At 45.9% G+C, this 57,671-nt stretch carries 44 protein-coding genes and 1 pseudogene; 32 read left to right on the top strand and 13 right to left on the bottom strand.

Annotation, left to right across the window (positions count from 1 at the left end):
- The first annotated feature begins 77 nt into the window (after window positions 1-77).
- Both RCO25_RS27365 and RCO25_RS27360 read left to right on the top strand, forming a co-directional pair.
- Entirely contained in the window at window positions 78-1,073 is a 996-nt protein-coding gene (locus RCO25_RS27365) for a sensor histidine kinase (RefSeq protein WP_308999249.1), read from the top strand.
- A gap of 73 nt (window positions 1,074-1,146) precedes the next feature.
- Complete coding sequence (locus RCO25_RS27360) at window positions 1,147-1,797, top strand: response regulator (protein WP_483874726.1); 651 nt, start codon at window positions 1,147-1,149, stop codon at window positions 1,795-1,797.
- A gap of 8 nt (window positions 1,798-1,805) precedes the next feature.
- Here RCO25_RS27360 and mobB read toward each other — a convergent pair whose 3' ends face one another.
- Window positions 1,806-2,306: a molybdopterin-guanine dinucleotide biosynthesis protein B gene (gene mobB, locus RCO25_RS27355; RefSeq protein WP_308999247.1), complete on the bottom strand. Its 501-nt coding sequence runs from the start codon at window positions 2,304-2,306 to the stop codon at window positions 1,806-1,808.
- A gap of 123 nt (window positions 2,307-2,429) precedes the next feature.
- Here mobB and RCO25_RS27350 point away from each other — a divergent pair, with 123 nt between their 5' ends.
- The gene (locus RCO25_RS27350; protein WP_308999246.1) at window positions 2,430-3,821 is read left to right on the top strand and encodes a molybdopterin molybdotransferase MoeA; all 1,392 of its coding nucleotides are present in this window, start codon (window positions 2,430-2,432) and stop codon (window positions 3,819-3,821) included.
- Window positions 3,822-4,027: 206 nt separating this feature from the next.
- Here the strand turns inward: RCO25_RS27350 and RCO25_RS27345 are convergent, their stop codons facing one another.
- Window positions 4,028-4,720: a hypothetical protein gene (locus RCO25_RS27345; RefSeq protein ID WP_308999245.1), complete on the bottom strand. Its 693-nt coding sequence runs from the start codon at window positions 4,718-4,720 to the stop codon at window positions 4,028-4,030.
- Window positions 4,721-4,861: 141 nt separating this feature from the next.
- Complete coding sequence (locus tag RCO25_RS27340; RefSeq protein WP_308999244.1) at window positions 4,862-5,230, bottom strand: hypothetical protein; 369 nt, start codon at window positions 5,228-5,230, stop codon at window positions 4,862-4,864.
- A 103-nt stretch (window positions 5,231-5,333) separates the two neighbouring features.
- On the opposite strand from RCO25_RS27340, the gene RCO25_RS27335 reads away from it, so the two are divergent.
- The 10 genes from RCO25_RS27335 to RCO25_RS27290 all read left to right on the top strand — a co-directional run bounded on the left by RCO25_RS27335 (window position 5,334) and on the right by RCO25_RS27290 (window position 16,211).
- Window positions 5,334-6,167 (top strand): YwmB family TATA-box binding protein, encoded by an 834-nt coding sequence (locus RCO25_RS27335; protein WP_308999243.1) that lies wholly within the window; start codon window positions 5,334-5,336, stop codon window positions 6,165-6,167.
- A gap of 139 nt (window positions 6,168-6,306) precedes the next feature.
- Entirely contained in the window at window positions 6,307-7,863 is a 1,557-nt protein-coding gene (gene zwf / locus RCO25_RS27330) for a glucose-6-phosphate dehydrogenase (RefSeq protein ID WP_308999242.1), read from the top strand.
- Between the two features lie 38 nt (window positions 7,864-7,901).
- Entirely contained in the window at window positions 7,902-9,488 is a 1,587-nt protein-coding gene (locus RCO25_RS27325; protein ID WP_308999241.1) for a peptide chain release factor 3, read from the top strand.
- A gap of 165 nt (window positions 9,489-9,653) precedes the next feature.
- Window positions 9,654-10,721: an undecaprenyldiphospho-muramoylpentapeptide beta-N-acetylglucosaminyltransferase gene (locus tag RCO25_RS27320; RefSeq protein ID WP_308999240.1), complete on the top strand. Its 1,068-nt coding sequence runs from the start codon at window positions 9,654-9,656 to the stop codon at window positions 10,719-10,721.
- A gap of 200 nt (window positions 10,722-10,921) precedes the next feature.
- Window positions 10,922-11,950, top strand: coding sequence for a LacI family DNA-binding transcriptional regulator (locus tag RCO25_RS27315; RefSeq protein ID WP_308999239.1), 1,029 nt, complete (start codon window positions 10,922-10,924; stop codon window positions 11,948-11,950).
- A gap of 110 nt (window positions 11,951-12,060) precedes the next feature.
- The gene (locus RCO25_RS27310; protein ID WP_308999238.1) at window positions 12,061-13,224 is read left to right on the top strand and encodes a Gfo/Idh/MocA family protein; all 1,164 of its coding nucleotides are present in this window, start codon (window positions 12,061-12,063) and stop codon (window positions 13,222-13,224) included.
- 46 nt (window positions 13,225-13,270) lie between these two features.
- Window positions 13,271-13,993 carry a ThuA domain-containing protein gene (locus tag RCO25_RS27305; RefSeq protein WP_308999237.1) on the top strand — a complete coding sequence of 241 codons (723 nt, stop codon included), beginning with the start codon at window positions 13,271-13,273 and terminating at the stop codon, window positions 13,991-13,993.
- Window positions 13,994-14,039: 46 nt separating this feature from the next.
- A complete protein-coding gene (locus RCO25_RS27300; protein WP_308999236.1) occupies window positions 14,040-15,140 on the top strand; it encodes a Gfo/Idh/MocA family protein in 1,101 nt (366 codons plus the stop codon).
- A 284-nt stretch (window positions 15,141-15,424) separates the two neighbouring features.
- The gene (locus RCO25_RS27295) at window positions 15,425-15,874 is read left to right on the top strand and encodes a GNAT family N-acetyltransferase (RefSeq protein ID WP_308999235.1); all 450 of its coding nucleotides are present in this window, start codon (window positions 15,425-15,427) and stop codon (window positions 15,872-15,874) included.
- Between the two features lie 136 nt (window positions 15,875-16,010).
- A complete protein-coding gene (locus RCO25_RS27290; protein WP_308999234.1) occupies window positions 16,011-16,211 on the top strand; it encodes a hypothetical protein in 201 nt (66 codons plus the stop codon).
- 168 nt (window positions 16,212-16,379) lie between these two features.
- Here RCO25_RS27290 and RCO25_RS27285 read toward each other — a convergent pair whose 3' ends face one another.
- The 7 genes from RCO25_RS27285 to RCO25_RS27255 all read right to left on the bottom strand — a co-directional run bounded on the left by RCO25_RS27285 (window position 16,380) and on the right by RCO25_RS27255 (window position 23,919).
- Window positions 16,380-16,580 (bottom strand): hypothetical protein, encoded by a 201-nt coding sequence (locus tag RCO25_RS27285; protein ID WP_308999233.1) that lies wholly within the window; start codon window positions 16,578-16,580, stop codon window positions 16,380-16,382.
- A 93-nt stretch (window positions 16,581-16,673) separates the two neighbouring features.
- A complete protein-coding gene (locus tag RCO25_RS27280; RefSeq protein ID WP_308999232.1) occupies window positions 16,674-17,141 on the bottom strand; it encodes a hypothetical protein in 468 nt (155 codons plus the stop codon).
- Window positions 17,107-19,254, bottom strand: coding sequence for a site-specific integrase (locus RCO25_RS27275; protein WP_308999231.1), 2,148 nt, complete (start codon window positions 19,252-19,254; stop codon window positions 17,107-17,109). The genes RCO25_RS27280 and RCO25_RS27275 overlap by 35 nt, the downstream gene beginning before the upstream one ends.
- Window positions 19,251-20,612: a tyrosine-type recombinase/integrase gene (locus RCO25_RS27270; RefSeq protein WP_308999230.1), complete on the bottom strand. Its 1,362-nt coding sequence runs from the start codon at window positions 20,610-20,612 to the stop codon at window positions 19,251-19,253. Before RCO25_RS27270 ends, RCO25_RS27275 begins: the two co-directional genes overlap by 4 nt.
- A 342-nt stretch (window positions 20,613-20,954) precedes the next feature.
- Entirely contained in the window at window positions 20,955-21,824 is an 870-nt protein-coding gene (locus tag RCO25_RS27265; RefSeq protein ID WP_308999229.1) for a glycine betaine ABC transporter substrate-binding protein, read from the bottom strand.
- 63 nt (window positions 21,825-21,887) lie between these two features.
- A complete protein-coding gene (locus RCO25_RS27260; protein ID WP_308999228.1) occupies window positions 21,888-22,724 on the bottom strand; it encodes an ABC transporter permease in 837 nt (278 codons plus the stop codon).
- Complete coding sequence (locus RCO25_RS27255; RefSeq protein ID WP_308999227.1) at window positions 22,711-23,919, bottom strand: quaternary amine ABC transporter ATP-binding protein; 1,209 nt, start codon at window positions 23,917-23,919, stop codon at window positions 22,711-22,713. Before RCO25_RS27255 ends, RCO25_RS27260 begins: the two co-directional genes overlap by 14 nt.
- A 241-nt stretch (window positions 23,920-24,160) precedes the next feature.
- Here RCO25_RS27255 and RCO25_RS27250 point away from each other — a divergent pair, with 241 nt between their 5' ends.
- Together RCO25_RS27250 and RCO25_RS27245 are read left to right on the top strand one after the other, a co-directional pair.
- Window positions 24,161-24,718 carry a GbsR/MarR family transcriptional regulator gene (locus tag RCO25_RS27250; protein ID WP_308999226.1) on the top strand — a complete coding sequence of 186 codons (558 nt, stop codon included), beginning with the start codon at window positions 24,161-24,163 and terminating at the stop codon, window positions 24,716-24,718.
- Window positions 24,719-24,956: 238 nt separating this feature from the next.
- Window positions 24,957-26,162, top strand: coding sequence for an alpha-D-ribose 1-methylphosphonate 5-triphosphate diphosphatase (locus tag RCO25_RS27245; protein ID WP_308999225.1), 1,206 nt, complete (start codon window positions 24,957-24,959; stop codon window positions 26,160-26,162).
- On the opposite strand, the gene sspI is transcribed toward RCO25_RS27245, so the two are convergent.
- Entirely contained in the window at window positions 26,156-26,389 is a 234-nt protein-coding gene (gene sspI, locus RCO25_RS27240; RefSeq protein WP_308999224.1) for a small acid-soluble spore protein SspI, read from the bottom strand. The genes RCO25_RS27245 and sspI overlap by 7 nt on opposite strands.
- A 135-nt stretch (window positions 26,390-26,524) precedes the next feature.
- On the opposite strand from sspI, the gene RCO25_RS27235 reads away from it, so the two are divergent.
- From RCO25_RS27235 to RCO25_RS27170, 14 genes are all read left to right on the top strand, one after another.
- Window positions 26,525-27,190: a potassium channel family protein gene (locus tag RCO25_RS27235; RefSeq protein WP_308999223.1), complete on the top strand. Its 666-nt coding sequence runs from the start codon at window positions 26,525-26,527 to the stop codon at window positions 27,188-27,190.
- Between the two features lie 8 nt (window positions 27,191-27,198).
- The gene (locus RCO25_RS27230) at window positions 27,199-28,026 is read left to right on the top strand and encodes a TrmH family RNA methyltransferase (protein ID WP_308999222.1); all 828 of its coding nucleotides are present in this window, start codon (window positions 27,199-27,201) and stop codon (window positions 28,024-28,026) included.
- Window positions 28,027-28,671: 645 nt separating this feature from the next.
- A complete protein-coding gene (locus RCO25_RS27225) occupies window positions 28,672-29,652 on the top strand; it encodes an ABC transporter permease (protein ID WP_374992177.1) in 981 nt (326 codons plus the stop codon).
- Entirely contained in the window at window positions 29,653-30,555 is a 903-nt protein-coding gene (locus RCO25_RS27220) for a carbohydrate ABC transporter permease (RefSeq protein WP_308999220.1), read from the top strand.
- Window positions 30,556-30,610: 55 nt separating this feature from the next.
- The gene (locus RCO25_RS27215) at window positions 30,611-32,161 is read left to right on the top strand and encodes an extracellular solute-binding protein (RefSeq protein ID WP_308999219.1); all 1,551 of its coding nucleotides are present in this window, start codon (window positions 30,611-30,613) and stop codon (window positions 32,159-32,161) included.
- 82 nt (window positions 32,162-32,243) lie between these two features.
- Window positions 32,244-34,046, top strand: coding sequence for a sensor histidine kinase (locus tag RCO25_RS27210; RefSeq protein WP_308999218.1), 1,803 nt, complete (start codon window positions 32,244-32,246; stop codon window positions 34,044-34,046).
- A 3-nt stretch (window positions 34,047-34,049) separates the two neighbouring features.
- Window positions 34,050-34,853, top strand: coding sequence for a response regulator transcription factor (locus tag RCO25_RS27205; protein ID WP_308999217.1), 804 nt, complete (start codon window positions 34,050-34,052; stop codon window positions 34,851-34,853).
- A gap of 52 nt (window positions 34,854-34,905) precedes the next feature.
- On the top strand, window positions 34,906-37,275 hold the full coding sequence (locus RCO25_RS27200; protein WP_308999216.1) for an alpha-L-arabinofuranosidase C-terminal domain-containing protein: 2,370 nt from the start codon (window positions 34,906-34,908) through the stop codon (window positions 37,273-37,275).
- 334 nt (window positions 37,276-37,609) lie between these two features.
- Window positions 37,610-39,907 (top strand): AraC family transcriptional regulator, encoded by a 2,298-nt coding sequence (locus RCO25_RS27195; protein ID WP_308999215.1) that lies wholly within the window; start codon window positions 37,610-37,612, stop codon window positions 39,905-39,907.
- Window positions 39,908-40,074: 167 nt separating this feature from the next.
- Complete coding sequence (locus RCO25_RS27190; protein WP_308999214.1) at window positions 40,075-41,046, top strand: ABC transporter permease; 972 nt, start codon at window positions 40,075-40,077, stop codon at window positions 41,044-41,046.
- A 13-nt stretch (window positions 41,047-41,059) separates the two neighbouring features.
- Window positions 41,060-41,959 (top strand): carbohydrate ABC transporter permease, encoded by a 900-nt coding sequence (locus RCO25_RS27185; protein WP_308999213.1) that lies wholly within the window; start codon window positions 41,060-41,062, stop codon window positions 41,957-41,959.
- Between the two features lie 59 nt (window positions 41,960-42,018).
- Window positions 42,019-43,674 (top strand): type 2 periplasmic-binding domain-containing protein, encoded by a 1,656-nt coding sequence (locus tag RCO25_RS27180; protein ID WP_308999212.1) that lies wholly within the window; start codon window positions 42,019-42,021, stop codon window positions 43,672-43,674.
- Window positions 43,675-43,746: 72 nt separating this feature from the next.
- A complete protein-coding gene (locus RCO25_RS27175; RefSeq protein ID WP_308999211.1) occupies window positions 43,747-44,778 on the top strand; it encodes a glycoside hydrolase family 88/105 protein in 1,032 nt (343 codons plus the stop codon).
- A gap of 172 nt (window positions 44,779-44,950) precedes the next feature.
- On the top strand, window positions 44,951-51,193 hold the full coding sequence (locus tag RCO25_RS27170) for a rhamnogalacturonan lyase family protein (protein ID WP_308999210.1): 6,243 nt from the start codon (window positions 44,951-44,953) through the stop codon (window positions 51,191-51,193).
- A 155-nt stretch (window positions 51,194-51,348) separates the two neighbouring features.
- On the opposite strand, the pseudogene RCO25_RS27165 reads toward RCO25_RS27170, so the two are convergent.
- Window positions 51,349-51,510: pseudogene (locus RCO25_RS27165) on the bottom strand (rhamnogalacturonan lyase B N-terminal domain-containing protein); the annotation flags it as partial.
- A 142-nt stretch (window positions 51,511-51,652) separates the two neighbouring features.
- Here RCO25_RS27165 and RCO25_RS34940 point away from each other — a divergent pair.
- Both RCO25_RS34940 and RCO25_RS27160 read left to right on the top strand, forming a co-directional pair.
- Window positions 51,653-51,895, top strand: a complete 243-nt coding sequence (locus RCO25_RS34940) for an alpha-L-rhamnosidase C-terminal domain-containing protein (RefSeq protein ID WP_374992176.1) — start codon at window positions 51,653-51,655, stop codon at window positions 51,893-51,895.
- Between the two features lie 364 nt (window positions 51,896-52,259).
- The gene (locus RCO25_RS27160) at window positions 52,260-54,233 is read left to right on the top strand and encodes an alpha-L-rhamnosidase-related protein (RefSeq protein ID WP_308999209.1); all 1,974 of its coding nucleotides are present in this window, start codon (window positions 52,260-52,262) and stop codon (window positions 54,231-54,233) included.
- 261 nt (window positions 54,234-54,494) lie between these two features.
- Here RCO25_RS27160 and RCO25_RS27155 read toward each other — a convergent pair whose 3' ends face one another.
- Window positions 54,495-55,349: an AraC family transcriptional regulator gene (locus RCO25_RS27155; RefSeq protein WP_308999208.1), complete on the bottom strand. Its 855-nt coding sequence runs from the start codon at window positions 55,347-55,349 to the stop codon at window positions 54,495-54,497.
- Window positions 55,350-55,472: 123 nt separating this feature from the next.
- On the opposite strand from RCO25_RS27155, the gene RCO25_RS27150 reads away from it, so the two are divergent.
- Complete coding sequence (locus RCO25_RS27150) at window positions 55,473-57,410, top strand: glycoside hydrolase family 127 protein (protein WP_308999207.1); 1,938 nt, start codon at window positions 55,473-55,475, stop codon at window positions 57,408-57,410.
- Window positions 57,411-57,671 lie beyond the last annotated feature (261 nt).

Here is a 57,671-nt window from a genome sequence, read left to right as displayed (position 1 = left end):
TTATTTTCGCTCTGCGAAGTTTGAGTACATAAGAATACAATAAAGGTTAAAATAGTACAGAGAAGGAAGTGAGCCGTATGGAGCAAGGCAATAAAAGGGACCAGCCGAATCATGCGGCCCGCAGAAAAAATGCAACGGAAACGGTTCTGTGGCTGCTGATTATTATCAGCTTGGTGGTAATCGTACTGCAGGGGATCGGTTACGTTGAAATGTTCACGCTTCAGGGGAAATGGGCGGTCATCGGTTTGACTATTGTCGGGGCGGGACTTGCAGCGGCTGCTTTAAACGGCTATTTGCAAAACTCTAGACTGAAGGAATCGCTGAAGCGGCTGACCGAGCAGCAAGTGAAGCGTCGATTTAGTGTCACGCTCAGCAACGGCGAGAAGACAGACAACGAAATTTCGGAGCAAGAGCAGGTCGATCCCAATTGGACGGAGAAAGTTAAATTTACGGCTGTGATCGAGGAGCGTCAGCGGCTCGCACGCGAGCTTCATGATGCGGTTAGCCAGCAGTTATTTGCCATTTCCATGACGGCGACTGCTGTCAGCCGCACGATTGACCGGGACTGGGAGCGGGCGAAGCGTCAGGTACAGCTTATTGAAGAAATGGCTGCCGTTGCGCAATCAGAGATGCGCGCGCTGCTGCTTCATCTTCGGCCTGTCCACTTGGACGGAAAAAATCTGGGACAGGCGCTTACCGTGCTGGTGGATGAGCTGAAGCAAAAAGTACCAATGACGATAACGCTCGAGGTAGACGATACGATCATTCTCTTACCAAATGCAGAGGATCATCTGTTCCGCATCGCTCAGGAGGCTTTGTCTAATACGCTCAGGCATTCCAAAGCGGACAGTATGACTATCAAGCTTATCCGTTCTGGCAATCAAGTGCATATGAGCCTGCAGGACAGCGGCGTGGGTTTTGATCTAGAGGCGAAGAAGCAAACCTCCTACGGACTGCTCACGATGGAAGAGCGGGTTCTTGAGCTCGGAGGCTCATTGAAAATGCTATCGAAGCCCGGCGAGGGGACGGTCATTCAAATTTGGATTCCTGCTGACGGGCAGAGAGAGCTGTAGGAATAAGGGTAACGGATACCAGAGCTTAATTTTTTAATAAGAGGCGGTGTGAGGTGTGGAGGCAATGGAGCAATTGAGTCAACCAATAAAGGTTCTGCTCGTCGATGATCACGAAATGGTGCGGATCGGACTTGCGGCGGTGCTGGACACAGAGGACGGCATCGAGGTTGTGGGTGAAGCTAGCAACGGGATGGATGGCATTCGATTAGCACAGGCGTACAGACCTGATGTTGTTCTAATGGATTTGGTGATGGACGGCATGGATGGCGTGGAGACCACAGCAAAGCTGCTTGAGCTTTACCCAGATTGCAAAGTCATCGTATTAACGAGTTACTTGGATGACAGCAAGCTGTATCCCGTCATAGAAGCAGGAGCGTTCAGCTATTTACTGAAAACATCGCGGGCGACGGAAATTGCGGATGCGATACGTGCCGCAGCGCGCGGTCAGTCCGTGTTGGAATCCCAAGTGGCCGCGAAGATGATGAACCGCTTCCGGCAGCCGAAGCAGCTGAAGCAAGCTCCGCTGCATGATGAACTGACGGACCGCGAAATGGATGTACTGAAGCGGGTAGCACAGGGAAGATCGAACCAGGAAATCGCCGACGAGCTGTTCATCGGCGTGAAAACCGTCAAATTCCATATTACGAATATTTTTAATAAACTCGATGTGGATGACCGTACGCAGGCAGCTATTTATGCACTTAAACAAGGAATTGCAGACTAATAAAAGCCTTAAGTAGCGAGCGATAACGATTGCGCCTTTTGGAAAAGCTGATCGATTTGATTGACATCAATTGCGGTTAGAGCTATGCCGGCTGACGATGTAAGCATGGCCTCGGGCCAGACGGCGGCCGCAAGCGGGTTTTGCAGCGTTTGCAGCAGCTCCAAATCCTGCGCTGACCGAACCATAATGATTTTGGGATAGGCGGCTTCTTTGAAGCCTTCGATAAGGATAACATCCACTTCGGACATTTGAGCAATCAACTGATCCAGCGGAACGTTATAGCGCATCATAACCGCAGTGCGTTCGGAGGAAGTGATAGCCGTTATATCTGCCCCGGCCTCTTGATGCTTCCAAGTATCGGTTCCGGGCGTATCAATTTGAAAATCATGCGCATCGCGCTTAATTGTCCCGACCTTATATCCTGCTTGTTTATAACGCTCTGTCAGCCGGCAAACCAATGTGGTTTTGCCGGTGTTTTTGTATCCGACGATTTGAACTATGAGTGGCATGGCGTTCTCCTTCATGAGGGCATAATGACCGTAATTGCCAATAGTTTAACATACATTGTAAAATGAATGCTGAATAAGCTGCTGTTTATGTTCAGTTAGCGGCTATAGGAGCGGGTGATGGCGATGAAAAAGGTTGGAGGCAACGGAGCGGGCGAGAGGGAGAAGGAAAGCCGATTTAATCGGCGCGCTGTGAAGGTAGAAGAGGCGCAGCGGCGCACGTTGGCTGCGGCCGATGGGCTGGTCCTCGGCAGCGAGTTCGTGCCGCTGCGGGCCGCTGGCGGCCGGAGGCTGGCGCAAACGATAGTTGCGACCTGCGATTGGCCGCCTTTCGCGCGCTCGGGCCTCGACGGCTACGCCGTGCGCGCGGCTGATATCGCGGCAGCGACGCCGGAGCACTCGGCGATGCTGCGCGTTGTTGACGCGGTTGCGGCGGGCGGACTCGCCCTCGCGGCCGTGCAGAAGGGCACTGCCGTGCGCATTATGACCGGCGCGGCTGTGCCTGAAGGGGCTGACGCGGTCGTGATGCTGGAGCAGACCGCGGAAGCCCTGCTGGATGGAGGCGCTCCAGCGGTGCTGATCAAGCATGCCGGTGCCGCAGGCCAGCATATAGCGCCCCAAGGCGAGGAGTTTCGCCTTGGGGGCGCATTGGCTGTGCCCGGCACGCTTGTGCGGCCGGGCCATGTGGCGCTGCTAGGCACCTTCGGCTATGCCGAGGTGGCCGTGCAGAAGCGCCCGCGCGTAGCGGTGTTCGCAACCGGCAGCGAATTGCTGCCGGTTGGGGCGGCGCTGGCGCCGGGCCGGATCCGCGACAGCAACAGCTGTATGGTCGCGGCAATGATCGAGCAGAGCGGCGCGGAGCCGATTGTGTGGGGCTCGCTGCCGGACGAGCCTCAAGCGATTGAAGCGGCGCTGGCGAGCGCATGGAATACTGCCGACCTGATTGTGACAACCGGAGGCGTGTCGGTGGGGGATTATGATGTGATGGCTGACCTCTTTCGCGCGATAAAGAACGGCAGCAGCTTCCAGACGATGGAACGGAATAGTAATACAACGGACGTCTTGACGGAAGGTGGGTACTCAACGGCCTCTTATAATCGGGCGGCTACGGAGGTCCTCTTTGACCGCGTCGCGATGAGGCCGGGAAGCCCGACGTCCGCAGCCGTGATTGGCGGGAAGCTTCTTTTTGCTTTATCGGGCAATCCGGGAGCGTGCTTTGTCGGTTTTGAATTATTCGTTCGACCGGCTCTGCTTCGTATTCAAGGCGTTATGGAGGCACTGCCGCGAAAGGTAACGGCAAAGCTGCTAACAGCTGTAGACAAGCCAAGCCCGCATGATCGTTTCGTTCGAACTCGCTTGGTCAGCGATTCAGATGGAAGCTTGCTTGCTGATCCGCTTGCCTTCTCCAAATCAAGCATGATGGCCTCTATTGCGGAGGCTGAAGGGTTGGCTGTTATTCCGTCCGGTCCCAAAGGCGCCGAAACTGGCGCTGTAATTGAAGTTATCTTAATTCCTTAATAATGGAATTGAATTTTTATTAGGAAAAAATAAACTTTAATGGCAGGATATAGCGGCGCGGAAAGCGAATATAACTCATAACACCTGCTTCAAACATAATTGAATATCTCTCAGAGTCTTAGAATCATCTATCGTTAGAAGGATAGAGCCCTCTGTCCTGCAAGTCATACAGGATAGAGGGCGTTTTTTATGTGGATTGCTAAAGGTTATATGTACTGATTAATGATTAAACCGGCATAGGGTATCGGCGAGTAGCTTTGAATGGAGTTGAAATAAGCGCCGTAAGGAAGAGTCGACGTAAAGTGGGACTGAAGCAGTTGAACTGGTTTTTGCTGCTCTGTGAAGGCTAAAGCCACTTTCAGGTCATTCAGCAAACCGCTGGTGCCTAGCAAATGCCGTTTCATCCGTTCAGAGCTTGGTGCAGCGGAAGCTGCTTCTTCGGATACGGCATCATTCAGGGTCCATTGCCCGCTGCTGGCGCTGCGGGACAAGCCCAGCTCTATGGCGGCAGGATGGCGCAGGGCAAGCTCAATGCTCGACCAGAGCTCGGGGATTAGATTGTCGGCCCGCTGCTTATAATGGGTTTCCAGCTGATTGAGCAGGTTCGTTAGACTATGCAGGCTCTCAGTTATAGGCAGATCATTGTTCAATTCATTGCCGAGCTTGCTCATTAGCTGATCCAAACGATTTTGGGCATCGCGTGTCATTTGCAGCCAGGACGCCGCACTGCTCGCTGCTTGATGATAGATACGGTTCCAATCATGTTCATGGTCGGGAGCCTGCTGAGGCTCTCCATCGCGATAAGGATAATAGGCATAAGGAGTAACAGCTTGTACAGGGACATATGCATTTGTTCGTTCGATGCTCCGAATGGAACGGATATATGAGCTCGTAAGCATTCTCCTTTCTAATTTGAATGAGGAATACAGCGATAGCATACTATGCCATGCCCGAGAAGGCTGGCGAAAACTGTCATTGAGACAACCTATTTTTAGGGAAAGCGGCGCTGCTCCGCTCCGCAGAGTCCGCCGCTTTGCCGTTTACAGTAATAAGAACAGAAAAGCGATAAGCGCAAAATCAAGTGCCAGCGCCGCACCCCAAGGATAGTACGGCTGCGGTCCATAATAATAAGGATCATAAGGGTAGGCCTGTGTTTGCGCTTGCGGCGCAGCAGATTTATGCTGCAGCTCTGTTTTACCTTTAACGCCTTTTTTCTTTTTTGAAACCGTTGTCTGCACTTGCGTCACATTTGCTTCAATACCGCCCGCATCTGCGTTCAGCAGCACTTTACCCCCGCCGCAGGAGCTAAGTATGCCTACATGGCGTGAACCGTCATTCATAACGACACACACAGGATACCCGCAATAACGGCTAACGACTTCCTCATGTAATGGAAAAATAGGTTCCATTCGCTGATGACACCTCCATTTATCATTCCTGCAACCAGTGTATTCACCTACAGGCAAACGTGTATGGATGTTTACCCATTCCGTAAGGACAGGAGCGAAAATCATGTACATTCCGAATAAGACAATGCCAATCCGCCACCGTATGTCGGCAAAGCAGCGCGCGAAACGAACGAAGGCGGGAATTCTTCTTGCTCTGTTAGTGATTTCGGTATGCGCTGTATGGGCGATGTGGCAGGCTGATCGGGCGCCGCGTGAGACTACCACGGCAGAGCAGCAGCTGCAGCATGATTTACAAGCGCTGTGGACATGGAGCGATGATGAGCTTAAAGGAGGATCAGAGGTGGGGGACTGGGCAATCAGATGGAACGTGACGGGCAAGGCGGGTACAATGAATGGGCTGGTACTGCAGTTCTTCACAGAGGCGGAGGGCAAGGCAATCGGCAAGGTTGTACAAAATGAAGGGAAAACCGTATCAGGCATGATTACCAAGTACGGAGGAAGCCTATCGATAAATCTTGTACAGGGTGACGATCAAAGCGAGCAGCTCATGATTTTGTTGGATACTACGCTTTCGACACTGATTGAAAAAAACACACTTATGGATGCGACAGCGGATATTTCTGCTAAGCTTGCTCAAATCTCCCCGGCCTTTACCAGCAGCATGAAGGTTCAAGGGTATACCAAGCAAAATCAGACCCTGCAGCATTTGAAACGGCTAACGGATGCGAAATCTGTGGATCGTTATGAGGATGCAGGAACGATTAGCGAAACGTTTTATACACGCATGCTGCAAATGGCGATTGCTGTCGAAAACGGTAGATCTGCAAATTTACAAGCAGCATTACACAAAGAGACAAATAGTGAAAATACCGCATTAACGATCGGAATACCTGTAATTACAGGAGAATACAGCGTTTTCAATGGAGAAAACCCCTGAAAATACCTGTTCTGATTAGAATAAGTAACGTATCTTATCAGTATTTTTTATGAACAGTTGAATAGCGAATTGTAGTTGGATATGCTAAACTACATATCATGTGAACCGTATAAAAATACATAGGGAAAGAATGAGGCAAATGACATATACTAATAACCTTGAATCCGTCTCCGCTGAGGGCGCAGTGTATTACCTGTTCGGAGCAACGGGCGATTTGGCTCGGCGTAAGCTATTTCCAGCCCTTTTCAGTTTATATAAAGAAGGCAAGCTTTCGGAAAACTTTGCCGTTGTTGGTCTAGCTAGACGTCCGCGGACGAATGAGCAATTCCGTGCTGACCTGTACGAATCGATCGTTGAATTTTGTCGTTACAAAGCGGACGATGCCGAACTTTGGAATCGTTTTGCAGAGCATTTCGTATACATGTCGCTTGATATTAACGATGTGGAAGGCTTCCGCGAGCTTAGCAAGTTATCGGAGCAATTGGATGCCAAGTTCGATATCCCGGGCAACCGTTTATTTTATTTGGCTCTTGCGCCGTCCCTGTTCGGGCCGGTATCCTTCAATCTTCGCGACGGCGGTTTGCTGGAGTCAAACGGCTGGCATCGCGTCGTAATCGAGAAGCCATTCGGCTACGATCTGCCGTCAGCACAGAAGCTGAACGAGCAAATCAACCAAGTGTTCAAAGAAGAAGAAATTTACCGGATCGATCATTATCTTGGTAAAGAAATGGTGCAAAACATTCAAGTTATTCGTTTTGCCAACGCATTTTTTGAGCCATTGTGGAATAATAACCATATTGCGAATGTTCAAATCACGCTGTCCGAAACGGTTGGCGTAGAGGATCGCGGAGGCTATTATGATAAATCGGGCGCTTTGCGCGATATGGGTCAAAACCATATGCTGCAAATGCTGACGATGATTGCAATGGAGCCGCCAAGCCGTTTGCACGGCGAGGACATTCGTGACGAGAAGGTTAAGGTGCTTCGTTCGCTTCGCAACTACTCCTCAAGCGATGAGGTTCGCTCGAATGTGGTTCGCGCTCAATACAGTGAAGGCAGCCATCACGGCAAGGAGCTTCCTGGCTACCGCCAAGAGGATTCGGTTGGTGAAGATTCTACGACGGAAACCTACTTTGCCGCAAAAGTTTTCGTCGATAACTTCCGCTGGGCGGGCGTGCCTTTCTATATTCGAACAGGCAAACGTCTACCGGTAAAAACGACTGAGGTCGTGATTGAATTTAAATCGATGCCGCAGAACGTCTTGTTCGCGCAGCGTCACGATCTGGCTCCTAACCTGCTCGTCATTCGCGTAAATCCGCTTGAGGGCATATATATTAAAGTAAATGCAAAAACGCCGGGCGAGAACAATTCCGTTCAGCCGGTAGCGATGGAGTTCTGCCAAAGCTGTCAGATTGGCTTGAATACGCCTGAAGCTTACGAGCGCCTTATTCATGATGCGGCACGCGGCGATTCTACTTACTTCACGCGTTGGGACGAGGTTTCCCAGGCATGGGCGTTCGTTGACCGCATTGCACAAGCTTGGCGTGAAGAGAAAAGCGATTTGAAGCTTTATCCTGCTGGATCATGGGGTCCGGACGCAGCGAATCAGCTGCTTGGAGAAGATGGCTTCCATTGGTGGCCGGTTAACGGCCAAGAGGAAGATAACGTCATTTGGGTATCGAACAGCGGTAAATAATCGCTGAGATTACCTTACGTAATGAAGGGAAGGCAAGCATGAGCCAAACGTTAAGCCAAGAAATTAAACAGGAAGTAGAAAAGCGCCGTACGTTCGCGATTATTTCTCACCCTGATGCAGGGAAAACAACCCTGACTGAGAAGCTCCTCCTATTCGGAGGAGCCATTCGGCTTGCAGGGTCAGTTAAGGCGCGAAAAGCGAGCCGTCACGCCACATCCGACTGGATGGAAATCGAGAAGCAGCGGGGGATTTCGGTAACGTCCAGCGTTATGCAGTTCGATTATTTGGGACACCGTGTCAACATTCTCGATACGCCTGGTCACCAAGATTTCAGTGAAGACACATATCGTACGCTAACTGCAGCCGACAGCGCCGTCATGCTTATTGACGTTGCCAAAGGTGTGGAAGCGCAGACGATCAAGCTGTTCCAGGTTTGCCGCAAACGCGGCATTCCGATTTTTACTTTTATCAATAAGCTGGACCGTGAAGGTCAAAGTCCGTTTGAACTCATGGAGGAGCTGGAGCGGGTTCTTGGAATACGCGCAGTGCCTATGAACTGGCCAATCGGTATGGGCCGCGAGCTATGCGGCGTTTATGACCGTATGAAAACGCAGGTCGAGCTGTTCCAAGGCAATGACCACTCCACGATTGAAGTTCGTCCTGTAAGCGACTATAACGATCCGGTTATCCGCGAGATGGCAGGCGATTATTTGACCGATCAACTGATCGGTGATCTAGAGCTGCTTGATGTTGCGGGCGACCAATTTGATTTCGAGAAAGTGCAAGCCGGCGAGCTGACACCTCTCTTCTTCGGAAGCGCTGTTAACAATTTTGGTGTTCAAACGTTTCTGGAGAACTTCCTGCAGTTGGCGCCTAAGCCAACACCGCGCAACAGTACGACAGGGCAGGTTGAACCGACAAATGAGAAGTTCACCGGTTATGTGTTCAAGATTCAAGCGAATATGAACCCGGCGCATCGCGACCGTATCGCTTTCCTTCGGATTTGTTCCGGCAAATTCGAAAGAGGCATGAGCGTTCGTCATGTGCGCAACGGAAAAGATATCAAGCTGGCTCAGCCGCAGCAATTTCTAGCGCAGGACCGCGATATTGTCGATACGGCTTATCCTGGCGACATTATCGGATTGTTTGATCCGGGCATTTTCCGAATCGGTGATTCCTTATCGCAGGGCGGCGAAGTTGTGTTCGATGAGCTTCCGACGTTCTCACCGGAAATTTTCGCGAAAGTAACGGTTAAAAACGCGCTTAAGCATAAGCAGTACCAGAAGGGTATCGACCAGCTGACGGAAGAGGGCACCATTCAGGTGTTTCATTCCACGGGCAACTTCGACGAAACGATTCTCGGCGTAGTCGGTCATTTGCAGTTCGAGGTATTCGAGCACCGGATGAAAGCGGAGTACGGCGTGGATATCCAGCTGCATCGGATGCAGTTCCAATTTGCGCGCTGGATCGTCGATGACAATATCGATCCAGGTAAATTCCGTATTAATACGACGCTCGTGAAGGACAAGAAAGGCAACTATGTCGTCTTGTTTGAGAATGAATATGCGATGCGTACGGCAATAGACAAAAATCCAACGTCTAAGTTTTTGGAAACCGCGCCTTAAGCGCACGGATATAAGCAAGCTGACAGCATCCCCGGCCACCCTCGCAGCAGCGCAGGCGGCTGGGGATGCTTTTGCTTATGCGTTCGGGCGGCATGATTTTCAGTGCTAAAAAACAGGTTTACCCGTATAATAAATGGATAAAAAACGATAGGTGGCTAGTCATTCATGAAAACAATCATGTTCACCGGAGGAGGCTCAGCCGGACACGTTACCGTAAATTTGGCCTTGATCCCACGGTTTTTAGAAGAGGGCTGGTCTGTCCAATATATCGGTTCGGAGAGCGGAATTGAAAGGCAGCTTATTGCAACGATTCCGCAGGTCAAATATTTTCCGATTTCGACAGGGAAGCTGAGAAGGTACATCGATATTCAAAACATTAAAGATCCATTCAAGGTAGTGAAGGGGCTTTTTCAGGCTTATCGTCTTATTAAGCGTAATAAACCTAACGTGGTTTTCTCTAAAGGCGGCTTCGTATCCGTGCCCGTTGTCCTTGGAGCATGGTTGAACAAAGTGCCTCTCCTCATCCATGAATCGGATTTAACGCCGGGGCTGGCTAACCGGATTTCGATTCCGTTTTCAACCGGTGTATGCACGACCTTTCCCGAAACGGGAGGCATGCTGAAGGCTGATAAAAGCCGGCATGTCGGGGCAGTCATTCGCGAGGAAGTGAAGCAGGGCAATGCGGACCGCGGCAGAGCGTTCACCGGGTTTACGAGAAACAAGCCGGTTATACTGATTATGGGCGGGAGCCTCGGCGCGCGAAAAATCAACCAGACGGTAAGGCAGGCTCTGACGAGACTAACGAAGCAGTTCCAAATCGTACATTTATGCGGCAAAAATCAAGTGGATCCTTCAATTGTGATGCCTGGCTATAAGCAGTTCGAGTACGTAAACGAACAATTGCCAGATGTGCTGGCGATGACCGATCTTGTCATTTCGCGTGCAGGATCCAATTCGATCTTCGAGTTTTTGTCGTTGAAGAAGCCGATGCTGCTTATTCCGCTTACGAAGGAGCAGAGCCGCGGCGATCAAATCTTAAACGCGCAGTCCTTCGAGAAATCTGGCTACGCCGATATCCTTTATGAAGAGAACCTGACAGCGAGTACGCTGGCGGAAAGCGTAGAGCGCTTGCACAATAACCGAACGGCGTATATCGAACGTATGAACATGAGCCAGGAAGCAAATGCATTAGCAGCTGTGTTTGAGTGGATCAATGAGATTGCCAAGAAGTAGGGAATCAGCGAGGTAAAACTTGATTATAAAAACGATTTGGCCTGCGGAGTTCAGCAGGTTAAATCGTTTTTTTGTTGTCATCATTCGACATGAAAAAATTGAATCGATAAGATGATTGACGATGAAACGTTTTCATGCCATAATGTACGCGTGTACATTGAAATTAATTATGCAGCACAAAAGCTTTATTCAGGAGGCAATTGATCATTAGCAGGAAAGAAGTAGCGAAGCTGGCTGGTGTCTCAGAGGCAACCGTATCAAGGGTGTTGAACAACGTTGGTCCAATGAAAGAGGAAACGCGTGAACGAGTATTGCAGGCTGCTGCAGAGCTGGGTTATGTGCCGAATGCGCTTGCGCAGCAATTCGCTAGGCGAAGAAGCGGCAATATTGGTGTCATTTTGCCATTCGTACCCAAGGTTCACTTATTCTCCACCTACTATTTCTCCGAAATCTTAAGCGGAATCGGTGAAACGGCGAAGCGCTGCGGATACGATCTGCTGCTTATTTTCAGAGAGCCGGACGGTGCGCGGGATTACGCGAAGCTTTTTCGAACACAGAAGATTGACGCCTGCATTGTCCTCGGATCGCAAGACGTACCGGAAGAGCGGACCGCTTTGGCGGAGCTTAAAGAGGGCGGCTTTCCTTTCTGTCTTGTGAATCAGCGGTATGATGAGGCGGCTTACACGACCGTTGACGCAGATCATGTATCCGGCAGCAAGGATGCCGCTCGGCATTTGCTTGAGCAGGGCCGCCGCAGCATCGCATTCATCAATGGTCCGATGCAATATTCAAATAGTACAGACAGGCTTGAAGGTTATAGGGCTGCGCTTAAGGATACCGGAATAGCGTTTGATCCGCAGCTGGTTTATGTAGGCAATTACAGCCGTAAGAGCGGGTATGAGCTGGCTGAACGGCTGGCGGTACAAATTAACGCGGGCGTGGTGGATGCGGTATTTGCAGCCAATGACCGTATGGCGATCGGCCTGATGCAAGGGCTGCGGGAGCGGGGGCTTGAGGCAAAGCAGCACTATTCGCTGGTTGGCTACGATGATTCAGACGGTTCGCGTATCATTAGCCCGCAGCTGTCTACCGTAGCTGTTCCATTTTACGAGATGGGCAGGCTGGCCGCCGCGAGACTGCTCGATCAGGAGCAGCCTAAAGAAACGGAGAAATCTTTGCGGGATTTGCTGCCGGTAAGCTTAGTCATTAGAGAAACTTCAAGCATTTAAGAGCAGCATGAAAATAGAAGTCCCTATGCTCCATCCTATTTCCATCGCGAAACGGACAATGACACTTATAGATGCGGTGGCCGTTTACGCTTAAGAGAGGCGGTTTTATTATGGATAAAGTAAGAGTTGGCATGGTTGGCTACAAGTTTATGGGTAAAGCACACAGTAATGCTTACCGCGCGCTTCCGATGTTTTTCCCGGATTCGGTTAAACCGGAAATGACGGCCATTTGCGGACGTGACCCGGAGGGGCTCGAGCAAGCAAGAGCGCAGTTCGGTTGGCAGAGCTCGGAGACGGATTGGAAGGCGCTGGTTAAACGCGATGACATCGATCTGATAGATATCAACGCGCCGAGCGATGCGCATAAGGCGATAGCGCTTGCTGCGGCAGAAGCGGGCAAGCATATCTTTTGCGAGAAGCCGCTGGCACTGACGCTGGAGGATTCCCGTGAAATGCTGGAAGCGGCCGAGAAGGCTGGCGTAAAACACATGGTCGGCTTTAACTACCGGTTTGCGCCTGCTGTCCAGCTTGCCAAAAAACTTGTAGCCGATGGCCGGATTGGCGAAATTTATCATTTCCGCGCCGTGTTTCTGCAGGATTGGATTATCGACCCTAGCTTCCCGCTCGTTTGGCGGCTTCAGAAAGAGATCGCGGGCTCAGGCTCCCATGGAGACTTAGGCGCGCATCTTATCGATATGGCACGCTTCCTTGTAGGCGAGTTTGAAGAGGTTATTGGGATGAGCGAAACGTTTATTAAAGAGCGGCCGATTGCTTCCGCCATGACGGGCCTCAGCGCCAAAGGCAGTGAAGGCGGACCAAAAGGCGAGGTTACCGTTGATGACGCGACTATTTTCATGACTCGCTTCGCAAATGGCGCGCTAGGCAGCTTTGAGGCAACCCGCTTTGCGGCAGGCCACCGCTGTACGAACGCCTTTGAAATAAACGGCAGCAAAGGAAGCATCAAGTTTGATTTTGAGCGAATGAATGAGCTTCAGGTTTATTTTACGGACGATGCCGAGGATGTGCAGGGCTTCCGCCGCGTGCTGGCGACTGATCCTTCGCATGCATACATGGATGCTTGGTGGCCTGCAGGCCATACGATTGGCTACGAGCATACGTTTACGCATGAAGTGCATGAGCTAATGCAAGCCTTTGCCGAGGACCGCCAGCCGGTGCCGAACTTTGTAGACGGCGTGAAATGCCAAGAGGTGCTGGAGGCGGTAGACCGTTCGATTGCGGAGCGCCGCTGGGTTGCCATTAGCGAGTTATCGTAAGAATGTATCATTAGGTTTGTAGCATAGGAGAGGCAGGGAGAGCTCAATGAAAAAAGCATTAATCGTTTGGGGCGGCTGGGATGGTCATCAACCGAAGGAGGTCGCTGAGATTTTTCGCGAGGTGCTCGCAGCCGAAGACTTCGAGGTAGAAGTATCGGATACGCTGGAAGCTTTCGCAGATGCAGAGAAGCTGCTGGGGCTCGACTTGATTGTACCGGTCTGGACAATGGCTCGCATTGAACAGAAGCTGGTGGATAACGTTTCTGCAGCTGTACAAAGCGGCGTAGGCTTGGCAGGCTGCCATGGCGGCATGTGCGATGCGTTCCGTGAAAACGTAGATTGGCAATTTATGACCGGCGGCCAATGGGTGGCGCATCCGGGCAATGACGGCGTGGAATATACGGTAAATATTAATAATTCATCAAGCCCGCTTACGGAAGGCATCGATGATTTTGTTGTAAGCTCCGAGCAGTATTATTTGCATGTGGACCCTGCGGTTGAAGTGTTGGCAACGACACGGTTCCCGCTTACACCCGGACCGCATTCGCTTAACAAGGCAGTCGATATGCCGGTTGCATGGACGAAGCGCTGGGGCGTAGGCCGTGTTTATTACAACTCACTGGGCCATCAGGCGAATATCATTGATATTCCTACGGTGAAGGAGCTTATGCGCCGCGGCTTCCTCTGGTGTGCAGAAGGCAAGGCAAAAGCGCTGGAAGCGGGTACGACGGCGGCGGCGTACAGCGGTATGGCAGATAATCAGCTGTAATCAATGGTCATCATAAACTAGGACATGGGACGAGGGACGGACGATAATGGAGAAAATTAAAGCAGGGATTATTGGAACAGGCAATATCAGCGGTATTTATTTTGAAAATGGGAATCGCTTCGATGCGCTTCAGGTTGTGGCTTGCGCAGATTTAGATGTGGAGCGGGCAAAAGCGCGGGGCGAGGAGTTTGGCGTTCGCGGCTGCTCCGTAGACGAGCTGCTTGCTGATCCGGAAATTCAAATGATTATCAATTTGACCATACCTCAAGCCCATGCTTCCGTTTGTTTGCGGGCGCTTGAAGCAGGCAAGCATGTATACGTTGAGAAACCGTTTGCCGTAACACGCGAGGAAGCGCAGGAAGTGCTCCAGCTTGCTGAGAGAAAAGGGCTTTATGTGGGCAGCGCGCCGGACACGTTCCTAGGCGGCGGCATTCAGACGAGTATCAAGCTGATTGAAGATGGTTGGATCGGCACGCCAATCGGCGCTACCGCGTTCATGGTGGGAGGCGGTCATGAATCCTGGCACCCGGCCCCTGAGTTTTATTATCAAAAGGGCGGCGGCCCGATGTTTGACATGGGACCTTATTATTTAACGGCACTCGTTGCGATGCTTGGGCCTATTACTCGGGTTACCGGTTCGGCACGGATCTCCTATCCGGAGAGAACCATTACGAGCAAGCCGAAATTCGGACAGCAGGTTAAGGTTGAGGTACCGACTCACATTGCGGGTGTTATTGATTTTGCATCAGGCCCTATTGGTACGCTGCTTACAAGCTTTGATGTAAAAGGAGGCTCTACGCTTCCTCGCATCGAGGTTTACGGAAGCACGGGCACGCTGCTCGTCCCGGATCCGAACAATTTCAACGGCCAAATCAAGCTTACCCGCGCAGGCACAAATGAATGGTCGGACATTCCGCTCGCTTACGGCTACACGGAAAACGCGCGCGGCGTGGGCGCTGCCGATATGGCTAAGGCGATTCAGACCGGTCGCAAGCACCGTGCGAATGGCGAGCTTGCCTATCATGTGCTTGAGGCAATGCATGGCTTCCATGACGCATCCGAGCAAGGCGTGCATTATGTTATGAAAAGCACCTGCGAGCGACCGGCGCCGCTGCCGCTTGGTTTGCAGCCATTTTGCTTAGATTAATAACCGGAAGTTTTTGAAAGCTTAATAAAACAGAAAAAAAGCAGAGCGGATGCCTTTTATTAATTGACTTGGAATGCGATAATAACGTATATGTAACAGAGTTTTAGATATGTTGTGACACAAAAAAATAGCTTGCCTGAACTTGTATACCGTTCAGGCAAGCTATTTTTGCAATAAATCAGTTGCTCAACCATTAAGCTAACGGGCAGGATACTTCCAATAGTTGTATAATTGAGAATGGAGTACTGAACTGGAGAAGGGTTTTCATTCTAGGGGGTGGTTATGTGCATGAATTTATCATCACAAAAGTTAATCATCTAGAGACTTATAAGTTAATGCGACTGGTTGAAGAAAGTACGAGTGAAGGATTTCGTCACCTCAAACGATTAGTGGCCGACTATGAAGCTGGAACCAATAAATTTGACAGGGACGGGGAAGCGCTCTTCATCGCTGTTAAAGACGGCGATATTGTTGGGGTTTGTGGGTTAAATCAAGACCCTCATGCAGGTAGTAAAGCAGTTGGTCGTGTTCGTCGCCTCTATGTCTTACCAAGTGTACGCCGATTCGGGATAGGGCGGTTGCTAATGGATTCAGTTATTGCAGAGGCTAAAAATTACTATCAGATGCTTGTATTAAAGACAAATAATCCTAATGCAGATTTATTTTATCAATCTATCGGATTTTCTGTTAATGCTAATTCAGAAAATGATACTCACTTTGTGAAATTAAGCTAACGGGAAACGATAGTTGAAAAAACAAGGAGCAGTTTGCTACGGCAGCTGCTTCTTTTTTTATTAAGCTAGCGGGCAGGATAGCGGACGATTGTTGGGAAATATGTTAATATTAGTATGGAAAAGGATGGTGAACTTATTGGAAAGAATCATTTTATTAACAGTTGCGTTCCTGATGGGTTTTGTCTTTATTATCTTTCCACTCCCAGAAGTTTTAGTTTTTGACGCACTAAAAGCCGTGGGAACCTTTTTGAAGCATACTTTAGGCTTGGTCGGTTTCCTCATGATGATTTACAGTAGCGTTGAGATAATCATTGCTTTGAATAAGGCTCGCCGTTGAGCTAACGGGACACGATAGCTTGATAATCCACCAAATTAAAAGAAGGTCACTGCGTATTATACAGTGACCTTCTTTTTCTGACTCTTATAATGCATGGGATATTTTCATGTGCTTGTCTGAGACAAGGCTCAGCGCACCTCGCAGAGTCCTCCTAAGGCTCCGCTGCGATTACCATACTTGTTGTGCGTTCAGCTCCTCGGCTCGACGTAGCGACTCCTGGTGCTGCTTGTGAGTGATCTTATCCGCGAACATTTCTTGCATTGCAAGTAGGTATGCGATGACATCCGAGGCTTTCTTGAACTCTTGGCCTTTGGCGAAGTCATCTAACTCCGTCTTTACATTCGCTTCTACATGAACAGTTTTCCACATTCTCGAACCCCCTCTTTTTTCGGTGTGACAACTACGCGTCATTTCGGGTTCAAGATATGCCACATTGGACCCATCCATTTGGTGCGGCTAGGATTATTTAAAGAGTTCAAAAATGCTCTTTTGCCATTCCAATTGGTTTTGCGCGATGTATTCTTCTGCTTGAATTAATTTTTCCGCCAATTCGCTCCTAGACAGTCTCATGTACCGCTTGCGGACCTGCAACAAGTCGCGATTCGGTTTTAAGTGTTCGAACTTAAAGGAGGAAGGGGCCGATTTGTTCGCACGAATCTTTGAACGTTTTGCGGGCATCGCAAATTGGAGGTAATACTGGTGTAGTTGTTCATTTGAGCCTACCGTGTTAGCGTGAACCCCTTTCCCTGTTGGATCAATCGTTTTAGAAACCGTTTGAATGCTGCGATAGGAGACACGTTCTCCTCGTTTAACTAATTCGTCTATGGTTCGTTTTCCGATGTCGTAAGTGCGATCCTTCTTACCATCGTAAACTTCTTCCAACCACGGCTTTTTGTTATCGTTGTTTGTTGATACGAACGGTTGGGTCATATTTTTCATCCTTCACATATTTTTCGACGAGTTCGATTTCTTTCAGCTCATTCCGTGCTCTCGATTGGACGAGTTTCATTTTCTTGGCTTCAAGAGGCAAATTGAGCGTTTTAAATCGTTTTTCGCTATCGACTGCCCACTCTAAAAATTGATGAATTTCGGTTTTGAATTCGGGTCGGGGGACTTTAGCAGCACACCCCATACAAGCCATTTTTGTTGGGCATACCGCGTCCGTGGTGCATATGCCTCCTACAACTTTGCTCATTGTTCCAACCTTATCGGAATACTCCTTGTAAAAGCGTTGCAACTCTTCTGGACTGCGCAGAATGCCTTGCTGAATGTCGATGTAAGACATCCAATTATCGTGCAAGTCGCTCACTGCTTGACCGATTTGCCCATGTGTTGGTTGCGAATAATACCCCGTAACTTCGATGTTTTTTTGATGCAAAATCTCTTTCACGATATCGATCGGGAGCTTTTCCGTCTGCACGGCATGTGTCGCAAACGCATGACGAAGCAAGTGGGCTTTGATGTTTACTTGTCCGCCTTCGTCTGTTTGCATTACAATGCCGTGTAAGAGAAAACACAGCGTGGCTTGTATCACATCAGTATCGAAACTCTTTCCGTTATATTGAAACAAATATCGGTCATATCCGAACATGTGTTTACGACTCTCATTCTCATATTTAACTGATGGTATGGGTTCATTTTTGTTTAACTTGTAATGTTCTCTCAACAGTTGGATGATTTCAAGCATCAATTTAAAGATATCTTCATGGACATAAAAATTCTCTGCTTCATCTCTGCCTTTTGGTATGAGTCGGAACATAAAACTTTTCCGTGGAGGTGTGTGGTTATTGTCATCCGCCACCACGACACATGCTTGAGAATAAGCGATTTGTAGAAGTTCATTCATCCGAATTCCTGAGCTTGTAAAAAGGTTTAACGCGAAATAGCCAAAGGTGACTGCGACGTAGATGGGTTCAATATGAAACAAGATCCCTTGTGCTTTTGATTGGAATTTGGATATGAATGTACTTTGACCAAGCACACCTTTATGCCTAGTATAAAAAGGTACGGGGTTTGTCTCATTTCTTTCGCCACAATATCCCCATTGTCGGAGAAAGTTTAACCGTTTTTGCAATTCCGCTTCGTTTTTGTTTTGTGACCATAGACCGAGAACATCTTCTTTGATGAGTTCCAAAAACCACAGACCATCACCTTCGGAACCGTCGCTTGACCGTTCAGATCGGATAAACTCAACAAACGTTTCATTGTTTTCAGAGGAATAGGCACCTGTTTGACTCGTCGCTGCTTTTACTGAACTTTGTGTGAACTGATCTCGATGTGCTAGTACAAACGAAGGTTTATCCCACAGGTTAAAATAAAACTTATCACCGTTAGATTCTTCATAGTCGAACGCTACGGGCAATGACCAACTGTTTTGTTCGGCAGCGGCAATAACTTCCTTGAGCTTGTTCCTAAGCCGCATCACTTGGTTCTTGCGAAAGTGACCTTCTGCACGTAATTGCGGGAGCATGGGGGTAATCGCAGAAGTTTCTAGTTTTCTTGTATGTTGTGCCAATTCGGTTGCCTGTTTTTCTAAGTTGAACTCACGCCTATCGAAAGTGGGGGTTTGCAACTGGAAATCTTGAAAGACAGACCTTTTGTCGGGAGAGATGTTATTCCTAACCCAACGTTTTACATAAGCTTCCGCAGCGACATAATACCTTAAAAATCTTGCCTTCTGATCAATAGAATGGTTGGATAAAACCTCGTTTTTAAGATAAGCATACATATGAATATCGGGGTTGAATTCTTTCGTATCTTGCAGGGCATAATGGACAAACAGGTCATCAAATCTGTTAGACAGAGCCTTAAGAACATCTTGTATTGTTTTAGGCGACAAATTTCTTGTCAAAGAAACAACCATGTATAGTGCAAGCTGATTTGCCCAAGGTTTGTTAGAAATATTTTTCTCGAAATAAATCAAAAGGTCAGTATTCATACAGTCGAAGTAGTTATTCCCTCTGGCATCTTTTAACTCCAAGATGTCATCTGAGATTTTGCCTTTCAGCAGAAAACGCCAGTCTAGTGATGTATCGGTCGTCATGGTGCCATCCCTTCTAATAGCTCATTAAGCCAGTGATCGTTTTCACTTATGGGGGCTGTTTCGATTATTTCTTGCGCTTTCGGCTTCCTTGCTTTAACGATGCGTTTTTGATTCATGAATGCCTTTTCTTTCTCCTTCATGCTCTCAAATAGATCGGTTTGAATACCACTAAACTCCAATTGGTTAAAGTAGTGTTCATACACTTCGATGGTGTTTTTATCGCGCCATCGCATGTATTGAATCAATTCTTCTTTCTTTTTCATGATTTCGGCGTCGGTTTTTGAGGTTTCCATAATACCGCGCATCATGTTTGTCACGTACCAGTGTCTAGCTTTATGAGGATTCAGTTTTACCCCTGCCGCCTGTACAATTTTCTGCCACCTGGCATAGAACGCAAAGTAGTTCAACGAATTTGTGTTCTCCGCCACAAAAATGGGGGCGTTATCAGGCATCTGACCTAATCGGCAATTATCCTTCATAATCACCGATCTCTCCGTTTCGACATAACGGATAAGCAGCTTCAACGTCTCCTCACTAAACCTGATGAATTTCATACGCCTCTTGTGGCTTCCTTTGTTGAATGCGCGGGACTCTAACCGATTGGCTCTTAGTCTGTAATCACCAAACGTTAACTCAATGATTTCAGAAGCTCTAGCTCCCGTTTCAAAAAGCATTCGAGTAATCACTTCATCACGTAGACTCCAACCCGACGTTTTTCCACCTTGATAAATTTTGTAAGGTAGATCCCAATCACCAATCACAACAGGTATCCACTCTTCATTTACCACCTTGAAATAAGAATCCGTAAGACGCCTGTGCTTTGGTAGCTGTTCTTCGGTGCCCGCTTCTTCTGGAAGTCGCGGCTTATCCTTTCGAACCCCGTTAAGGCGTTCTGTGTATGCTTCTAGGATAGCATCAGCTTGAAACAATGGATTCTCGTATGCATAGTATTTAAGCCAAACCATCGACTTGTAGAAAGATTTTAACGCAGAAAGCTTAAGGGCTACCGTGTTTGGACTTTTATTCGTTAAGCTCACAAGCTGATAACCGTCTTTGTCTCTGACTTTGCAGGCCATCTCATCGAACAAATAGTTCTGTACTGTTTCACGCACGATTTCAGGCTCTTCGTCCCAACGCACACTACGGCCTTGGTATCTCCCGTTATCGGTCAGCCAGTGAAAATATTGTTCGAGCGATGTGAGATAGGAAAGTGCGGTTTTATCTGAAACGCTTCCAATCTGATCCGCATAAAAATCAGTAAGTGGCATAAATGGTTTCTTTTTAGGGTCAACGACAATAAGTTGATATCGGCTATTTGTGCCAGGTGGGCAGAAGAAGTGCATATAACGATTTGACAACAATTATCAACCTCGATCCAAAAGTGAGATTATAAATTAAATTAACGAAATGTTTCATGTGCAGTGTCATGTGAACTGTAAATTCGATTATACGGTTTATAACACCCGCATGGCACAGGTAAGTTGTTCCACCACATTCTCCTCCAATCATCCCCCACCAAATACTGCACCCAAACATCGGTAAGCATTGAAATGAAACAAAAAAGCACCCCATCGACAACAGGGATGCTCAATTAAAGTATAAAGTGACACTTTATATAAAAACCACCTATGATATTGAGATTCGACCACGAACACATCAGTTAAGTTTACATATTCGCTCTGCTTTTTTTGCAATTCTTGTTATTTCTTTATCCAAGCGTCAACCTTTTCGGCATTTTGCTCTACCCATGCTTTGGCAGCCGCCTCAGGCGTTTCGCCTTCTTGAATTTGAATCATCACAGCAGCCATTTCATCCGGAGTCCAGTTAAACTGATCCAGGAAGGTGAAAGCCTCCGGTTGATCCTCTTTTAAGCCTTTACGGGCAATGGTGTGAATTTGCTCGTCTCCGCCATAAACGTTTTTTGGATCCTCCAAATATTTCAGATCCATCTTGGCAAACATCCAGTGGGGCGTCCAGCCCGTGACGACAATCGGCTCTTTATTGGCATAGGCCTTCTCTAGCTGCTGCGTCATCGCTGCAGAGGAGCTTTCGAGCAGCGTCCATTTTTCACGAAGCTTATATTCATCGAGTACTTTCTCGGTCGACATCATTATGCCGGCACCGGGCTCAATGCCGATAATGGTATGATCCACCGTATCGCCAACGACATCCGTTAGTTCATCTATGCTGTTAATGTCCATATACTGAGGCACGACCAGGCCGATTTTTGTTCCTTCTAGATTTGGTCCGAGGTCTTCGTATTGACCGTTATATTTGGTCACGTATGAAGCATGCGTCGTTGGCAGCCACGCGGCCACCATCGCATCCGCGCTGCCATCGGAAATGCCAGCCCACATCGGGCCAGCGTCTACTTGCATGAGCTCGACCTCGTAGTTTAGTTTTTGCTCGAGCACTTCTTTTACAACATAGGTGCTTGCGATCTCCGAATCCCAGGCCACATAGGCCAGCGTCACTTTTTTCTTACTGTTTCCGCTGGAAGCGGAGCATCCCGCCACCAATGCCATGACCATCACAGCTGCAACAATTACACTTATTCGATTGAACTTCAAATAATCACTCCTTAAAATTTCACAAGATAAATATCGGTTTAAAGGTTTTGTACATTTAATGCCTTAGGTTGTTTTGCTTTTACGGATGACCTGCTGGGTCAAACGGTCCAATATAATGGCTAATATTACGATTGCGAGACCAGCTTCGAAGCCGACGCCGGTATTGCCTTGTGTTACGGCACGATAAACATAGGCGCCTACACCCTGTGCGCCGATCATCGATGCGATTACGACCATCGAAAGCGACAGCATAATCGTCTGATTGATACCAGCCATAATAGTTGGCATGGCAATTGGAAGCTGAAGCTTGAACAGCTTCTGAGACGGCGTTGATCCAAAAGCATCAGCCGCTTCAACTAACTCTTCAGGAACTTGGCGAATGCCGAGATTCGTCAATCTAATCGTTGGCGGGATCGCGAATATAATCGAAGAGATGACGCCCGGTACTACGCCGAGAGAGAAAAAGGTTACAGCAGGAAGCAGATAAACGAAAGCCGGCATCGTCTGCATGAAATCAAGCACCGGCGTAATTATTTTTTGAACGCTTGTATGGCGAGCACATAAGATACCTGCTGGAACGCCAATCAGTACCGATATGAAGGCTGCAGTCAAGACGAGTGCGAGTGTTTGCATCGTCTGGCTCCATAAGCCGAGATTTTCGATAATAAGCAGTCCGATGAGCGTAAATAAAGCCATTTTCCACTTGCCGATATACCAAGCGATAACCGTAAATATTAATATAAGAACGAGTGCTGGGAACCAGTTAAGCAAAGTATCCAGGCCGTTTACGGTTTCGCCAACGACGATGCGAATGAATTGAAAGAAGGGATCCAGATGGGCTTCCAGCCAAGCCTCTGCCCATTCAATCCAGTCTGCTAAAGGGATTTTAGGCAGATTCATGACGCTCACCTGCCTCTAATACAGAGTTTCCGGATAATGCGGCTAGTACTGCGCCTTTAATGACAATGCCTTTTAGGCGGCCGTTATTATCTATAATGGATACGGGGAACTTAGATTGACTCATTAATTCAAACAACTCATTGAGCAAAGTATCCGGTGCAGCGGAAGGAGCCTCACGCTCCATTGCTTCTTCAAGCTTCAGGCCATTCTTTATCGCATTAACCGCATCTTCTGCCGTTATAACGCCAAGCAGCCGCATGCCCTTATCAACAACATAAAGACTTGATACACCGCGGTCCCGCATAAATTGCAATGCAACACGCGGACCCTTTTCAATCGTAATCGTCTCGGGTTTAATCATAACATGCGATGCGGTGAGCACCTTAGACAGATCGACATCTTCGACAAAGCGCTCCACATATTTGTTGGCAGGCTGCATTAATATTTCTTCAGGCGAACCGATTTGTACGATACTGCCGTCTTTCATCAGGGCAATTTTATCGCCTATTCGAAGCGCCTCATTTAAATCATGTGTGATGAAAACGATGGTTTTTTTCATTTTGGACTGGAGCTCCAGAAGCTCATCCTGCATATCCTTGCGGATTAGCGGATCAAGCGCGCTGAACGCTTCGTCCATCAGAAGAACATCAGGATCGTTAGCAAGTCCTCTCGCTAATCCGACACGCTGCTGCATACCGCCGCTTAGCTGATCGGGGTAGCTGTTTTCCCACCCTTTTAATCCGACAAGCTCAAGCGAATCCATCGCCATCTCTTTTCGTTTCTTTTTGTCGATGCCCTGTACCTCAAGACCGTATTCAATATTTTGAATAACAGTGCGATGAGGAAAGAGCGCGAATTTCTGGAATACCATGCCTACATTTTTTCTTCTGAACTGCCGCAGCTGCTCGGGAGACATGCGAAGCACATCCGTTCCGTTAAACAGCACTTGGCCTATAGTAGGCTCGATCAATCGATTGAGCAGACGAACGAGTGTCGACTTGCCGCTGCCGGACAAGCCCATGATGACAAATATTTGTCCTGCCTCAATGGAGAAGCTCGCCTGATTAACCCCAACGGTAAGCTTCGTTTCTGCAAAAATTTTCTCTTTAGACCATCCTTTATCCAGCAGCGGGATCGCCTTTTTCGGATCGGCTCCGAAAATTTTGGTTAGCCTCTTGGCTTCTATAATCGCCATGTTGTGCCCCCTTGTGGAATATTTCGACTCCCATAAGTTTAGTTGGTTATCTTTGTAATGGTCAAAAGGCGTGAGCCTCTGTATACTTTGTACAGTTATAACTTTACGTACTTTACATACTGTATACTCTTGATAACTCCCTTTTTCATCCTAAAGGCTTTCTTTACTTATGGACAATCAATTGATTACAATAAACGATGTAGGTAAGATAGGGGGCACGACACTCCTCAGGAGGAACGACATGAATGAACTTGCAGCATTAACAGAAGAGCAGCTTGCGAAGCTGCATAATACGCGCCGCCGCGTTATCGAATCAATAGGGAAAAACATGGACCTGTACGGAATTACATTATCCATAGGACATTTATACGGAAATATGTATTTCAATCGGGAGCCGGTTACATTAGATGAGATGAGCCAGACAATGGGCATGAGCAAGACGTCGATGAGTACAGGCATGCGAACGCTGCATGACTTGAAGATGATAAATAAAGTGTGGGGCAAAGGCTCCAGAAAAGATTTGTACGAGGTCGAGCCGGATTGGCATCAGAATTTTGCCGATTTCTTCTCTATAAAATGGAGAAAGGCTGTCGAGCAAAACATGAGCGCCCTAAATCGTTCGATAAAGGAAATTGACGGATTGAAGCAGCAATATGATAGCGATCAAGCGTTCCTAGACCTGCTTGAGAACGACACTCAGAAGATTGAAGAAGCATTAAAGTATTATCGATGGCTGGATCGATTGATCGATTCTTTTGAAACGGGCGATATTTATAAATTTATACCGCAAGAGGATTAGTTTTGAGGGAAGTCGGAAATTCAATGACAGCAGGCTGGGATGAGGTCTAGACATTATGGGTTAAGTCCTTTCGTTTGACATGCTTTAGAGCCGCGGGAGCGTTTTTCCCTGCGGCTCTTTTTCGATTTTGATCGATGCTCTGGGGCTGAATTTGAAGTGAGCATTGCAGGATGATTTAAATTAGCGGATTATGGTAAGCTTATTGTTATAACAATAGGGTAAGGGGACGACCAATCCAATGAATGATCGCTTGCGTTCGCACAGGAAGCCAATGCTTGTTACGAATGGGAAGGTTGTATTGCCGAATCAAATCGCGGAGGTCGCCGTAGCTGTTGCGGAAGGACGAATCGCTGCTGTTTTGCATGGCAAAGAGGATATCGACAGCTGGCTTAATCAGCATTCGAGCGCTGTTGTTATTGATGCCGGAGGGCAGTACGTGCTGCCAGGCCTTATCGATATTCATTGCGATGCGATTGAGAAGGAAGTACAACCCCGACCGGGTACGTTATTTCCGCTGGATATGGCTTTAATGGAGTTTGAAAGGAAGCTGCCCGTTCACGGTATCACAACGATGTATCATTCCTTATCGCTTGGCGTAGGTTTAAGCCTCCGCGGCGATCATTTATTGACGGGAATGATTGAACATATTAACAGCTACCGCAGCAAGCGATCTGCTATTCGGAACCGTATTCATCTGCGCTATGAGGTTTCTCATCTGGCTGGTATGTCCATTGTAAAGCGTTTTTTGAATGAGAAGGCAATCGATTATTTGTCATTTATGGATCACTCGCCAGGGCAAGGGCAATACCGCGAGCCAGGTTCATTTGAGCGATACGTTATGAAAAATCAAGGTGTGAGCATGGATGAAGTTCGCGTCATTGTCATGGATTTGGTTCAACGGAGAGAGCAAGTAAGTACCGAGCAGCTGCAAGAATTGAGCGCGCTGGCTGCTAAACAAGGCATAGCAATTGCGTCGCATGATGATGATTCGGCCCAGAAGGTTGAAGAGTCAATCGGTTATGGCGTTTCTGTTTGTGAGTTTCCAATTAATCTAGATACCGCAAAACATGCTGTTGATCGAGGACTGCGCGTCTGTGTTGGTGCACCTAATGTTGTTCGAGGCGCTTCACATGATAAAAACCTTAGCGCAACCGATGCGATTGCAGCTGGCGCTGCGGATATTTTATGCTCCGATTACCATCCCTCCTCGATGCTCGCCGCGGTATTCAAGCTTGCCGATCAGGGAATTGCCGCTTTGCCGGCTGCGGTAAGAATGGCATCGCTTCATCCTGCACAAGCATTAGGCGCAAGTGGCGAGCTTGGCTCCATCGAGCCGGGCAAAGCAGCTGATCTAATCATCGTGGATCGTTATGAAGGCCTGCCTTGGGTAACGAATACGATCGTCGGTGGCCAAGTTGTTTATACATCTGCAGTGCGTTATTGAGACGGGTTGGCATGTTCGCTATGATGAAGATGCTTGTAGAGGGAGTCGACCATACGCCCTTGTTCCGGCTCCGAGGATTGCTGCCAGATCATCTCGAACAGTACTCCAAGCCCAGGTAATGTGCGTTCGTCGGCGCCGATGGAGTCCTCAATGACTTCGGATAGCTCTTTAGCCGAATTATCTTGAACACGCCTAACGATCGCTTGACGCAAATCAATAACTTCCATACAAAAAAACCTCCAGACGCATTCGAATTTACTTAATTACTATGTCCATCGCCTGCTGCTTTCATCCGAATGAGCATGCTATGGTATACTGTTTAGATAACTGCAGTAATCATCCGGCAAGGAGGATTTTGTAAGATGGCTAAGAAGCAGTACGCTGTAATTGGTATGGGACGTTTTGGCTCAAGCATAGCCAAGGCGTTGACGGATATGGGTTTTGAGGTGCTTGCGATCGATTCGAACGAGCATCGCATTCAAGAAGTCGTGAACACGGTAACCCATGCGGTATCCGCAGATTCAACGGATGAAGATGCGCTTCGGGCATTAGGTATTCGAAATTTTGATGTTGTCGTTGTTGCGATTGGGCAAGATATCCAATCTAGTATTTTGACGACGCTTATTCTGAAGGACCTAGGCGTGAAGACACTCATTGTCAAAGCGCAAAATGAGCTCCACGGCAAGGTTGTCAGCAAAATCGGAGCAGATAAGGTTGTTTTTCCGGAGCGGGATATGGGACTGCGGGTTGCGCATCATCTCGTATCACCAAATATTCTTGATTACATCGAGATTTCCGACGATTACAGCATCATTGAGATAAAAGCTCCCGGTCCGATGATTGGACAAAGCTTGAAGCAGCTCGATATCAGGGCGAAATATAAATGTAACGTCATGGCTATCAAAAAAAGCACTGCGATGAACATTGCTCCTTATGCGGATGACTTAATCGAAAAGGATGATATCCTTGTTATCGTTGGCAAAAACTCAGATCTAACCAATTTAGAAATCGCATATTCGGAAGGTTAATGCTAACTATGAATGAAAATTTTGATCCATTGCTCTCATCAGTTCAAAATGACAAGGTTAAGCAGTGGGCATCGCTGCTGGACAAAAAAAACCGCGATCGAAACGGCCAGTTTCTAATTGAAGGCGTCCATCTCGTACTGGAAGCGCTTCGGGGAAACGCGGATGTAAAGACAATCGTATACGATACCGAGCGCGGCATTCCCGCTGAGCTTATGCTTGAACGGGAATTAAATGATTCGGCGGCAACTCTCGGATTAGAATGGATACAGGCATCGCGCCCCGTCATGTCAAAATGCACAGGGACGGATACCCCGCCTCCGGTGTTTGCCGTATTGTCAAAGCTCCCGGTAGATCATTCGGCTATATTTCGCAAAAACGGTCTCGTGGTAGTGCTTGACGCTGTACGCGATCCCGGTAATGCAGGCACCATTATCCGCAGTGCCGACGCCGTTGGAGCGGATGCTGTGATTCTTGGCAAGGGCTGCGTGGATCTTTACAATCCGAAGACTGTAAGATCGACCATGGGTTCATTGTTCCATTTGCCCATTATCGAAGCCGATCTGCTGGAGCTTCTCCCGCAAGCGAAAGCAAAAGGCATGAAGCTGGTCGGTACGAGTCTACAGGCTAAGCATACCTGCTACAGCTATAATTGGACGCAAGCGACTTGGCTGCTTATGGGGAGCGAATCAGAGGGGCTCTCGCCTACTGTTCGCGAACTCATGGATGAATCGGTTATTATCCCGATGGCGGGCCAAGCGGAATCGTTAAACGTCGCGATGGCGGCAACGGTGCTCCTTTATGAGAGCTTGAGGCAGCGGGATTATTCGGGGAAATAAGAATAATGATTAGTGTGAGTTATAATTCATTTTGGCACATAAAAATCAGTCCTGGTAATCAAGGAAACCTTGATTTATCAGGGCTTTTTTGTTTTAGCGATTATGAGATGTTATTAATGACTTAAACTAGGTGAAATAATCACTACGATTTTTAATATCGAAATAATGTAATGATAAATAGCACAAACAGATAGCACGTATTAAATATAATAAGGAGATGGAAAAACATCAATAATCACGCTTAGAATGGAAACTATGTTTTTCGATATATGAGCCCTGAATCGCTATAAGAAATATCAGAATTTTAATTTCGACGATCCTCTCTTATTGCATTTTTGGACTATTAACTGAGTGGGCAGATGACAGTGGATTTCCTTTTTATATGACCCAAACCAAAGATTAGCCAAATCATTGTTAGACGAACTTATGCCTAGGATGACAAAAGAAGATCCTTAAACTAACGCGACAGGGCTGCCGGTGCATTCGGCAGCCTTGTTTAATTTTCTTTTATTCAGGATATCCACTTTCTTCTGGTAAGGATTTAATACAATAGATCAAGAAAATGGACAGTATGATTTTAAAGAATGGTCCGTATCTACTCCAGGAATTCCAAATTATAATGTGATTACGGAGGTGATGAATGCGGTGAAAACGGATACAAGTTCAATTAGAGAAAAAAGCTATCCTAAATATCAAATCGCATGGAAACAACTAAGAAGGCAAATATATCCACAGACTTTTGTTTTACTTGGTATTTTATTTTTAATTATTTTCTCTTATATTCCGATGTTCGGGATCTTAATGGCATTTAAAGATTATAAAATATCTACAGGTGTACAAGGAATATTTACAAGTGACTGGGTTGGATTAAAATACTTTAGTGAATTTGTTTCTGATTATAGATTTATCGATCTAGTTAGAAATACGTTAATCATCAGTGTTTTGAAAATAATTTTCGCTTTTCCAATTCCAATCCTGTTCGCCATTATGTTGAATGAACTCAAGGGAATGGCATTTAAGCGAATCGTGCAAACAGTTAGTTATTTCCCGCACTTTATTTCTTGGGTAGTTGTATCGGGACTAGCTTTTGTCTTTCTAAGTGCACAGGACGGTATCGTCAATATGTTATTTATGAAGTTGAATATCGTAGACAAGCCACTTGATTTTTTGACCGATCCGGATATGTTCTGGGGTTTAGCGGTCGGAAGTGCCGTTTGGAAAGAAGCAGGTTGGTGGACAATCATCTTCTTGGCGGCAATCGCAGGTATTAATCCATCTTTATACGAGGCAGCCCAAATTGATGGGGCTGGTCGTTTGAAGCGAATATGGCACATAACTCTGCCAAGTATTCAAGGTGCTGTTGTTGTTGTATTAGTACTTTCAATTGGAAGTCTGTTGGGCGGAGGGTTAGTTGGTTCAAACTTCGAGCAGGCATTCCTATTAGGGAACTCTGTAAATAGCGATAAGTCTGAAATTGTCCAAACGTATGCCTTCAAAGTAGGTCTCGCAGAAGGTCGGTTTGCTTATGCAGCAGCGATTGATTTGGTACAATCAGTACTTTCAGTGTTCTTAATATTCTTTAGTAATTTCATTGCGAAGAGACTATCAGGACAGGGGTTATTCTAAATGGAAATTATTTTTAAACGTTTACGCAGAAGAACTCTTGAGGATTGGACAGTTGATACAATAAACACGTTTTTGATGCTTATTGTGCTAATTGTTACGCTATATCCTTTCTATTATGTATTAATTATTTCCCTAAATGAAGGTGTTGATGCAGCAAGAGGCGGAATCTACTTTTGGCCAAGGGAATTTACATGGGATAATTACGCAACATTTGTTAATGATGAAAAGTGGAGAGTCAGCTTTCTGGTATCCAGTGCAAGGACGATTGTTGGTACACTGATAGGCGTGTTATTTACTAGCCTTGTAGCATACGGACTGGCTTACAAACAACTAATCTTTAAGAAGATATACTTTCCAATCATTATTGTGGCTATGTACTTCTCGGGGGGCTTAATTCCTTATTATGTAGTTCTTAGAGAATTGAACTTGTTAAACAGCTTCGCTGTTTATGTCGTTCCCTCTATGTTGAATTTATTCTTTTTGCTTATCGCAATTTCGTTTTTCAAAGAAATCCCAGATGAATTACAAGAATCAGCTCGAATCGACGGCGCTAATGATCTTACAATTTTCTATAAGATTATTCTCCCGGTATCCCGGCCTCTTTTAGCAACAATGGCATTATTTCTTGGTGTAGGCCAATGGAACTCATGGGTGGATTCGGCTTACTTTGTGCAAAGCGATAATCTAAGAACATTAACATATCGAATGATGGAGATAATTAATCAAAGTACAATGCCTATTGATTCTGTGGGTTCTAACTACGCCAGTTCAATGAACACAGTAACGACTTTCTCAATACAAATTACGGCTATGGTTGTTGCAATTTTGCCGATCGTTTGCGTCTATCCCTTCTTACAAAAACATTTCGTTAAAGGTGTAATGATTGGTGCAGTAAAAGGATAGTGGTATTGGAACCTTGGGGTTTTAATATAAAATATCTATTCAGGAGGCCAGACAAATGAATCAAAAGGGTAGAAAGAAAAAGGTCATTATGTTGATTATCAGTGCAATGCTAGTTACGTTGCTCTCTGCTTGCTCCGGGAGCAATAATGGAAGTTCTTCTACGAATAAAGAGGGGCAAGACTCATCCACAGGAACAGAGCAGATGGAATTAAATATCTTTGTAAACCATCCCTGGTTCCCAGTAAAAGATTGGTCTGGATCTATTGCCGAACAAATTTCAGAAAAAACAGGTGTCAAACTAAAAGTGACAGTTGCGGCGGATGACAAACAGCTGCCATTAATGATTGCATCTGGAGATTTGCCTGATCTTGTCTTTACATCAACTAACCTAGACCGATTGGCAGACTCAGCTGTATCCTACTCTTGGAATGAATTAATTGAGAAATACGCACCGGATTTCAAACTTGATCCTACACGAATAGCAATTAATACGGCGTCTGATGGGAATTTCTATACAATTCGTAATAATTTCGCCACTAAAGAAGAATGGGATGCCAATCCCAATGCTCTGGTAGCACCAGGAGCACTTGGAGTTAGAAAAGATATTTTAGAAGAATTGGGGAATCCTTCACTTGAGAACATGGATGATCTTGAAAACGTTCTCGGAATGGTGAAGAATAAGTATCCTGACATGATACCACTTCTTCTAGATAAAAACTGGGGATCTTATTACTTAAAAATGCAGTATGGTGTACCAACAATAACTACGGATTTATATGAAGAAGACGGAAAAGTCTCTTACTACGTTAGACACCCTCAAATGCTTGAGCTATACAAATATATAAACCGGCTTTACCGAAATGGATATATAACAGGAGAGAACTTTGCATTTAAGGATACACTTAAAGACAATGAGTACGCGTTAAAAGGTAAAGTGTTTGCCCTTGCAGAAAATACAAACGATATCGATAACATTAATAGTCAAATTACACAAGGGGACAATTTTAAGTTAACCCAACTGGTAAATCAGCTTGGAAGTAACCCTAAGTATTACAATGCAAGTGTTGGTTGGTCTGGAGTATATATCACCAAAGAGAACAAAAATCCAGAGGCTTCAATCAAATTTATGCAGTATATGTTTTCCGAAGAAGGGCAAAAACTTGGCTACTGGGGTATTGAAGGGACTCATTATAAATGGAATGAAGAAGGAAAATATCCAGAACTGCTCTATAAGCAAGGCGATAGTGATTACATCAATAAAGAAGGGATCGGATTCTGGGGACTGATGTCCAATAGTTCTGCTCTTGATCTTGTGGATCCAAATACGGAATCTGCGAAAGTGAAAAAAGCAGCCAAGGAAATTATGGAACTTGTACCCGAATTGGGGCTTCTCATTCCAAAATCCGATTCTGATGAAGGAGTAATCCGGACCAAGTTGGAAGAAATGATACGAACAGAAGAAGTACGTATCTACATGTCAAAGTCGGAAGAAGAAGCAATTCAAGCGTATAACGACATGATTGCTAAAGCTGAACAAATCGGTCTCAGCAAATATGAAACTTGGCTAAACAATAAATATGGGGAAGTTAAAGGGCTATTTAAGTAAAAAAAATTGGAGTCAGCGTTAAGGCGCTGACTCCCCTCCATTTTTGGTGATACTATGGAGTAAAAAGAAGAAGTGGTGCGGCATGTTAGAGTTAATTGCGAAAAAGTTGTACAGCTTTTTGCCAAAGACGAAGATCGTAAAGAAATTGTTTGTCGGATATCTGCTAATGGTGTTATTTCCTATCTTGATTTTTGCCTATTTTGCGTACAATCAGGCCCAAGAAAGGTTTCTTGATGAATATTTACGAAGCCGTCAGGAACTAATCGAGCAGGCTAGCAGTAATTTGAAGGTAGAAATGACCCAGATTGAATCCGTGTATCAATTATTTCAGTACAATCAGTACATTCTTGAGTACATGAGTGGTGATTACGATACTGAATTTCAGCATGTGTATAATTTGATTAAGTATATCCGACCGCTCTATTCCTTTGTATATTCGGGTAATGAACAGATAAAAGAAATTCGTATGTATAGTATGAATTCATCAGTCGATCCCTTGGAACCTGAAATTGGAAGGTTAGACGAACTAACCAGTCTTTACCCACTTTATGATCAAATTCAGGGATTGTCTCCAGGTAAAGGGATGTGGGTCTTTGAAAACAAAGAATCAGATCGAATTCCGCATTTAAGTTACTACCAAAAGGTCTATAACGAACAGTTTTCTAAACAGATCGGAATCATGAAAATTGAAGTTAGCGACGTTGCTATTAAGACAATGTTGGAGAAGGTTAAGACGAAACCAGATGACCGAGTAATCGTCATGTCGCTAGACAATAAGTTACTGTATGGTGAAGTAGTTGACTATTCTGATGAACTGGATGAAATAACTCAATCTGCAATTAATACATCAGATGGAGAGTCCAAACATTTTGTTTTGCGCGATTGGAAGGTTATTGGAAATACGGTGATTGTCGAACCCTTAGCTGTTAAAGTGATCTCATATACGAACGAGAGGGAAGTGTTCGTAAATATAAAAACAGAATTGAAGTGGGTAGCAGTTGTTGGACTTATTGGCTTGTTCATGTTATCTACTGTATATTATTGGATTGCCAGCTCGCTAACCAAACGCATAATAAAGCTTGCGAGACATATGCGTAGAGTGGGATCTAATAACCTGTCAGCGTATTCAGATAGTACAGATGATGATGGTGACGAGATAAACTATTTGACATCGTCTTATAATGCTATGCTCCAACGTATCGACGATTTGGTGAATAAGGTACACCGTGAGGAATTGCTGAGAAAGGAAGCCGACTATAAAGTACTAGAGGCACAAATACGACCTCATTTTTTATACAATACCCTTGAATCAATCAGGATGATGGCAGAAGTGAATGATGCTTTGGAGGTTGCTGATTTCACGCACTCGTTCGGCAAACTTATACGTTATAGCTTGTCTAATGATAGGAGTGAAACGACTCTTAAAGACGAACTTGAGCATGTGAAAAACTTTTTGCTTATTCACAAAAATCGTGTGGGTGAACGTTTACATTATGAAATTGATGTAGATGCGAAAATTGATCATTTCCCATGCCCGCGCTTTATTTTACAACCTTTAGTCGAGAATAGTATCGTTCATGGTCTAAGCAGGCTCCGATCGAACTGGGTGATTCGCATCCGGATATTTGAAGCAGAAGGTTATCTTAGAGTGGAGATCCAAGATAACGGAATTGGAATGGATGCGGACAGGTTTAGAATAATTCAAGGTGTATTACATGGAAACCTCGACAAAGAAAGTTTGCAGACAAAATCGAGCGGGCTAGGATTATACAATGTTCATGAGCGTATTAAAAGCTTCTATGGTAATAATTCAGGTTTAACCCTAAGTAATTGCTATCCAAAGGGTATGATTTGTATCATTCAAATGCACAAAGGGAGCGCTTGAATCATGCTAAATCTTTTAGTGGTGGATGATGAGCCGCTGATATTGGCAGGACTGCGAGCTATCATAATGAAGGCAGAAACAGGATTTCATCAAGTGGAGACTGCTAATGATGGAATTGAGGCACTGGAAATGCTTCGCTCATTTAAACCCCATTTGATCCTTACTGATATTCACATGCCTGAAATGACTGGTCTCGAATTAATTCATGAGGTGAAGAATAGAAAACTATGCGACCGATTTATCATTTTAACGGGATATGATGATTTTGGGTACGCAAGACAAGCACTACGGTACCAAGTGCTTGATTATTTACTTAAGCCGATTGATAAAGAAGAACTAATATCCTCACTGCTGAATGCTGCTCAATCAATTAGCCAGGAGCTTCAGAACAGTTTGAATCAAGATGCTACCTCTACGCAAGCAAATAATACGACGGCATTGAATCTGTTAGACGGCAAGTCACTATCAGACCAGATGAAAAGGATTATCGATCATATACATTCGAATTATAATCAAGACCTATCTTTAGAAAGTATAGCAGAGTACATCGGATTAACTGCCAGTTATGTGAGTACCTTATTCAAACGTGAAGTTGGGATCAACTTTATTCCCTATTTGCATTCGTGCCGTGTAGCTAAAGCGCAACAACTTATGAATGAGCAACCAAAACTAGCATTTGACAAAATTGCATCCCAAGTAGGGTATGATTCGCCGCGACACTTTTTCAAAGTTTTTAAGAAATACTCGGGGCTTACTCCTGGTCAATATCGAGAAACTGAATTCATTGAAGATCAAACAAAAGAATAATAGAACCTTCAGGCTTATAAATACTTTATCGCATACAAGGAGGCAGTAAGACATGATACAACCTAGGATCACAGTATCAGTTAATAAAAAAGAAAAAGCTTTGGGAGATTTATTTGGAATCTTCTTCGAAGATTTGAATCATGCAGCAGACGGAGGGCTTTACGCGGAATTAGTGCAGAATCGTTCGTTTGAGTTCGACTACACAGATAACAAGGAATACAACTCGCTTACGGCCTGGAACAAGGTTGAGAGGGGAGCTGCTCACGTTGAGATTCACGTTGAAACGGCCGAACCACTCAATAATAATAATCTGAATTATTTGGTTATGGAGGTCATGCTACCGGGTAAAGGCGCGGGAGTTCAAAATATAGGATATAATTCAGGCATTTCTTTAGTTGAGGGCGAAACCTATCGTTTTTCTTGTTTTTATCGGAGGATCAGCTCGTACTCGGCACCAATAGTTATCCGTCTGGAAAATGCGGAAGGTACAATCTGCTACGGTGAAGGAACATTTGAACCCGTACAGACAGAATGGACTAAAGTGGAATTGAAGATCATTTCCAAAGTAACGGACAAACATGCACGCTTGTCTCTTCTCGCCCAAGATAAAGTATCATTAGCGTTTGATATGGTTTCTTTATTCCCAAGTAATACGTTTATGGGGAGAAAGAATGGTATGCGTGCCGATATTGCACAGTTCATTGCAGACATGAAGCCACGTTTTATGCGCTTCCCTGGGGGTTGTCTTGCACATTACGGATCTACTAATCCGAATGATAGAAACAGTATGTATCGTTGGAAAAATACGCTCGGCCCGATAGAGTCGCGACCTACAAAAAGTAATATATGGAAGTATAACCAAACATTAGGTATCGGATATTTTGAGTACTTTCAATTTTGTGAAGATATTGGAGCTAAGCCCCTTCCAGTAATTGCTGCAGGTTACGACCCGCACACCAGACGTGCAGTCCCGTTGGACGAGATGGAGCCATGGATAGATGAAGCTTTGGATTTAATTGAATTCGCTAATGGGGATACCGGAACAGTTTGGGGGGCTATAAGGGCAGAAATGGGGCATCCTGAACCTTTTGGATTGGAGTATCTGGCTATTGGAAATGAGGAAGTTGGCGCGGAGTTTTTCGAGCGATTTGTAATTATTCATCACGCTGTTCGAGAAAAATATCCCGAAATTAAGTTAATAGGATCTGGCGGCCCTGGCGCAGCAGGAAGCGAATATAAACGTGGATGGGATTGTGCCTGCTCCCATGGAGTCGATTATGTTGATGAACATTATTATCAATCTCCTGAGTGGTTTATTGCAAATATGAATCGATATGACGGCTATCCTGCGGATGGTCCAAAAGTGTTTTTAGGCGAATATGCTTCCGGTGATGATACTTACAACAACGCAATTGTTGAAGCAGCTTATATGATCGGAATGGAGAAAGCGCCTGCTGCGGGTCTAGCCTGCTACGCTCCCATGTTATGTAATTCAGATTATGTAAATTGGAAGCCCAATTTAATTTGGTTTAATAATCATTCCGTTTATGGAACAGCCAGTTATTACGTTCAAAAGTTGTTTATGCAACATCAGGGAGATTCTTTACTTCACATTGAGGCGCAAAGATTACCACAACCTGAAATTATTTCAAAGCCAATCACGGGAGCAATATCCTTTGAAACGAAATTAGCAAATGTAGAAATAATCGATATACAGCTCAAAAACCTTGAAACAGGAGAAACTAGGCAATATGAGAGAAGAGTAATCACACCAGATCAAACATCGAGCTTTCTTGATACGATTGATTGGGATCATTACAGCCTTTCGTTCCGTGCAGCAAAATTAGATGAGAGTAGCGGGACCGATATTTCCGGCAGCCGCTCATTCGAGGTGAATTTCGGGAAAATTGATGAGAATAACAAACTAGCATGGAAGATGGACTGGTGGATGAACTTGTCTAATGTTTGCTGTACCTCGGAGGGAAGAAACTCTGAATTAATTAATTATGTATTTAACCCGCAAGCAAAGCAGGAGTATGACTATCGTCTCGAGGTGAAAGGACGTGAGCTAAGAACCTTCATAGACGATGTACTTTATGCAGAAACAGAGGATAAACTTCCCATTCCAGAGGAACTCTACTACTCAGCGTCTATAGACGAGCAAGTGGGAGATGTTATCTTGAAGGTAGTTAACTTAAAAGAATACGACGTTAATGCAGAGGTAGTTTTTGATGGAGAGGCACAGACCGAGCGTAATGTAACGGTATTTACACTCTCAGATCATTTAGATGAGGACAGAAACAGTTTTGAAGAACCTAATAAAGTAATACCAAAACAAATGAATATGGTATGGGATATGAATCATAGATCCTACAATTTCCCAAAAAGATCATTGACGATTTTTCGATTCTTAGTCAACTAAATATTTGGTTTTATGATTTTAAAGTAACAGGCTGACTCCGACATACGATTGGAATTGGCCTGTTTGTCTTTGACAGTGAATGAGATGAAAGTGGTGCCTTGGGGCTATTTACGGAAGTAGAAGTAATAAAGATCAAGTAAATAATCGAAAGAAAAAGGTAGCCTCGGACTCGAAAATGGGAGTCGGAATTGGTGTGGCATTAATGATAGTGTAATTGGCATAGCCATTGGTGTCGCTTTGGGAGCCGGTTTCTGTTGAACCGGCTTTGTTTGGCGCTGTACGCCATAAATGTTGAGTGATCCGATTGTCATTAGTAATTAAATGGGGGAAGCAAATGAAAAGAATACCGATGATGTTACAACTAGCATTGATTCTGTTTTTCGTCATGGCTATTCCGACTGCTATCCTGACCTGGTATAGCGGGGCGCAGATTTTGTGGAGTTCGGAGACAGCAATAGGAGAATCTGCATTAGCTGGAGTAGATGCAAACCGAAAACTTAACGAGAACTCACTCGATAATCTGGCACAGAATACTGTTCGTCTGGCAGCCACGAACATTTTTGACCGTATCCGTCGTTTTGACACTTACGATGAAATCAATGCTAATTATATCAATATTAGCAGTGCGTTGTCTGTACAAAGGGAAATGCTGAACTTGAACCATTTTATTGATGGGGTGTACTCTTCGTATTTCTACCTAAATGATTCGGATTACGTAATCTCAACCGACGGAGGCATCTCGAAGTTGGAACGATATGAGTCTATTGAATGGATGAAAGATGTACTTTCTGAACGCAGCGGAATCACCGGCGTCTGGTTTCCCCGTAAACTGAATTCGGGGGTTAGCGTTGTTTCGTACGTATTGCCTCTCAACCGTCTGACGACTACGACACGCGGAATAATTGTCGTCAATTTGAAAGAAAGTGAAATCGGAAGCTACTTGAAAACGACAGAACCTGGTGTGCGTGGATATTTTCTTCTGTCATCAGATGGCAAAGTTATTTCTTCCAACGACAAATCAGTACTGTTTACTGACGGCGGGAAGCAACCATTTATCGAGAATATCGCAAGTAGCGGATTAAAGGAGGGATACGCTTTTCATGAGCTTAACGGAGAACGCTTGCTGTACACGTGGTCCCGATCTAAAACATTCGGATGGCTAAATGTAAAATTTAGTTCGGTGGATCCGTTAATGACGAAAACGCACACTTTACAGCGCAACATTCTTTTTCTCACCATCTTGATTATCTTTGTGGGGATATTTCTTGCTATCTTTCTGGCGACTTGGCTGTCCAAACCTGCGAGAGAGCTTGTTCGGATTATCCGCTCTCGAAACAATCTAGGAATGAAAGACAGGAATGAATTGGCTTTTCTTGATGCGGCTTTTAAGAGGATGCAGGATGAGGAAGAAGGGCTTCACAAGCTTTTGAAGGAACGGGAAAAGGACAGCCAAAACCTCGCGATTCATCAATTGCTTCGTGGTGAGGACCTGGAGAAGAGCGAAGCAATGTATCCGGCGCATTATTATCGCGTAGCTATCGTCTCAATTGATCGTTATAGACAATATATGAATCAGACGAATCCTGAAACACGCAGTTATCACCGATACCTTCTTATTTCGCAGTGCGAAAGCCTTTTCATGGAAGGAATTAATACAAGAAGCGTTTATCAAGGTGAAGGTTGCTTCGCCATCATCATAAATTTCGAGATAAATGATGAGGAAGACCAAGAAAGAGGTATCCGCCAAACACTACTTTCGATCCGTGAGCAAGCGGCGAAGTTGCTAGGACATTCTGTCACCATCGGTGTCAGCGGTTTAACAGAGTCGGCGGAATCAATCTCGGACAGGCTGGTTGAAGCGATGGAAGTCATTAAGCACCGCATGATTGTAGGCAGCGGCGGCATTACGTACTGGAAGGAAGAAGAGGTTCACAGCCAGAAATATATTGATCCTATCAGGAGTGAGAGACGAATTCTCAACTACCTGGACGCAGGCGATCTTAACGGGATTTATAAGGAACTGGAGGACATTCGGGCCGAAATCCAGTCCGTCGAATACATTTCTTACGACAACATCTTATTCATATACAATCATTTGACTGGAGCTACAATCAAACATCTTCGCGAGAATCATGTCAGTGCTGCGCGTATCTTCGCGAATCGAGGCAACATATATTCGACCCTAACATCCATAGACACGCTTGACGAACTAGAGAACTATCTTCGGAATATTTACGGTGAGATTGTTCAGCATCTTGCGCGGAAATCCGGCGAAACGAATTATGGTGAGCGGATCATTCGGCATTTGGAGGAGCATTATCGTGAAGAGATTGTGTTCGAAGATATGGCCAAAGAGATTGGCATCAGTTATTCCTACATGCGAAAGATCGTTTACGAGTTAACGGGCAAGAGCCTTATCGACTACCTCAATCAACTGCGGATAGAAAAAGCAAAGGGGTTGCTAGTTGAAAAGAATTTAACAATTGTGCAAATCGCTGAAGAAGTTGGATACTACAATGTTCAGAGCTTCAAACGGTTTTTTCGCAAATACGAAGGCATGCCGCCAAACAGCTATAGGGGTGTGAGACGGTCATCACAGGGGGTCATTGTTGGGAATGGGGATCAGAAATGATCATAAAAGCCCTATAGATTTCAATAGAATTGCTATTTTTATCAAAAGTGAACCTGAGCATCAATACTCATCCTTTTCCAAGCGAAAGAGATGAGGGTAAGATGAGTCTCAAGCTCGCTGATGGCGAACTGGTAATTGATCGATGACGTTGAGGAGGAGGTGAAACTTTGAAAGTTGCAAGCGCTTCACAAATAAATGAAAACGCTATTTTGAAAAAAGAGAAGAAAACGGGCCGCCATGGAATGTTCTACTACTTAAGGCGTGATTGGCAGCTATACTTGCTGCTAACGTTTCCATTAGCTTCAGTATTGGTGTTCAAGTATGCACCTTTATTTGGCCTTTTAATGGCATTTAAGAATTATAAGATTGCAAAGGGATTCTGGGCCAGCGACTGGGTAGGCTTCCAAGTGTTCCAGGAAATCTTCTCCAAACCCGATTTCGCCCGAGCGGTCCGCAATACGCTCATGCTTAATAGTCTCGATATCATATTCAGCTTTACCGCGCCGATCATACTTGCTTTATTGCTGAATGAGATCAAAGGTATTAAGTTTAAGCGGGTAAACCAGACTCTGCTTTACTTGCCGCATTTTATGTCCTGGGTCATTATCGGTGCACTCGCTTACCAGCTTTTAAGCGTAGGGAATGGAGTCGTCAATAATCTGATTGAATTAATGGGTGGAGATCGTATTCCGTTTCTTCAAGAGGATGGAAACTGGCTGATCAGCTACCTAGCTATTGGTGTCTGGCAAAGCATGGGTTGGGGAACCATTATCTATCTGGCTTCCATCAGCGGGATAAATCCGGAGATGTACGAAGCGGCTACCGTCGATGGCGCGGGTCGTTGGCGCAAGGTATGGAACGTCACACTTCCTTCGATACGGGTGACAATCGTGACGCTTCTAATCATGAATCTGGGTCATATTATGGCGGGATCGTTCGAGCGTGTGGCTGCCTTGCAGAACAAGGTGACCACAGAGTTTACCACCACGATTCCGGTTCTGGTGTTCCGTTGGGGCATCGAGAGCGGGAACTTCAGCCGCGCAACCGCTTTAGGACTGTTTCAAGCCGTCATCGGTCTTGTTCTTGTGCTCACAGCTGACCGAATTGCTAAAAAGCTAGGCGAAGACGGATTGATCTAGAAAGGAGGCAACCATGAAAGTTTCTACCGGCACACTTGCCGCACCACGCAGAAAGCCCATGGATATCTGGGATGTGCTGATTCGCCTCGTTGTGATCATTACTTCACTGGCCTGCTTGCTGCCGTTCGTTCATGTCGTGGCGAAGTCTTTTAGTACGGATGCTTATGTTATTGCGAACAAAGTATTTCTAATACCGAGGGGGTTTAGCATAGAGGCTTATAAGAAAATTCTCGCTGACCAAAGTATTTTGCATTCCCTATATATCTCGGTTCTCATTACAGTCCTATTTTCCGTCTTGGGCATGATCATTACGATTTGCGCTGCTTATCCTCTCTCGAGACAGCAGTTGAAGGGGCGCAAGGCGCTGACTGTTATCTTTTTGTTTACCATGTATTTTAGCGGCGGCATCATTCCCGATTATCTGATGATCAGCAATCTAGGCTTGCTAGACACGATATGGTCGCTCATTCTTCCTGCATCATTTAGTGCCTTTAATCTGCTGATCATGAAGACGGCGATCTCAAGCAGTATTCCAACTAGTCTGGAGGAATCGGCTCGAATCGACGGTGCGGGACATTTTCGTATTCTGCTTAATATCGTGCTCCCGTTGTCCAAACCGATCATTGCGACACTGTCTCTCTTCTACGCGGTCGGAAGGTGGAATGCCTATCAGGACGCTTTATTTTACATCAAGCAAAATATCGATCTAAGGCCGCTACAATTGAAGCTGTATTATCTGATTATACAATCTAGTGAAAGCTTTCAGTTAGAAATGACGCAGGTTCAGCTCAGCAATCCAGAAGTATTAAAAGCATCCTGCATCGTTTTTGCGACCGTTCCGATTCTTTGTATTTATCCCTTCATCCAGAAGTATTTCGTTCAAGGTGTTATGCTCGGAGCAGTCAAAGAGTAAGTACGTTTCGGCCGTTGGCCATCAAAGATTCGAAAATTCTAATTCGGGGGGAAAAGCAAATGTATAAAAAGAGACTTGTGTCGTTAGCCTTGGCTGCCGTCATGACAGTAGGAATGTTGGCCGGTTGTACAAATGGCAATAATAACGAGCCGACAAATTTGGAGCCTAGCGGCAATTCTGCTTCACCATCAGCATCCGCAAACGAAAGCACCAATGCGAAATATCCGGATTATTCGAAAGGATTCACGGAAAAAGTTTCTCTTGAAATTCCGGTATATGAACGTGCTTTCGAAGGTTGGAACGTTATTGATAACTACTATACTCGTTATATTCAAAAAGAATTCGGAGATAAGAACAACATTGATGTGAAGTTCGTACCGATCACACGCAGTGCCGAAGTGAGAGATTACGAGCAGCTGCTTGCTTCCGGTAAAGCTCCTGATATCATTTTCCATTATGACATGCCTCAGGCAGTTTCCTATTACGGGGAAGGTGTCATGCAGCCGCTGGATTGGGACGAGATGGCAAACTACGCTCCTACGTATTGGGAGAATATGAGTGAAACCATAAAACAATACGGAACGATCGATGACAAAAATGTGTTCTTCTTTGCCTCGCGTCCGAACGTGAATAACTTCGTTAGCATTATTCGTAAAGACTGGGTTGAGAAAGTTGGCATGAAGGTAGAAGACTTGACCTCCCTCGAGAAGTATAACGAGATGCTGGTGAAGTGGAAGGAAACTGGTCTGGGTGTAGCCGGAGTAGGGTTGATTAAAGATGTATTCAATTACAGTTATGCATTCCGCGATTGGCCGGTAGATCCGAAATATCGCGCACTCTACTCTGATATCGGTGTTGCTGATTTCACAACGGCTGATACTGAACGTTTCCTGAAGAACATGAACTACCAAGTCAATAACGGATTGATTGATAAGGAATTCTATTTGCGTGACGATGGTAACAAAAACAAAGCAGAGTTCGTTGCAGGCCACACCGGAACGTATGGCGAGTACTTTGCAAGCAATTCAGATGTAATCGCTGCCACCTTGAAGAACAACCCTGAAGCGCAATTCGCTGTACTGCCTCCGACAGCTCTTGTACCAGAAGGACGTGTACCGCAAGGACGCGCCGATTGGCCGTTTGGTTTCATCATGGGAATCAATCACAAAGCAACTGCTGAAGAACGTGCCGCAGTATGGATGTATCTTGAGTGGATGAGCCAGCCTGATAATCTATTCCTTCTGCAGAACGGTGTTGAAGGTCAGAACTATACGCTTGATTCGGACGGATTAGCCGTGAAGAATCCGGATTTCAAAGGTGAGTCTGTATTGGCCCAAAACAATAATAAAGATTATTGGGGGCTGGTCACTGAGGCTCCGCAATACGCAACTCCTGAGTTGGCACGAAAAGCTTATATCCGTAACTGGGCTCCGGCTGGCTATGAATATCTGATTGAGGATTCGCTGAACTACGCTGACAAGTATAGGGAATATTCGATGCCTGATACCTTGTTTACTATCGTGCTGAATAAGGTTAACGAAAACAAGGCCGATCTTAATAACCTATTCCAAGAGCTGTATTTGAAAATCGTCATTGGTACTGAAGACAAGTTTGATGAAGCTTATGCAGCAGCTAAGAAGCAATACCTCGAAGCAGGTTATCAAGAAATTCTTGATGAGAAGCAGGCTGCAATTGATGCCGGTAATTTCAAATAAGAGACTGATACAATCGCAGAACAATGAAGCCCCTGCAATATGCCGGGGCTTCATACATGGAGGTAAAGATATATGAAGTTGCAAACAACAACGGAAGAATTGAAACGAATTATTGCTATTACAGCAGATTATACGCTGGGTATGGATCTAACCTGGGATTGGCCAGGCGGCGTCGCATATTATGGCGTCAGTCGAGCTTTCGAAGCCACTGGTAATCAAATATATCTGGAACGTATGGCGCAGTGGTGCGAGGAATACATCGATGTAGGTCTGCCTGTCTGGACAGTCAATACCTGTGCCATGGGTCATATGCTGATCACACTCTATGAAGAAACAAAGGATCAGAAGTATCTTAATCTTATTTTGAGCAAGGTAGACTACCTGGAGAATAACGCTCTCCGCTTTGGTGATCGGGTTCTTCAGCATACGGTGTCGGCTAATAATGATTTTCCGGAGCAATGCTGGGCGGATACGCTGTTTATGGCTGCTTATTTCATGCTCCGCGTTGGCGTTATGCTAGGAGAGAAAAGCCTGATAGACGATGCGCTGCATCAATTTGAACGGCACATCCATTATTTGCAGAACGAGGACACCGGACTCTGGTACCACGGTTACAACAACATCATGAAGGACCATATGTCAGGTATTTACTGGGCTCGGGCAAATGCCTGGGCGGCTTATACGATGTCCCGTGCAGCAAGAGGAGTGCCGGAAGGCTATCTATATCCTCAAATGATGCATATTTGGAGTTCATTACGTGACCAGCTTGCTGCAATCAAGCATTTACAAAAAAAGGACGGACTATGGGGTACAGTTCTCGATTACCCGGAAGCTTATGGCGAAGTATCTGCGACGGCAGGCATTGCTGCTGCAATGATCAATCAAAACAATTCATTGCATACCAAATTTGTACAACGGGCTTTGGATGGCGTGCTTGCTAATATCACAAGTAACGGACGAGTCTTGAACGTATCTGGTGGAACGGCCGTGATGAACGATATCCAAGGCTATCTCGGCATTGACAGGAAGTGGGCACAGGGCTGGGGACAAGGCTTAGCGCTTGCATTTTTAGCATCTTTAATCGAGATGGTGGAGGAACAGTAGGAAGAGTAGGTAGAGTAGGTAGCTAAGAAATGAAAGCGGTAACATGAAAGGGGGTGATTCCTAATACTCGTTTTGCACCAAGAATCAGCAGAAGGGAGAAATGAGATAACATAGATGAAATTTAATGAATCTCTTACTCCTAATAACTTATTTTTCAAGGAGGTTGAAGTAAGTGACAGATCGAAAGAGAAAAAATCATTTAAGTAAGAGAATCATTCCAATGATATTGTCATTGGCTGTGGTTGCTGGGAGTTTTTCAACAGGATTTGGGGGATACGCTCACGCTTCTACTGATACGTTAACTGTCCCAGAGAGTGGCTTAATTGCAGACTATTCGTTTACCGAAGCTCCGGAGGACGGAATTACAATAGTGAACCATGCGGCCGGTGTTGGTGCAGTCGGAAGTGCTGTTGTTCAGAACGAATCGACAGCAAAGTGGGAGGATAACGCCCTTGTATTCTCAGGGGTAGGGACTTCTGTTAGTAGCCCAACGGGGACGTGGGTGTCCTTGCCTAACAATATCCTGAGCGGAAAGACTTCGGCAACGGTGAGTATTGAAGTCAAGCCAAGCACCGCGATTATTACGAAGAACCATTTCCTGTGGAGCATCGGTAACACGGGAACAGATACGTATTGGTTTGCAAACACACGCTCTCCTCGCTCGTCTATCAAGTATGGCGGTACAGAGAAGACGGCGGCTTCCACTACGCAACTGAAAGCGGACCGTTGGTACAGCATCACCTCTGTCATTGATGCGAATGCGAAGACCATTTCATTTTACGTTGACGGGGTAAAGGTTGGCGAAAAATCGGATACTGGCATGTCGCTCTTACAGGTAACGGATCAATTGCGGAACACGATTGGTCGTGCGCCATTCAATGATCCGATGTTCGAAGGTGCGGTATCGACGTTTCGTATTTATGACCGTGCTTTGAGCGTTGATGAAGTCAAAACCATCTCCGTAGAAGACGCTAAGCTTCATGTGGGAACAACGGCTGCGCCTACAGGCCTTGCCGTAAGCAATATCGGGGTGTCGGCTACTGGGGATTCGGCAACTGTATCACTGCAATGGGACGCGGTAAAGGACGCAACTAGATATAACGTGTATCGGAAAACAGCAGACGAAGATACCTATGAGCTCCTGCAGCGAGTGGCAGGGACATCCTTTACCGACGAGACCGCAATACCTTCAACAAATTATGAATATAAAGTGACTACTCTAAGCAATAGACAGGCGGAGTCTAGCACAGGTACGTCTGTAACCGCTGCAGTACAGCTTCCGTCGGATCCACCAGCGGCGCCTTCCGGCCTGTCCATTACAAAAGTGGTGAAGGATAGCGTTGGCTTACAGTGGGATAGTGCAGTGGGCAGCGCACTATACGTCATCCTTCGATCTAATGCAGCTGATGGAACTTTTAGCGAAATTGGTCGTTCGAATACGACAACTTATACAGATACAACCGCTAACACATCAACTGTATACTTCTACCAAGTGAAAGGCCTGAATTATAAGGGCCTATCTGATGGATCGAATGTAGTAGATAGTACCATATACACACCGCCACAGCCTCTGCCTGAAGGCTTACCGATTAAGTTTGATTTCGGTCCTGGAGTTGTTGAAGAAGGATACTTCGGTGTCCAAGAGCCAGTAGCGTACACGCCGGAGCTGAAGTACGGTTTTGACGATCCGACCCTTGTGGCTTCGGGAGATGATGGAATCACCAATGCGATTAAATCTGACTATCTAATGTCTGTAGGTACGATATTTAATGTTGATCTGCCGAATGGCGATTATGCGGTGATGGTTACTGCAGGCGACGCTAATGAAGCTACGGAGACTGCAGTTACCGTCGAAGGGATGGTCGCCACCAAGATCGCGCTAACTGCAAAGCAGCCCGGCGAGTATCTGGAACAGTCGTTTGAGGTCGCATTGGTGGACGGACAGCTCAATTTCTCATTCACAGGTGCTGCGCCTAAAATTAACGCGATCGTCATTTCGAAGCTTCCGGAAAGAACGGTTGGTCAAGCTCCTACCGTCTATATTACTGGGGATTCGACCGCTCAAACCTATGACCCCTACTGGAAGCCGCAAGCAGGCTGGGGACAAATGATTCCCCGTTATTTCACCAGCGAAGTTACTTTTAGCAATCAATCGATAGGTGGTCGAAGCTCGAAATCATTTTTACTCGAAGGGCGCCTCGACACTATTTTACGTACGATTAAACCAGATGATTATCTCTTGATTCAGTTTGGTCATAATGACGCTACGTATACTGTCCCGGAACGATATGCGTCTCCGGCTGATTACAAGAAATACTTAAAGACATACATTGATGGTGCCCGTCAGCGTGGAGCAACGCCAGTGCTAATTACACCTGTCGGCAGACGGGACTATAATCCTGAAACAGGTATCTTCAACGTCAGCTTCCCTGAATATGTAGCCGCAATGAAGGAAGTTGCAGAGGAAACAGGAACTAAACTTGTCGATCTTAATACGCTCAGTCGCGAGTACTATGACTCTATTGGGCCAGAAGGAACCTTGTCAGTATTCCTTTATACCAATCCCGGCGTCTATGAGGGGTTTCCGAATGGTTCAGTAGACAATACTCACTTTCAGGAATACGGAGCTATCCAGATCGCAAGATTACTGTCAGGAGGGATTAAAGAACACAATATTCCGTTATCCTCTTATGTTAAGGATGTAGAGCTTCCAGCCGAGGCGCCTACCAAGCCGCTTGGTTTCACGGCCAGCAGCGTGAGTAATTCTGGAGCAGTGCTGAATTGGAAAGCCGTGCAAGGAGCTGATCTCTATAAAATTTATGATAAGTCAACTGGTGCTACGGAGTATAAACTTATCGGAACTGCAACCATACCAAGCATCATTATTAATGGATTGGCTGCAGGCCAAACCTATGAGTTGATTGTTACCGCCGTCAATGGTAGAGGGGAATCTGTGCATTCGGATGTTGTAAGGATTACGACGAAGCAAGCTTTATACAAATTCGATTTTGGTCCGACTGCTGCTTCAGTTATGGCGGGATATTACGGAGTGAGTGAATCTACAGCTTATACACAGGAACTTGGTTACGGAATTACGAACGCAACTGGTATGCTCTCACGCGACCGCGGATATGCGATTGCAGACCCTACTACAATCCCGCTCTTTGACATGTTTAAAGACTGGGTTGGAGGCAGTGCATGGCAGTTCAATGTGGATCTACCGAGCGGTTTGTACTCCGTGAAGATTAATTCCGGAGATTACACTGGTAAGATAAGTACTAATGTAACCATCGAGGGTACTGCTTTCGGCGGAGTTGCAGGAAATAAAGCGATAGGTGAAAAAACCATACCGCAAGTAGTCGTTGCAGATGGGCAGATGACATTTAGCTTTGACGGAAGCCTTAATGGTATCGAGATTACACCGATTCTGTTGGCGCCGACAGGTCTGAAGCTCGACGAGATCAACACGGACCCAGATCAACCTTCAGTTTCGCTTTCGTGGACAGGTGTCGATGATGCGTACAAGTATAATGTTTACCGGAAAGTTGTTGGTACAGACAAATTCGTTCTTCTTGGAAATGTGACAACAACTGAATATGTGGACGATAGAGCGGATCTCGGCCTGGAATATATTTATCAGGTAACTGCTGTAGATATTGCGAATGCAGAGACGGGAGCAGTGGGATCGGTTTCGGTATCTTTAGTCGATCCGAACGTAGCGATTCCGAATGCGCCGAGTAATCTTCAATATGGCGAAGTGAACAAGAACGACTTGTCTATTACTTGGGACGCGAGCACTGGGGCTATACTCTACTACATCTACCGCTCGGATAAGTCAAACGGTACCTTCGATCTGATCGGGAGGACGCAAGATACGAGCTATACCGACACGACAGTGTTAACGACAATACCGTATTTTTATAAGGTTTCAGCAGTAAGCGCAGGCGGCATATCGATTCAGTCAGAAAAGCTGGCTACGCCTGCGGTAACAGTGTTATACCGACAGGCCGAATATTTAGATCGCGCGCTTATCGCTGTCAAACGAGCCGATAGCATGTATGTTGGATGGAGAATGCTAGGAAATGATCCTTCTGATATCGCCTTTAATCTCTACCGTGACGGAGTCAAGGTCAATGCGAAACCGATAAGAGGGGCGACGAATTTACTAGACGCAGCAGGTACGGAAGCCTCCGTGTACGTTTTAAAAATAGTCGCTGCAAATGGGAAAGAAACCTTAGCAGCGAAAGAAACGACGGTTTGGAACAAAAATTACTTACCCGTGCCACTTCAAAAGCCTGAAGGTGGCGTTACTCCAACAGGCGAAGCCTACACTTATCTTGCTAACGATACGAGTGTTGGCGATCTGGACGGTGATGGCACCTATGAACTAGTCGTTAAATGGGAACCGTCCAACGCACGCGACAACTCGCAAGGCGGTTATACCGGTAAAGTTTACATTGATGCCTACAAGCTGGATGGCACAAGATTGTGGCGAATTGATATGGGCAAGAACATTCGTGCAGGCGCGCATTACACACAATTCATTGTCTTTGACCTTGATGGCAACGGCAAGGCGGAAGTAGCACTCAAGACGGCTGACGGAACAGTGGACGGTACGGGAGCCTCTATCGGAGACCCAGTAATCGATCATCGGAACAGTGGTGGTTACGTCCTGCAAGGGCCAGAGTATCTGACAGTCTTCGACGGGATGACGGGCAAAGCAATTACAACAACCGACTACGCCCCCCCGCGCGGCGTTGTCGCCGATTGGGGAGACGGCTACGGCAACCGGGTTGACCGGTTCCTGGCGGCTGTTGCTTATCTGGATGGCGAGCATCCGAGCTTGATTTTCAGCAGGGGTTACTATTCGAGAACGGTTATCGTTGCATACGATTATAAGAATGGTCAATTGGTAGAACGTTGGAAGTTCGATACAAACGATGAGGAGATTGGTCTATCCTACGAAGGGCAAGGTAATCATAATCTGTCTGTAGGTGACGTTGACGGAGACGGCAAGGACGAGATCACGTTTGGAGCGATGGCGATTGACGACAATGGAAAGCCGCTCTATAACACTCAGCTTGAGCATGGTGACGCAATGCATTTGGGCGATCTGGATCCGAGCCGCCTAGGGCTTGAAGTGTTCGGCGTGCATGAACATGGTGCAGTGCCGTATGGTATGGATTTCAGAGATGCAGAAACAGGCGAGATTATTTGGGGCGTTAAGACGGGGATCGATACCGGTCGGGGATTGAGTGCTGACATTGACCCTAATTATCTTGGTGAAGAGGCATGGTCTGCAACCATCTTGGATGGGAATAATAATCCGGTGACAGGGCTGTACAGCGCGAAGGGCGAACTGATTACGACGAGAATTCCTTCCTCCACGAACTTTGCTATCTGGTGGGACGGAGATTTGAGTCGCGAGTTACTCAACCACCAATGGAATCAAGCAATTGGCGCGGGACCTGGTACGATCGACAAATGGGATTACGAGAATGGTACGACCATCAACCTGGTGAAGGCAGAGGGGACACTGTCCAACAACTACACGAAAGGTACACCAAATCTGCAGGCAGACCTGTTTGGTGACTGGCGTGAGGAAGTCATCTGGCGGAGCGCAGACAACTCCGAGCTGCGGATCTATACGATGACCGACGTAACAGAGACGCGTCTACGTACGTTGATGCACGATCCTGTTTACCGTCTCGGCGTTGCTTGGCAGAACGTCGGTTATAACCAGCCTCCGCATACAGGCTTCTACCTCGGTACCGGCATGGAGGAGCCTCCTGCACCAAAAATTCAAATTGCAGGTACGCACTCTTTGCCACTGGCAGAAGGTGCACCTGGCAAACCGGTTCTGTCTGATAATAATGGCTATGATACAGGATTAAAAGACGGGGACTATTCCATCACAATGAATATGTGGTGGGGAAATAATGGAACGAAATTCAAGCTTTACGAGAACGGGGTACTCGTAAATGCCGTGAGTCTGATCGACGCATCGCCTGCCGCTCAATCGGTGAAGACAGATTTCAGCGGAAAGAAAAATGGTACCTATGTTTATACATGCGAACTGATCAATTCTTTTGGTACAACCAAATGTGACTCTATTACCGTGAACGTAACGGACGCTTCTCCGGGCAAAGCGGTATTATCCCATGATAACTGGGATAAGGATGGAAGCTACAAGGTCACGATGAATTTATGGTGGGGGACCAATGCAACCCAATATAAACTTTACGAGGATGGAACACTTGTAGATTCACAATCGCTTGTTGCTCATTCGCCAGGCGCCCAATCCGCTGTATCCAATATTATCGGTAAAAGTGCGGGCACCTATAAGTATCAAGCGGTATTAAGCAATGAAGCAGGAGAGACAACGACATCAATAATAACAGTTATTGTTAAGTAGTAGTTGTCTCAATGAAGAGAAGATGAACGTAAAGCAAAGCAGCCATTCCTATAATGGCTGCTTTGTAATTACTCATAGCTCTGAAAGGATAGAACAGAGAAAAGTAAGAGGGTGGGGATATAACGAATAATAAGCTGGAGGGATATAATATATTCCTAATAATTGGAGGAAGAAGTATAAGGTCTTTGTAGCCCTAGGCGCATCGGTTCGGTCTTGGCGTGTCCGAAATACATATAAATATAAAGCTCTGCATCCTGGGTCTGAATATCCTGGAAGAATGGGCATCCCGAGCTTTTCTCTCGGTTACCGTAAACCGTAAATACGACAACGCCGCCAACTCTTCCGGAATATTGGAATTACCAAGAATTATGACTAGGTACCATGGTCCGTTCCAGAAACCACGCGATGATAGGGCACGTAAAGTAATGGTTGACATCTTATGTTCTAGGCATCAGGCCAATGGAACCGGGATATCGAAATTTGATTATTGAGCCTTCGTTAACAAACCTCATCAAAACAGCAAAAGGAAGCGTATGGAGTCCTTATGGCCTTATTCACGTGCATTACCATCGAGATGACGCTGGCATTACGTTAGAGGCTCAGATCCCTGTAGGAGCGACTGCCGACATCAGCCTTCTACTATTTCCCTCGGGGCGGCTAGACATGGACTGCTTGTCGTATACCATTCATAAAGACGAATGAAAGTGCTGGAATCAAGTTGCAGGATCGGGAAATTTCAGATTTTCCATAAGAACGGATGGGCTAGTAACAAATAGCATGTAATCATGTAACGCTCGAGGACTTGGAGAATCTGAAAAACCTGTCGGAGAGGACGGTCAAAGCTTCGCAAATTCTCGTAGGCGGTCTTCCGGTATTAATAACCTATCCGTTCCTACAGCGGTATTTCGTGAAAGGTATGGTTATCAGTAGCGTTAAGGGGTAGTAATGGGACAAAACCTTCTGATAGGGGGATCGATGTTTCGCTCTACGGCCTATAACAAGGTTTGATAATATAAACTCGTACAGCCTCCGCTCTTAGCAGGAGCTATGAAAGGATGAGATTGACTTGAATAAAAAGCCTATGTGGATATGGTATCCTGGTGATTTCGAGATATACCATCATTTGCTGTTGAACACCCGGCGGGAAGAACGCAATCATTACTGGCCGGCTTTTTGGCGTCTGGACGACTGCTATCATAATGTGCGTTTCCGCAAAGAGGTATGCTGCGACGCTCCTGAAGAAATGACCGTCTATGCCCGTGGTATCGGGCATGTTATGGTCGATGGACATAAGCACCCCTTTCGGCAACCGATTATCCTTTCAGCTGGCAACCATGAGATTGTTATTAGTATTGCTCGTACGGACGGACTACCTTGCGTCTATGTGGACGGGGAACGGAGTGTCAGCGACTCGTCTTGGGAGGCAAATGATTTCAGCTTCGAATGGCTTCCTGCAGGCTCCAACGGGCTGTATATGAACAGAGAAGACGACCCTAACATTTTTGCGTTTCAATATAAGGTATTGAAGCCTTTATCGGTAGAAGCCGGACAGGACGGCATTCTGTACGACTTCGGGCAAGAAACATTTGCTGCATTATCGTTCAAGCATATTCAGGCACCTAACGGTATTCAGTTATTTTACGGTGAATCGATTGATGAAGCATTGGATACGGAGCACAGTATTCTCATTGATACCGTTCCGGCCGGAAGCGATACGTATCGATGTCCTCCACGGGCATTTCGTTATTTATTCGTTCAGGGGGTAGGGACAGAGCAATTCATGCTGACTGCCTTGTACGAGTTTTTGCCGTTTGACCGAAGAGGAAGCTTTACTTGTTCGAATGAAATGATCAATCGGATTTGGGATATGGCCGAATATACGTTTCATTTGAACAGCAGGGAGTTTTTCTTGGACGGGATCAAACGAGATCGATGGGTATGGTCGGGTGACGCGTATCAAAGCTACTTGATCAACAACTACCTTTATTTCGATGCGGATATTACGAAGCGAACGATTATCGCATTGCGCGGTAAGGATCCTATCGTTAAGCATATCAACACGATTCTTGATTACTCCTTCTTCTGGATCATGAGTATAGATGCGTATTATCAAGCGACGAAGGATATGGACTTTATTACATTTATCTATCCACGGATGAAATCGATGATGGATTATTGTATCTCGCTTGCGGATGACGACGGATTTATTCGAGGTAGAGAGGGAGATTGGGTATTCATCGATTGGGCGGAAATCGACAAAATCGGTGCCGTGAGCGCCGAACAAATACTCTTTGCGGAAAGCCTGAAGGCGACATGGGCATGCGGCGAGCTGCTTGGGAATGGCGAAGAGCGTTATATTAAACGGTATGACCAGTTAAAGGAACAGATTAAAGCGTCGTTCTGGGACGAAGAACGAGGAGCGTATATAGATAGCTTCGAATCCGGTAATCGCAATATTACTCGTCATACCAATATTTTTGCGCTGCTTTGGGGATATGCGGATACGGAGCAGCGGGAGAGCATAATCGCGAACGTGCTTCTAAACGACGCCGTGCCTCAGATCAGCACGCCTTACTTTAAGTTTTACGAGCTGGAGGTAATGTGCAATATCGGCCGATTGGGTGATGTCACCGATCAAATACAGGACTATTGGGGTGGCATGCTGCAATTGGGAGCGACAACCTTCTGGGAGGAGTACAACCCTGCGGTAACCGACCTTGAACGATACGGCATGTACGGCGACCGCTACGGCAAAAGCTTATGCCATGCATGGGGAGCGAGTCCGATCTATTTGCTGGGGCGGTATTATCTTGGCGTGTACTCCACCTCGGCCGGATACGATACATTCGTCGTGGAACCTCGGCTTGGCGGATTAGAATGGATGAAAGGAACGGTCCCGGTAAACGGGGGAACCGTATCCGTAGAACTGACACAGCAATCTCTCGAGGTTGTCACTGATCAATCGGGCGGAACGGTACGTATTCTTGGGAGGGAGTATCCTCTCATGAAAGATATTCCTTTCATAATGAATTTGATGTAACGCCTTTTACGGATTGGGTATGGTTACACTAAAAGCTACAGGTTTTAGGACAGGACTCTCCACTCCTATCTATACTTTTGCATTCTTCTTGAGTGCAAGCCACCCTTATAGGTGGTTTTTTTTATTTCTTTTGAATTAATATTGTGTCAGTGAAAGCAAATCTGACAGTAAGCATTTTGTGAGTTGGTAAGTGATTAAATCATTCCACAAAAACTAGAAAAAGAACTTATCTTAGTTATGAATAGAGACTTACTCGAAAGGTTATTTCAAAAACTGTTTACGAAACCGGATAGGAGATAGACCCACGCTACGCTTAAAGCAGGCTGAGAAGTAGGGGGCGTAGCGGAAACCGACTTCTTCGGCAATACGGTCGATCGGCCATTCCGTAGTGATAAGTAGGCGTTTAGCACGCTCCAATCGGAACTCGTGTAGATATTCATTAGGTGTAAGTTCATACTTTGTCTTCATACACCGAACAATATAATTCGGATGAAAATGCAGAGCAGAAGCTAGAGTTTCATTGGTGATCTTTTCTTTATAATTTTTCTGAATGTATGCTGCAGCTCGTTCCGCCAAGCGGGCCGCCACTGAACCTGAACCGTTCGATCCTCCTTTTTCCAGCATGGCGAGCAACTCGGCTAGCAAGCGCTGCTCCTCCCAGAAAGAGTTGTTGATCGGTAGCACCAGCAATTGCTTTATCTTATCGAAGAACACCTCGGGATTGGATAGTTGTGAATGTTTAGGGAGTCGAAGCCCGTAAGGATTGCCGAACGGCCGCGATGTATAGAGTATTCCTTTTTGATTGTTTTTCGGGTGATTTTCCTGTTGTTTCGAATGCTCAAAGTGAACCCAGTAAAAAACGGTTTCCTGCGAGCAGGGACTCACCGAGTAATGCTCTTCTTCCGGCAACAGCAGTAGTGTATCTCCTCTCGTCAGCTTCCATTGCTGACCATTTTCTCCTATGTGCAGTTCTCCCTTTACCACGATCAACAGATCGTAAATGCCAAGATTTTTTCTTTTTGGGTGATGATCTCCTATCTTGAATTCTGAACAACCGGATCCTAGATAATAGGGAATCGGCGGTGTTTTTAGTTCAACGATTAGCTCTTCGATCAAACCTTCATCTCTCCATTCTGTGTTATTTTTTATAAAAAAAAGGTTAGTTTATTTCTATTTCACCAGATAATTAAAGCATATAATTGAAATCGTTAAGAGTCAAATTCTATAGGAGGAATCAAAATGCAGAAAACGCAAGTTGACATTCAAGATAACTTCTGGCAAGACTATTCGGGTCTAATTCGAAATACAGTCATCCCTTATCAATGGGAAGCACTTAACGATAGGATAGAAGGAGCAGCGCCTAGTTATGCGATTCGTAACTTCAGAATTGCAGCAGGCTTGGAAGAAGGTGAGTTTGGGGGCTGGATCTTTCAAGACAGTGACCTCTACAAATGGTTGGAGGCGGTTGCATTTTCTCTAAGACATCATCCAGATCTTGAGCTGGAGAAAATCGCCGACAGTGCTATTGATCTAATCGGACAAGCACAGCATGAAAACGGCTACTTGAATACTTACTATACGGTTAAGGAACCAGGAAAACAGTGGACAAATCTTCACGAAGCCCACGAGCTTTATTGTGCAGGTCATTTGATTGAAGCTGCGGTCGCTTATTCTCAGGCTACAGGAAAGAGCAAGTTGCTGGACATTGCTCTCCGTTTCACTGATCTCATTGAGCGTTTGTTTGGAACACAACCAGATCAAATTCGTGGATATTGCGGGCATCAAGAGATTGAACTGGCGTTGGTCAAGCTATATGAAGTTACAGGAGAAGATCGCTTTTTAAAATTGAGCCGTTATTTCATTGACGAGCGGGGGAGCAAACCAAGCTATTTTATTGAGGAATGGGAACGCCGAGGCAAGACAAGTATTTGGTCAGAAGGAACACCTAATCTAGAAGTGTATCAATGTCATCTGCCAGTACGTGAGCAATCAGTAGCCGTGGGTCATTCTGTTAGGGCTGTCTATATGTATACGGCAATGGCTGATCTGGCGCGGCTAACCGATGACAACGAGCTGCGTAAAGCTTGTGAGCGCTTATGGGACAATACGACACGAAAGCAGATGTATATCACAGGCGGAATAGGGGCGACTCATCTTGGAGAAGCTTTCTCGTTCGATTACGATCTGCCTAATGATACCGTGTATGCAGAGACATGTGCCTCAATCGGTTTGATCTTCTGGGCACGCCGGATGCTGCAGCTAGAAGCCAAAAGCGAGTACGCCGATGTGATGGAGAGAGCACTATATAACAATGTGCTGGGCAGTATGTCCAAGGACGGCAAACATTTCTTTTATGTAAACCCGTTAGAAGTTTGGCCGGAGGCAAGCTCCAAAAATCCCGATAAGTTTCACGTGAAGCCGGTGCGTCAACCATGGTTTGGCTGCTCCTGTTGCCCGCCTAACGTAGCACGACTTCTCAGTTCACTTAGCGATTATATTTACGACGTAACCAATGATGGAAGTAAAGTATACACTCACCTATTTATTGGTAGTCAAATTGGTTTTGAGTCTGGTGGGTGCCGGGTGATGTTGCGACAACGCTCCGAACTGCCATGGAACGGCAAGATCGAATTTGCCATATCGCTATCTGGCGATGCTGACAGCGCCGCATTTGAACTTGCGCTGCGAATACCGAACTGGTTCCAAGATGGACGTCCTATATTGAAAGTGAACGGAACCAACCTAAATTACCATGTGGAAAATGGATATGCGAAAGTTGAACGAAGCTGGTCGGATGGTGATACGCTTGCTTGGATGCTGCCGCTGGAGACGAAACTTATTGCCGCCAACCCGCAAATCAGGGCAGATGCCGGCAAGGCTGCCATCCAACGCGGTCCTTTCGTATACTGCGTCGAAGAAGCGGATAATGGTTTGCCAATTGCTTCACTATCATTAGCCGGGGAGCCGAAACTGACGGAGCGTACAGATGCCGACCTGTTAGGCGGGTGCATTGTTGTGGAAGGTGACGGGCAGATGGTGGACGAATCTGCGTGGAAGGAGAGTCAACCGTACCAGCCGCTCCGTAAGCTGACTAGACCTGTTCGTTTCAAGGCTATCCCTTATTATTTATGGGGAAATCGCAAAGCGGGCGAAATGAATGTTTGGTTGCGTTACTGATGAAAGATTTTCGAATCGTTAGGTTGTTTCAGTAGCGTTGCATAAACGCTAACATGGATATTTATCTGAATTATCTGAAAATAAATACTCGTAGACAAAGGCTAAAAACTCAAGGGGCCTTTAGCTCAGGTAGCTAGTGTCAATTTGGTATTTAAATCCATTTCAAGGGTTTGTTTCTAGCTTTGGAACGCGATTACGACGGGTGTCTGCTTTTTCTGTCGGCCTTTGGATGTCCGGCTCGGCTTTCGGTTCATTGCAGCT

Source organism: Paenibacillus sp. LHD-38 (assembly GCF_031157315.1).
GTDB lineage: Bacteria > Bacillota > Bacilli > Paenibacillales > Paenibacillaceae > Pristimantibacillus.
This window is presented reverse-complemented; position numbering and strand designations above follow the sequence as displayed.

Coding starts and splice junctions, on each gene's coding strand:
- RCO25_RS27365 (WP_308999249.1), top strand. CDS start 78: ATGGAGCAAGGCAATAAAAGGGACCAGCCGAATCATGCGGCCCGCAGA.
- mobB (WP_308999247.1), bottom strand. CDS start 2,306: ATGCCACTCATAGTTCAAATCGTCGGATACAAAAACACCGGCAAAACC.
- RCO25_RS27350 (WP_308999246.1), top strand. CDS start 2,430: ATGAAAAAGGTTGGAGGCAACGGAGCGGGCGAGAGGGAGAAGGAAAGC.
- RCO25_RS27345 (WP_308999245.1), bottom strand. CDS start 4,720: ATGCTTACGAGCTCATATATCCGTTCCATTCGGAGCATCGAACGAACA.
- RCO25_RS27340 (WP_308999244.1), bottom strand. CDS start 5,230: ATGGAACCTATTTTTCCATTACATGAGGAAGTCGTTAGCCGTTATTGC.
- RCO25_RS27335 (WP_308999243.1), top strand. CDS start 5,334: ATGTACATTCCGAATAAGACAATGCCAATCCGCCACCGTATGTCGGCA.
- zwf (WP_308999242.1), top strand. CDS start 6,307: ATGACATATACTAATAACCTTGAATCCGTCTCCGCTGAGGGCGCAGTG.
- RCO25_RS27325 (WP_308999241.1), top strand. CDS start 7,902: ATGAGCCAAACGTTAAGCCAAGAAATTAAACAGGAAGTAGAAAAGCGC.
- RCO25_RS27320 (WP_308999240.1), top strand. CDS start 9,654: ATGAAAACAATCATGTTCACCGGAGGAGGCTCAGCCGGACACGTTACC.
- RCO25_RS27310 (WP_308999238.1), top strand. CDS start 12,061: ATGGATAAAGTAAGAGTTGGCATGGTTGGCTACAAGTTTATGGGTAAA.
- RCO25_RS27305 (WP_308999237.1), top strand. CDS start 13,271: ATGAAAAAAGCATTAATCGTTTGGGGCGGCTGGGATGGTCATCAACCG.
- RCO25_RS27300 (WP_308999236.1), top strand. CDS start 14,040: ATGGAGAAAATTAAAGCAGGGATTATTGGAACAGGCAATATCAGCGGT.
- RCO25_RS27285 (WP_308999233.1), bottom strand. CDS start 16,580: ATGTGGAAAACTGTTCATGTAGAAGCGAATGTAAAGACGGAGTTAGAT.
- RCO25_RS27280 (WP_308999232.1), bottom strand. CDS start 17,141: ATGACCCAACCGTTCGTATCAACAAACAACGATAACAAAAAGCCGTGG.
- RCO25_RS27275 (WP_308999231.1), bottom strand. CDS start 19,254: ATGACGACCGATACATCACTAGACTGGCGTTTTCTGCTGAAAGGCAAA.
- RCO25_RS27260 (WP_308999228.1), bottom strand. CDS start 22,724: ATGAATCTGCCTAAAATCCCTTTAGCAGACTGGATTGAATGGGCAGAG.
- RCO25_RS27255 (WP_308999227.1), bottom strand. CDS start 23,919: ATGGCGATTATAGAAGCCAAGAGGCTAACCAAAATTTTCGGAGCCGAT.
- RCO25_RS27250 (WP_308999226.1), top strand. CDS start 24,161: ATGAATGAACTTGCAGCATTAACAGAAGAGCAGCTTGCGAAGCTGCAT.
- RCO25_RS27245 (WP_308999225.1), top strand. CDS start 24,957: ATGAATGATCGCTTGCGTTCGCACAGGAAGCCAATGCTTGTTACGAAT.
- sspI (WP_308999224.1), bottom strand. CDS start 26,389: ATGGAAGTTATTGATTTGCGTCAAGCGATCGTTAGGCGTGTTCAAGAT.
- RCO25_RS27235 (WP_308999223.1), top strand. CDS start 26,525: ATGGCTAAGAAGCAGTACGCTGTAATTGGTATGGGACGTTTTGGCTCA.
- RCO25_RS27230 (WP_308999222.1), top strand. CDS start 27,199: ATGAATGAAAATTTTGATCCATTGCTCTCATCAGTTCAAAATGACAAG.
- RCO25_RS27220 (WP_308999220.1), top strand. CDS start 29,653: ATGGAAATTATTTTTAAACGTTTACGCAGAAGAACTCTTGAGGATTGG.
- RCO25_RS27215 (WP_308999219.1), top strand. CDS start 30,611: ATGAATCAAAAGGGTAGAAAGAAAAAGGTCATTATGTTGATTATCAGT.
- RCO25_RS27210 (WP_308999218.1), top strand. CDS start 32,244: ATGTTAGAGTTAATTGCGAAAAAGTTGTACAGCTTTTTGCCAAAGACG.
- RCO25_RS27205 (WP_308999217.1), top strand. CDS start 34,050: ATGCTAAATCTTTTAGTGGTGGATGATGAGCCGCTGATATTGGCAGGA.
- RCO25_RS27200 (WP_308999216.1), top strand. CDS start 34,906: ATGATACAACCTAGGATCACAGTATCAGTTAATAAAAAAGAAAAAGCT.
- RCO25_RS27195 (WP_308999215.1), top strand. CDS start 37,610: ATGAAAAGAATACCGATGATGTTACAACTAGCATTGATTCTGTTTTTC.
- RCO25_RS27185 (WP_308999213.1), top strand. CDS start 41,060: ATGAAAGTTTCTACCGGCACACTTGCCGCACCACGCAGAAAGCCCATG.
- RCO25_RS27180 (WP_308999212.1), top strand. CDS start 42,019: ATGTATAAAAAGAGACTTGTGTCGTTAGCCTTGGCTGCCGTCATGACA.
- RCO25_RS27175 (WP_308999211.1), top strand. CDS start 43,747: ATGAAGTTGCAAACAACAACGGAAGAATTGAAACGAATTATTGCTATT.
- RCO25_RS34940 (WP_374992176.1), top strand. CDS start 51,653: ATGGAACCGGGATATCGAAATTTGATTATTGAGCCTTCGTTAACAAAC.
- RCO25_RS27150 (WP_308999207.1), top strand. CDS start 55,473: ATGCAGAAAACGCAAGTTGACATTCAAGATAACTTCTGGCAAGACTAT.